Origin of the sequence: Nonomuraea maritima (genome assembly GCF_900100395.1) — a bacterium.
Taxonomy (GTDB): Bacteria; Actinomycetota; Actinomycetes; order Streptosporangiales; family Streptosporangiaceae; genus Nonomuraea; species Nonomuraea maritima.
In genome coordinates this window covers 1-54506 of record NZ_FNFB01000001.1, presented here as the reverse complement: position 1 = coordinate 54506, position 54506 = coordinate 1, and the positions used below count along the sequence as shown (strand labels likewise).

General features: G+C 70.8%; 60 protein-coding genes and 1 pseudogene (1 of these 61 running past the window's edge). 31 read left to right on the top strand and 30 right to left on the bottom strand.

What is annotated here, in order from left to right; genetic code table 11:
• Positions 1-1959 carry the 3' portion of a bifunctional [glutamine synthetase] adenylyltransferase/[glutamine synthetase]-adenylyl-L-tyrosine phosphorylase gene (locus tag BLR04_RS00300; protein WP_090758332.1) on the top strand. 963 nt of this gene lie to the left of the window's left edge, so 1959 of the gene's 2922 nt are visible here — the last part of the coding sequence; its start codon lies beyond the left edge, outside the window; its stop codon occupies positions 1957-1959.
• A 53-nt stretch (positions 1960-2012) separates the two neighbouring features.
• Complete coding sequence (locus BLR04_RS00295; protein ID WP_245739911.1) at positions 2013-3035, top strand: hypothetical protein; 1023 nt, start codon at positions 2013-2015, stop codon at positions 3033-3035.
• 4 nt (positions 3036-3039) lie between these two features.
• Here BLR04_RS00295 and BLR04_RS00290 read toward each other — a convergent pair whose 3' ends face one another.
• Positions 3040-3897, bottom strand: coding sequence for a LysR family transcriptional regulator (locus tag BLR04_RS00290; protein ID WP_090759443.1), 858 nt, complete (start codon positions 3895-3897; stop codon positions 3040-3042).
• A gap of 84 nt (positions 3898-3981) precedes the next feature.
• Between BLR04_RS00290 and BLR04_RS00285 the strand changes: the two genes are divergently transcribed.
• Positions 3982-5343: an MFS transporter gene (locus BLR04_RS00285; protein WP_090758329.1), complete on the top strand. Its 1362-nt coding sequence runs from the start codon at positions 3982-3984 to the stop codon at positions 5341-5343.
• A 42-nt stretch (positions 5344-5385) separates the two neighbouring features.
• Here the strand turns inward: BLR04_RS00285 and BLR04_RS00280 are convergent, their stop codons facing one another.
• From BLR04_RS00280 to BLR04_RS42650, 3 genes and pseudogenes are all read right to left on the bottom strand, one after another.
• Positions 5386-5856, bottom strand: coding sequence for a lamin tail domain-containing protein (locus BLR04_RS00280; protein ID WP_245739910.1), 471 nt, complete (start codon positions 5854-5856; stop codon positions 5386-5388).
• Between the two features lie 198 nt (positions 5857-6054).
• A complete protein-coding gene (locus BLR04_RS00275) occupies positions 6055-6288 on the bottom strand; it encodes a hypothetical protein (RefSeq protein WP_090758325.1) in 234 nt (77 codons plus the stop codon).
• Between the two features lie 25 nt (positions 6289-6313).
• Positions 6314-6652: pseudogene (locus BLR04_RS42650) on the bottom strand (LLM class flavin-dependent oxidoreductase); the annotation flags it as partial.
• A gap of 141 nt (positions 6653-6793) precedes the next feature.
• Here BLR04_RS42650 and BLR04_RS00265 point away from each other — a divergent pair.
• Entirely contained in the window at positions 6794-7348 is a 555-nt protein-coding gene (locus BLR04_RS00265; RefSeq protein WP_090758323.1) for an OmpA family protein, read from the top strand.
• Between the two features lie 289 nt (positions 7349-7637).
• On the opposite strand, the gene glnA is transcribed toward BLR04_RS00265, so the two are convergent.
• Entirely contained in the window at positions 7638-9062 is a 1425-nt protein-coding gene (glnA, locus tag BLR04_RS00260) for a type I glutamate--ammonia ligase (RefSeq protein WP_090758322.1), read from the bottom strand.
• A 93-nt stretch (positions 9063-9155) separates the two neighbouring features.
• Positions 9156-10199 (bottom strand): hypothetical protein, encoded by a 1044-nt coding sequence (locus tag BLR04_RS00255; RefSeq protein WP_143021907.1) that lies wholly within the window; start codon positions 10197-10199, stop codon positions 9156-9158.
• Between the two features lie 77 nt (positions 10200-10276).
• Here BLR04_RS00255 and BLR04_RS00250 point away from each other — a divergent pair, with 77 nt between their 5' ends.
• From BLR04_RS00250 to BLR04_RS00240, 3 genes are read left to right on the top strand one after another with little or no spacing between them, the layout of a single operon-like run.
• Complete coding sequence (locus BLR04_RS00250) at positions 10277-10738, top strand: RDD family protein (RefSeq protein ID WP_090758318.1); 462 nt, start codon at positions 10277-10279, stop codon at positions 10736-10738.
• Between the two features lie 50 nt (positions 10739-10788).
• Positions 10789-11409 carry a TetR/AcrR family transcriptional regulator gene (locus BLR04_RS00245; RefSeq protein WP_245739905.1) on the top strand — a complete coding sequence of 207 codons (621 nt, stop codon included), beginning with the start codon at positions 10789-10791 and terminating at the stop codon, positions 11407-11409.
• Complete coding sequence (locus BLR04_RS00240) at positions 11406-12344, top strand: glycoside hydrolase family 113 protein (protein ID WP_218128666.1); 939 nt, start codon at positions 11406-11408, stop codon at positions 12342-12344. Before BLR04_RS00245 ends, BLR04_RS00240 begins: the two co-directional genes overlap by 4 nt.
• A gap of 3 nt (positions 12345-12347) precedes the next feature.
• Here the strand turns inward: BLR04_RS00240 and BLR04_RS00235 are convergent, their stop codons facing one another.
• A complete protein-coding gene (locus tag BLR04_RS00235; protein WP_090758314.1) occupies positions 12348-13109 on the bottom strand; it encodes an SDR family oxidoreductase in 762 nt (253 codons plus the stop codon).
• Positions 13110-13273: 164 nt separating this feature from the next.
• On the opposite strand from BLR04_RS00235, the gene BLR04_RS00230 reads away from it, so the two are divergent.
• Entirely contained in the window at positions 13274-14107 is an 834-nt protein-coding gene (locus tag BLR04_RS00230) for a helix-turn-helix domain-containing protein (protein ID WP_090758312.1), read from the top strand.
• On the opposite strand, the gene BLR04_RS00225 is transcribed toward BLR04_RS00230, so the two are convergent.
• The 13 genes from BLR04_RS00225 to BLR04_RS00165 all read right to left on the bottom strand — a co-directional run bounded on the left by BLR04_RS00225 (position 14088) and on the right by BLR04_RS00165 (position 26754).
• On the bottom strand, positions 14088-14852 hold the full coding sequence (locus tag BLR04_RS00225; RefSeq protein ID WP_090758309.1) for a class I SAM-dependent methyltransferase: 765 nt from the start codon (positions 14850-14852) through the stop codon (positions 14088-14090). The two genes, BLR04_RS00230 and BLR04_RS00225, sit on opposite strands and share 20 nt — an antisense overlap.
• Positions 14852-15532, bottom strand: a complete 681-nt coding sequence (locus BLR04_RS00220) for a DUF4191 domain-containing protein (RefSeq protein WP_090758307.1) — start codon at positions 15530-15532, stop codon at positions 14852-14854. The genes BLR04_RS00225 and BLR04_RS00220 overlap by 1 nt, the downstream gene beginning before the upstream one ends.
• A gap of 101 nt (positions 15533-15633) precedes the next feature.
• Positions 15634-16461, bottom strand: coding sequence for an alpha/beta fold hydrolase (locus tag BLR04_RS00215; protein ID WP_245739903.1), 828 nt, complete (start codon positions 16459-16461; stop codon positions 15634-15636).
• Positions 16437-16823 (bottom strand): VOC family protein, encoded by a 387-nt coding sequence (locus BLR04_RS00210; RefSeq protein WP_090758304.1) that lies wholly within the window; start codon positions 16821-16823, stop codon positions 16437-16439. Before BLR04_RS00210 ends, BLR04_RS00215 begins: the two co-directional genes overlap by 25 nt.
• 67 nt (positions 16824-16890) lie before the next feature.
• Entirely contained in the window at positions 16891-17877 is a 987-nt protein-coding gene (locus tag BLR04_RS00205) for an AraC-like ligand-binding domain-containing protein (protein WP_090758302.1), read from the bottom strand.
• Positions 17878-17948: 71 nt separating this feature from the next.
• The gene (gene lipA, locus BLR04_RS00200) at positions 17949-18878 is read right to left on the bottom strand and encodes a lipoyl synthase (RefSeq protein WP_090758300.1); all 930 of its coding nucleotides are present in this window, start codon (positions 18876-18878) and stop codon (positions 17949-17951) included.
• A gap of 42 nt (positions 18879-18920) precedes the next feature.
• Positions 18921-19883 (bottom strand): M48 family metalloprotease, encoded by a 963-nt coding sequence (locus tag BLR04_RS00195; RefSeq protein WP_143021906.1) that lies wholly within the window; start codon positions 19881-19883, stop codon positions 18921-18923.
• 18 nt (positions 19884-19901) lie between these two features.
• Positions 19902-20594 carry a lipoyl(octanoyl) transferase LipB gene (gene lipB, locus BLR04_RS00190; protein ID WP_090758296.1) on the bottom strand — a complete coding sequence of 231 codons (693 nt, stop codon included), beginning with the start codon at positions 20592-20594 and terminating at the stop codon, positions 19902-19904.
• 37 nt (positions 20595-20631) lie between these two features.
• Complete coding sequence (locus tag BLR04_RS00185) at positions 20632-21366, bottom strand: Type 1 glutamine amidotransferase-like domain-containing protein (RefSeq protein ID WP_090758294.1); 735 nt, start codon at positions 21364-21366, stop codon at positions 20632-20634.
• A 34-nt stretch (positions 21367-21400) separates the two neighbouring features.
• Positions 21401-22294 (bottom strand): TIGR01777 family oxidoreductase, encoded by an 894-nt coding sequence (locus BLR04_RS00180; protein WP_090758292.1) that lies wholly within the window; start codon positions 22292-22294, stop codon positions 21401-21403.
• 72 nt (positions 22295-22366) lie between these two features.
• Positions 22367-23830, bottom strand: coding sequence for a 2-oxoglutarate dehydrogenase, E2 component, dihydrolipoamide succinyltransferase (sucB, locus tag BLR04_RS00175; protein ID WP_090758290.1), 1464 nt, complete (start codon positions 23828-23830; stop codon positions 22367-22369).
• A gap of 38 nt (positions 23831-23868) precedes the next feature.
• Entirely contained in the window at positions 23869-25233 is a 1365-nt protein-coding gene (gene lpdA, locus BLR04_RS00170) for a dihydrolipoyl dehydrogenase (protein WP_090758288.1), read from the bottom strand.
• Positions 25234-25284: 51 nt separating this feature from the next.
• Positions 25285-26754, bottom strand: a complete 1470-nt coding sequence (locus BLR04_RS00165; protein WP_090758286.1) for a leucyl aminopeptidase — start codon at positions 26752-26754, stop codon at positions 25285-25287.
• Positions 26755-26852: 98 nt separating this feature from the next.
• Between BLR04_RS00165 and BLR04_RS00160 the strand changes: the two genes are divergently transcribed.
• The 3 genes from BLR04_RS00160 to BLR04_RS00150 are packed head-to-tail and all read left to right on the top strand — an operon-like array spanning position 26853 to position 29067.
• Positions 26853-27200, top strand: coding sequence for a GntR family transcriptional regulator (locus BLR04_RS00160; RefSeq protein ID WP_090758284.1), 348 nt, complete (start codon positions 26853-26855; stop codon positions 27198-27200).
• Entirely contained in the window at positions 27197-28171 is a 975-nt protein-coding gene (locus BLR04_RS00155; protein WP_090758282.1) for a hypothetical protein, read from the top strand. Before BLR04_RS00160 ends, BLR04_RS00155 begins: the two co-directional genes overlap by 4 nt.
• Positions 28168-29067, top strand: coding sequence for a CPBP family intramembrane glutamic endopeptidase (locus BLR04_RS00150; protein WP_090758280.1), 900 nt, complete (start codon positions 28168-28170; stop codon positions 29065-29067). Before BLR04_RS00155 ends, BLR04_RS00150 begins: the two co-directional genes overlap by 4 nt.
• Positions 29068-29130: 63 nt before the next feature.
• Here the strand turns inward: BLR04_RS00150 and BLR04_RS00145 are convergent, their stop codons facing one another.
• On the bottom strand, positions 29131-29982 hold the full coding sequence (locus BLR04_RS00145; RefSeq protein ID WP_090758278.1) for an adenosylcobinamide-GDP ribazoletransferase: 852 nt from the start codon (positions 29980-29982) through the stop codon (positions 29131-29133).
• 35 nt (positions 29983-30017) lie between these two features.
• Here BLR04_RS00145 and BLR04_RS00140 point away from each other — a divergent pair, with 35 nt between their 5' ends.
• Positions 30018-30818 carry an ABC transporter ATP-binding protein gene (locus tag BLR04_RS00140; protein ID WP_090758276.1) on the top strand — a complete coding sequence of 267 codons (801 nt, stop codon included), beginning with the start codon at positions 30018-30020 and terminating at the stop codon, positions 30816-30818.
• A gap of 61 nt (positions 30819-30879) precedes the next feature.
• Here BLR04_RS00140 and BLR04_RS00135 read toward each other — a convergent pair whose 3' ends face one another.
• The gene (locus BLR04_RS00135; RefSeq protein ID WP_143021905.1) at positions 30880-31884 is read right to left on the bottom strand and encodes a bifunctional adenosylcobinamide kinase/adenosylcobinamide-phosphate guanylyltransferase; all 1005 of its coding nucleotides are present in this window, start codon (positions 31882-31884) and stop codon (positions 30880-30882) included.
• A 157-nt stretch (positions 31885-32041) separates the two neighbouring features.
• On the opposite strand from BLR04_RS00135, the gene BLR04_RS00130 reads away from it, so the two are divergent.
• A complete protein-coding gene (locus BLR04_RS00130) occupies positions 32042-32248 on the top strand; it encodes a hypothetical protein (RefSeq protein ID WP_090758272.1) in 207 nt (68 codons plus the stop codon).
• A gap of 78 nt (positions 32249-32326) precedes the next feature.
• Here the strand turns inward: BLR04_RS00130 and BLR04_RS00125 are convergent, their stop codons facing one another.
• A complete protein-coding gene (locus BLR04_RS00125; protein WP_090758270.1) occupies positions 32327-33325 on the bottom strand; it encodes an aldo/keto reductase family protein in 999 nt (332 codons plus the stop codon).
• Positions 33326-33378: 53 nt separating this feature from the next.
• Between BLR04_RS00125 and BLR04_RS42215 the strand changes: the two genes are divergently transcribed.
• Positions 33379-33507, top strand: coding sequence for a hypothetical protein (locus BLR04_RS42215; RefSeq protein ID WP_281191291.1), 129 nt, complete (start codon positions 33379-33381; stop codon positions 33505-33507).
• A 45-nt stretch (positions 33508-33552) separates the two neighbouring features.
• On the opposite strand, the gene BLR04_RS00120 is transcribed toward BLR04_RS42215, so the two are convergent.
• Complete coding sequence (locus BLR04_RS00120; RefSeq protein WP_245739901.1) at positions 33553-34137, bottom strand: DUF3043 domain-containing protein; 585 nt, start codon at positions 34135-34137, stop codon at positions 33553-33555.
• Positions 34138-34288: 151 nt separating this feature from the next.
• Here BLR04_RS00120 and BLR04_RS00115 point away from each other — a divergent pair, with 151 nt between their 5' ends.
• The 6 genes from BLR04_RS00115 to BLR04_RS00090 are packed head-to-tail and all read left to right on the top strand — an operon-like array spanning position 34289 to position 38961.
• A complete protein-coding gene (locus BLR04_RS00115) occupies positions 34289-35095 on the top strand; it encodes a PspA/IM30 family protein (RefSeq protein WP_218128665.1) in 807 nt (268 codons plus the stop codon).
• Complete coding sequence (pspAA, locus tag BLR04_RS00110) at positions 35092-35370, top strand: PspA-associated protein PspAA (RefSeq protein WP_090758266.1); 279 nt, start codon at positions 35092-35094, stop codon at positions 35368-35370. The genes BLR04_RS00115 and pspAA overlap by 4 nt, the downstream gene beginning before the upstream one ends.
• 5 nt (positions 35371-35375) lie before the next feature.
• Positions 35376-36278, top strand: a complete 903-nt coding sequence (gene htpX / locus BLR04_RS00105) for a zinc metalloprotease HtpX (RefSeq protein ID WP_090758264.1) — start codon at positions 35376-35378, stop codon at positions 36276-36278.
• 6 nt (positions 36279-36284) lie between these two features.
• A complete protein-coding gene (gene pspAB / locus BLR04_RS00100) occupies positions 36285-36842 on the top strand; it encodes a PspA-associated protein PspAB (protein ID WP_090758262.1) in 558 nt (185 codons plus the stop codon).
• A gap of 30 nt (positions 36843-36872) precedes the next feature.
• Positions 36873-38309, top strand: a complete 1437-nt coding sequence (locus BLR04_RS00095) for an alpha/beta fold hydrolase (RefSeq protein ID WP_143021904.1) — start codon at positions 36873-36875, stop codon at positions 38307-38309.
• Positions 38310-38361: 52 nt separating this feature from the next.
• Complete coding sequence (locus tag BLR04_RS00090; RefSeq protein ID WP_090758258.1) at positions 38362-38961, top strand: SIMPL domain-containing protein; 600 nt, start codon at positions 38362-38364, stop codon at positions 38959-38961.
• Positions 38962-39012: 51 nt separating this feature from the next.
• Here BLR04_RS00090 and nadA read toward each other — a convergent pair whose 3' ends face one another.
• Positions 39013-40164 carry a quinolinate synthase NadA gene (gene nadA / locus BLR04_RS00085; RefSeq protein WP_090758256.1) on the bottom strand — a complete coding sequence of 384 codons (1152 nt, stop codon included), beginning with the start codon at positions 40162-40164 and terminating at the stop codon, positions 39013-39015.
• 164 nt (positions 40165-40328) lie between these two features.
• Between nadA and erpA the strand changes: the two genes are divergently transcribed.
• Positions 40329-40682, top strand: a complete 354-nt coding sequence (erpA, locus tag BLR04_RS00080; protein WP_043638338.1) for an iron-sulfur cluster insertion protein ErpA — start codon at positions 40329-40331, stop codon at positions 40680-40682.
• A gap of 107 nt (positions 40683-40789) precedes the next feature.
• Positions 40790-41776: a carbohydrate kinase family protein gene (locus BLR04_RS00075; protein ID WP_090758254.1), complete on the top strand. Its 987-nt coding sequence runs from the start codon at positions 40790-40792 to the stop codon at positions 41774-41776.
• Between the two features lie 69 nt (positions 41777-41845).
• On the opposite strand, the gene BLR04_RS00070 is transcribed toward BLR04_RS00075, so the two are convergent.
• Both BLR04_RS00070 and BLR04_RS00065 read right to left on the bottom strand, forming a co-directional pair.
• Positions 41846-42091 (bottom strand): sulfurtransferase TusA family protein, encoded by a 246-nt coding sequence (locus BLR04_RS00070; protein ID WP_176902863.1) that lies wholly within the window; start codon positions 42089-42091, stop codon positions 41846-41848.
• Positions 42088-43221, bottom strand: a complete 1134-nt coding sequence (locus BLR04_RS00065) for a cysteine desulfurase family protein (RefSeq protein WP_090758252.1) — start codon at positions 43219-43221, stop codon at positions 42088-42090. The genes BLR04_RS00070 and BLR04_RS00065 overlap by 4 nt, the downstream gene beginning before the upstream one ends.
• A gap of 151 nt (positions 43222-43372) precedes the next feature.
• On the opposite strand from BLR04_RS00065, the gene ctaC reads away from it, so the two are divergent.
• The 4 genes from ctaC to BLR04_RS00045 all read left to right on the top strand — a co-directional run bounded on the left by ctaC (position 43373) and on the right by BLR04_RS00045 (position 47627).
• Positions 43373-44203, top strand: coding sequence for an aa3-type cytochrome oxidase subunit II (gene ctaC, locus BLR04_RS00060; protein WP_090758250.1), 831 nt, complete (start codon positions 43373-43375; stop codon positions 44201-44203).
• Positions 44204-44226: 23 nt separating this feature from the next.
• A complete protein-coding gene (gene ctaD, locus BLR04_RS00055) occupies positions 44227-45864 on the top strand; it encodes an aa3-type cytochrome oxidase subunit I (RefSeq protein ID WP_090759436.1) in 1638 nt (545 codons plus the stop codon).
• Positions 45864-46277: a cytochrome c oxidase subunit 4 gene (locus tag BLR04_RS00050; RefSeq protein ID WP_090758248.1), complete on the top strand. Its 414-nt coding sequence runs from the start codon at positions 45864-45866 to the stop codon at positions 46275-46277. The genes ctaD and BLR04_RS00050 overlap by 1 nt, the downstream gene beginning before the upstream one ends.
• 240 nt (positions 46278-46517) lie before the next feature.
• Entirely contained in the window at positions 46518-47627 is a 1110-nt protein-coding gene (locus tag BLR04_RS00045) for a L,D-transpeptidase (protein ID WP_245739894.1), read from the top strand.
• A 181-nt stretch (positions 47628-47808) separates the two neighbouring features.
• Here the strand turns inward: BLR04_RS00045 and trpD are convergent, their stop codons facing one another.
• Together trpD and BLR04_RS00035 are read right to left on the bottom strand one after the other, a co-directional pair.
• On the bottom strand, positions 47809-48852 hold the full coding sequence (trpD, locus tag BLR04_RS00040) for an anthranilate phosphoribosyltransferase (RefSeq protein ID WP_090758244.1): 1044 nt from the start codon (positions 48850-48852) through the stop codon (positions 47809-47811).
• Positions 48853-48858: 6 nt separating this feature from the next.
• Positions 48859-49284 carry a hypothetical protein gene (locus tag BLR04_RS00035; RefSeq protein WP_090758242.1) on the bottom strand — a complete coding sequence of 142 codons (426 nt, stop codon included), beginning with the start codon at positions 49282-49284 and terminating at the stop codon, positions 48859-48861.
• Between the two features lie 180 nt (positions 49285-49464).
• On the opposite strand from BLR04_RS00035, the gene ctaE reads away from it, so the two are divergent.
• The 5 genes from ctaE (at position 49465) to BLR04_RS40370 (ending at position 54135) form a co-directional block, all read left to right on the top strand.
• Positions 49465-50121, top strand: coding sequence for an aa3-type cytochrome oxidase subunit III (gene ctaE / locus BLR04_RS00030; protein WP_090758240.1), 657 nt, complete (start codon positions 49465-49467; stop codon positions 50119-50121).
• Between the two features lie 14 nt (positions 50122-50135).
• A complete protein-coding gene (gene qcrC, locus BLR04_RS00025) occupies positions 50136-50945 on the top strand; it encodes a cytochrome bc1 complex diheme cytochrome c subunit (RefSeq protein WP_090758238.1) in 810 nt (269 codons plus the stop codon).
• Positions 50942-52054 carry a cytochrome bc1 complex Rieske iron-sulfur subunit gene (gene qcrA, locus BLR04_RS00020; RefSeq protein ID WP_090758236.1) on the top strand — a complete coding sequence of 371 codons (1113 nt, stop codon included), beginning with the start codon at positions 50942-50944 and terminating at the stop codon, positions 52052-52054. Before qcrC ends, qcrA begins: the two co-directional genes overlap by 4 nt.
• On the top strand, positions 52051-53751 hold the full coding sequence (gene qcrB / locus BLR04_RS00015) for a cytochrome bc1 complex cytochrome b subunit (RefSeq protein ID WP_090758234.1): 1701 nt from the start codon (positions 52051-52053) through the stop codon (positions 53749-53751). Before qcrA ends, qcrB begins: the two co-directional genes overlap by 4 nt.
• Before the next feature lie 186 nt (positions 53752-53937).
• Positions 53938-54135 carry a hypothetical protein gene (locus BLR04_RS40370; protein ID WP_176902862.1) on the top strand — a complete coding sequence of 66 codons (198 nt, stop codon included), beginning with the start codon at positions 53938-53940 and terminating at the stop codon, positions 54133-54135.
• Between the two features lie 36 nt (positions 54136-54171).
• On the opposite strand, the gene BLR04_RS00005 is transcribed toward BLR04_RS40370, so the two are convergent.
• On the bottom strand, positions 54172-54506 hold a 335-nt coding region (locus tag BLR04_RS00005), incomplete at its 5' end, for a transposase (protein WP_143021902.1).

Sequence of the window (54506 nt, the reverse complement as noted above, 5' to 3'; positions counted from 1 at the left end):
GAGGAGTTCGTCGAGGACGTGCAGGCCATGCGCCGCCGGGTCGAGGCGCACGTGCGCGCCGAGGGCGAGCGCCAGCTGAAGCTCGGCCCCGGCGGGCTGCGCGACATCGAGTTCGCGGTGCAGCTGCTGCAGCTCGTGCACGGGCGGCTCGACCCGCTGCTGCGCCGCAGGGCCACGCTGGCGGCCCTGGCCGCGCTGTCGCGGGGCGGCTACGTGGCGCGCGACGACGCCAGGAGCCTCGCGGAGGCGTACACGTTCCTGCGCCAGGTCGAGCACCTGCTGCAGCTGCACCGGCTGCGGCGCACCCACCTGGTGCCCACCGACGAGGACGACCTGCGCCGGCTCGGCCGCGCGCTCGGCATGCAGACCGACCCGGTGCGCGAGTTCACCGCCCGCTGGCGGCGGCACGCGAGGGAGGCGCGGCGGCTGCACGAGAAGCTGTTCTACCGGCCGCTGCTGCAGGCGGTGGCGCGGCTGCCCGAGTCGGAGGCGCGGCTGTCGCCCAAGGCCGCCGAGGCCCGGCTGGAGGCGCTCGGCTACGCCGACCCGGCCGGCGCCCTGCGCCACCTCGCGAACCTGACCGCGGGGGTGTCGCGGCGCGCGGCGATCCAGCGCACGCTGCTGCCCGTCATGCTCGGCTGGTTCGCCGACACGCCCGACCCGGACGCCGCGCTGCTCGGGTTCCGGCAGGTCAGCGACAAGCTCGGCAGCACGCCGTGGTACCTGCGGCTGCTGCGCGACGAGACCGCCGTCGCCGCCAGGATGGCCCGCGTCCTCGGCACCAGCCGGTACGCCACCGGCCTGCTCATGCACGCCCCCGAGGCGGTCGCCATGCTCGGCTCCGACGACGAGCTCGCCGTGCGCTCGCCGGAGTCGCTGCTCGGCGAGGCGTCCGCGGCGGTCGCGCGGCACGCAGGCGACCCGGAGACGGCCGTCACCGCCGTGCGGGCGCTGCGGCGCAGGGAGTTGTTCCGCACCGCCGTGGCCGACATCCACGGGCTCATCGACATCGAGACCGTCGGTACGGCCCTGTCGCGGCTCAACGACGTCACCCTCCAGGCCGCGCTCGACGCCGCCCTCGGCTCGGTGTCCGCCCCCGTCTCGTTCGCGATCATCTCGATGGGCCGGCTCGGCGGGATGGAGTGCTCCTACGCCAGCGACGCCGACGTGATGTTCGTCCACGCGCCGCGGCCGGGCGTGGGCGAGCGGGAGGCCACGGACGCCGCGTACGCCGTGGCCAACGAGCTGCGCCGGCTGCTGACGCTGCCCGCGCCCGACCCGCCGCTCGTCATCGACCCCGACCTGCGTCCCGAGGGCCGCCAAGGTCCGCTCGTACGTACGCTCGCCTCCTACCGCGCCTACTACGCGCGCTGGTCGTCGCACTGGGAGTCGCAGGCACTGCTGCGCGCCCGCTTCTCGGCAGGCGACCCCGAGCTGGGGGAGGCGTTCATCGCGATGGCCGACGAGCTGCGCTACCCGTCCGGCGGCCTGCCCGACGAAGCGGTCACCGAGATCCGGCGGCTGAAGGCCCGCATGGAGGCCGAGCGCCTGCCGCGCGGCGCCGACCCCGCCCTGCACACCAAGCTGGGCCCCGGCGGCCTGTCCGACGTCGAGTGGGTGGCCCAGCTCCTGCAACTGCGGCACGCCGGCGAGGTGCCCTCGCTGCGCACCACCCGTACGCTCGACGCCCTGCGCGCGGCCGCGGCCGAGGAGCTGCTCGACCCCGCCGACGAGGAGGTGCTGGCCGAGGCGTGGCGCTTCGCATCCCGCGTGAGAGACGCGATCATGCTGGTCAAGGGGCGTCCCGGCGACAGCGTGCCGCGCGAGGTGGGGGAGCGCAGGCTGATCGCCAGAGCGCTCGGCTACCCGCCCGACGGCTCGGAGGACTTCCTCGACGACTACCGCCGCGTCACCCGCCGGGCGCGCCGGGTGGTGGAGCGCGTCTTCTACGGCGACTGACGGGAGCATTGCGGGGACACGCCGCGTGGGTGTATGAATGCGCGGTGTTATCCGTGTACGTGGATCTCGCGCTCGGCCTTGCCGTCACGTTCCTGCTGCTGTCGCTGCTGGTGAGCGGGCTCAACGAGGCGTTCGTCCGGCTGCTGTCGATCCGCAGCAAGTTCCTGTGGGCCTATCTGCGCGACACCCTCGACGGCGCGGACGACAGGACGGGAGCGTGGCTGCCCGCCGGGGTGCTCGACGTCTTCCGGGTGCTGCCGTTCCTGCGCGACCCCCGTCCGAGACACAGCGACCGGCCCGCGCCGGCTCAGCCGTCCGCGGTCCCCGACCCGGGGGAGCGGGCCGGCGACTCGATGATCAATCTCCTGTACGAACGCGTCCGCGAGATCGACCACGGCAAACGGGGACGTACCAGCATCTCCGACATCCCTCCCGCGCGGTTCGCCGTCGCGGTGATGGAGCTGGTCACGGCCGGCGGCGACGTCGACGACTTCCTGACCCGGCTGCGGCAGATCGACAGCCCCCTGTACGGCCCGCTCAAGGGCGTCTGGGAGTCGGCGCAGCGCGACCTCGACCGCTTCACGAAGGGCGTCGAGACCTGGTTCGACGGGGAGATGCAGCGCCTGTCCACGCTCTACAAGCGCTACGTCACGTGGGTCGTCGCCGTGCTCGGCGTCGTGGTGACGCTGCTGTTCTCCATGGACGGCCTGGAGTACGCCAAGACGCTGCTGCGCGACAACGCCTACCGGGCCTCGGTGACGGCGGTGGCCGAGGCCGGTCCCGAGGCGTACGCCGAGCTGCGGGCGCGGTGCGCGGGCCAGGAGCCGGTGGCCTGCGTCACCGAGACGCTCAGCCAGCCGGCGCTGGTCGGGATGCTGGACCAGGCGCTGGTCAGCCTGTCGATCCCGGACCAGGGCGCGCCGAGCGTCCACTGGAACGGCGGCAGGTGGTGGGACCGGGTCACCACGCCGGCCCACTGGCCCGGATTCCTGCTGACGTACGTGGCGCTGCTGTTCGGCGCGCCGTTCTGGTGGGACGTGCTGCGCCGCATCACCGGCATCAAGGCGAAGCGCTGAGGCGTCAGGCGCTCATGGCGTACAGGACGTCCCGCAGCGCGGTCTCGCGGTCGGGGAGCCAGACCAGCCGCAACGCGAGCGTGAGCGGAGCGTCCGCGCCGTCGCGGGCCTCGTCCTGAGCGGGGGAGACGGGTACGAGGACGCCCGCGGCGAGGTCGGCGTCCACCGCGAAGTCGGGCAGCAGCGACCGGCCGAGGCCCTGCCGGATCCACTCCCTGGCGGTCCAGATGCTGGACAGTTCGCGGCGCGGCACCTCCGCCGCGAACATCCGGTCCGCGGCCATCCGGATCGAGCAGCCCTGCGGCGAGACCAGCAGCGTGCGCGCGTCGGCGCCCGGGGCCGCGACCAGCCGCAGCGCGACCTCGCCCACGTCGAGGAAGTCGAGATCGGCGGGCGTGTGGAACCCCAGCGTGCCGATCCTGGGCCCGGCGTCCAGCAGCAGCGCCGCGTCCAGCTCGCCGCCGGCGACCGCGGCCAGCAGTTCCCCGCGGTTCAGCGTGCGGACGTCCACGTCGAGGTCGGGGTGGCGGGCGGCGAGGCGGCGGACGACGGCGGGCAGCCGGGTGGCGGCCAGCATCTCCAGCGCGCCCAGGGTGACGTGCCGCCGCTGCCCGGTGACGGCCCTGCGGACCTCGTCGGCGTGGTCGAGCAGCCCCTGGGCCCGCTCGTACAGCGCGTTGCCCGGCGGGGTCAGGCGCATCCCCCTGGGCGTGCGGTCGAACAGCAGCACGCCGAGGCCGTCCTCCAGCCGCCGGACCTGTTCCGAGACGGAGGCGGGGGCGAGGTCCAGCGCGTTCGCGGCCCCGGTCACGGTGCCGACCCGGGCGACCGCTACGAACACCTGCAGATGACGCAATTCCACGCGGATCAGCATACGGTTCGGACGAACGCCCCCTATGGGTGTGCCTGTTGAGGCTTCGGTGACGTCCGCGCAGGCTTGGGGTCCATGAAGCTAGCCGGATTCTCCCTCGCCTACTTCCTGGTGCTCCTGGACACGACCGTGCTGACGATCGCGCTCCCGGACCTGCGGGCCTCGCTCGGCGGGTCCGTGGCGGGCCAGCAGTGGGCGGTCAACGCGTACACGGTCGCCTTCGCCGCCTCGCTCCTCGTCGGGGGAGCGGTGGCCGACCGGCACGGGGCGGCCCGGGTGTTCCGCGCCGGGGTCGCGGCGTTCGGGGTGCTGTCGCTGCTCAGCGCGGCGGCGCCCGACCTCGGGGCGCTGGTCGTGCTGCGGGCTCTGCTCGGTGTGGCCGGTGCCCTGTGCCTGGGCGGCTCGCTCGGGTTGCTCGGCGAGCTGTACCCGTCCGCCGCCGCGCGGGCGCGGGCGACGGGTGTGTGGGCGGCGATCACCGGTGCGGCCCTGGCGGCGGGCCCGCTCGTCGGCGGTCTTCTGGTCGACCTGTACGGCTGGCGCGCCGTCTTCCTGCTCAACCCGCCGCTCGCCCTCGTCAGCCTTCTCGCGGTACGCGGCATCCGCTCGCCACGCGGCACCCGTCCGATCGCCTGGCACGCCCAGGCACTGACCTGCGCCTTCCTCGGTCTACTCGCCGAAGCCCTGACCGACTCCTCCCTCATCGCGGGAGCGCTCTGCCTGGTGGCCCTCGCCGCACTCCTCATCACCCACCACCGCACCGGAGCCACACCCACTCCCGCCGCGGCCGACGACGGGACCGCCGCACCTTCCTCCCGCGACGGGGGCGCTGTCATGGTGCGGGCGCGGGTACGGGTCGGTGGTTCGGCGGTTCCTCGGGGGCTGGTCGCCGCCGCCTGGCCCGAACTGCTGGCCGGCGCCGCGGCCAACTTCGCCTTCTCCGGTGCCCTGTTCGTGCTGACCCTGCTCCTCCAGGACGGCCGTCACCTGACCCCCATGGAGACGGGCCTGGCGTTCCTTCCCCTCACCGTCCCCATGGTCGTGAACCCGGTGCTCACCGGACGTATCGTGGCCCGCCATGGCGCCCGCCTGCCGATCCTCGCCGGTCTCGCGCTGCTCGCGGGCGGCCTGGCAGGGGCCGCGCGGGCCGACGGCCTGCTCCTGGGCTGGCTGGTCGTGATCGGGTGCGGCCTGTCGCTCTGCTTCCCCGCCCTGATGGCCGGGACCGTCGCCAACGCCCCGGCCGGGACGGCGGGCACCGCCGGAGGCGTGCTGAACGCCGCCCGCCAGATGGGCGCGACCCTCGGCGTGGCCGTACTCGGAGGCTTCGTGGCGGGCCCCCGCCCGCTCCTCGTGGCGGCTGCCGTCACAGCGGCGACCTGCGCCGCCTACCTCGCCGCCGGGTTCCGCCGATCGCGGCGCCCCGCCACGGCGTGATCTCGTGAACGGCCCGGCCCGTCGCGGGCCGGGCCTACGGGGTCAGCAGTTCTTGTAGGGCTGCTTGGAGGAGTTGTACGAGCAGGAGTCGGCCGCCTTGCCGGAGGCGTCGCGCAGGTAGGCGGTGTCGGAGGTCTGGTTCCAGATGTAGGCGAGGGTCCCGCCGCTCCTGCCCCAGTAGCGCGTGGTGGCGGTGTTCCTGCCCTTGCCGGTGCGTACGGTGACCGTCTTCCCGGCCTTGAGGGTGAACGTGCCGAAGCGGTAGATGTGATCCGACCGCTTGGTCGCGTCGCGCAGGGTCCAGCCGTTGAGGTTCACGGCCTTCTTGCCGGTGTTCTTGATCACCGCGTACTCGCCGTTCAGGCTGGCGTTCCTCCCGTTGTCCGGCGAGCCGGGGGAGTCGTAGTAGATCTTCGTGATCTGGACGGGGGAAGCCGCCGCGTGGGCGGGCTGGACGACGACGGCCAGGCCGGCCGCCATGACGGCAGCCGTCAGCAGAGCTCGGGTACGCACGGGGACGCTCCGGGGGGTGGGCGGATGATGCCCAGTGATCGTACGAGCGGTCGTACGCCGTTATGGACCGTTCCCGGTCTCGGTTTGATACCTGACACGCCAGGCGAACGGCCACGGACAACCCGCGTAAGAACACCAGGGACGCGGGCCCGCCGGATCCAGGCGCGGCGCTGCCGTCCGCCGCGCCCGAGATGAAGGTCACGGTTGCCGCAGCAGCGGAATGACCTCGGTGAACGTCCTCATGTGATCTTCCATGACGCTGATGTAGCTGATGCCGTACTCCTCCCGGTAGCGCAGCAGGGTGTCGGCGATCTGCCGCGGCGAGCCGACCAGGACGCTGGACAGTTCCGCCGGCGTCTCGGGCGGCACGCCCATGGCGGTGCTGGGCATCGACAGGTCGATGTCGGCCACCTCGGCGCCGACGCCGGCCACGAAGAGGTTCAGTACGGGCCGCCATCGACATCATGCGGTGGCCCGCACCGGCCAGCAGGATCGGTGGTCGCGGCTCGTCGGGCTGGGCGGCCAGCAGTTCCCGCAGCTCGGTGGCCACCTCTTCGAGCCTGCGCAGCCGCGATCCCGGCGTGCCGAACGCCAGGCCCGCCGCCTCGAACTCCGCGGGCACGTAACCGGCGCCCAGCCCCAGCTCCAGCCGGCCGTCGGTGAGCCGCCAGATGTCGGCCACGTCACGGGCGAGGTAGGCGGGATGCCGGATCCCGGCGTTGAGCACGTACGTCCCCAGTCCGATCCCGGGCACCTCGGCCGCCGCCACCAGCGACGGGAACGGCGCCGGCAACATGCCGGCACAGGTGCCGGCCGCGGACCTGCGCTCCCACGGTACGAACCGGCGAGGCCCGGCCGTTCCAGGCGATGTTCGCTGCGCCGCCGCCGGAGATCACCACGATCAACGTCAGTCTGGGCGAGCTCGGCGGGCTGACCGATGTCCCGATCACCTGAGAGGCTGGCCGCCGCGGCGGCCTTCACCGCGCTCCTGCTCGCCGCGACGCCTGCCTGGGCCGAACCCCAGCCCGGTCCGGTCGAGAGCCTCATCGCGCCTGTTGAGGGCCTGGTGGGCGAGGTCGAGTCGATGGACGGCAGCCAGAGCGAGTCCAAGCAGGGCCAGACGGTCACCGTCGCGCTCACCAGCGACGTGCTCTTCGCCTTGGACAAGTACACCCTGACGGCCAAGGCGAAACACCGCCTGCGCACCGTCGCCGAGAAGGTCACGGCGGAGTGGACGGGCGGCCCGATCAGGATCAACGGGCACACCGACGACCAGGGGGCCGACGACTACAACCTCCAACTGTCGCTGCGCCGCGCGCGGGCCGTACAGCAGGCGCTGCGAGAAGCATTGTCAGGGCAGCCGGTGACGTTCGAGGCCAAGGGGTACGGCGAGGCCAAGCCGAAACTGCCCAACATCATCGACGCCAAGCCCATCGACGCGAACAGGGCGAGGAACCGCCGCGTGGAGATCGTGTTCAGCGTCAAGGAGTGATCATCGTCCCTGGTGAAGTCCTGGAGCTGAACTGGAGTAACGGTCTCGCCGAACGCAGTTCCGGCCCCTTCGAGCCGGTGCACGACGTCCCTTCGAACCAGACCTCACCGCCGGTGAACGACACGCTGTTCACGGATGACGATGGTGCCCAGGTCGCCCATGGAAGCTCGAACGAGCAATGCGAAAAGCCCGTGGCAAGGTACAGGGCCTTGCCACGGGCTTCCGATTCCACGACTTGCGGCACTACCTCGCGTCGCTCCTGATCCCTCAGGCGCTGACGTCAAACCGATCACACGTCGTAGTACAGCTCGAACTCGTGCGGGTGCGGGCGCAGGCGGATCGGGTCGACCTCGTTCTCACGCTTGTACGCCACCCAGGTCTCGATGAGGTCGGGCGTGAAGACGCCGCCCTCGAGCAGGTAGTCGTGGTCGGCCTCGAGCGCGTCGAGCACCTCGGGCAGCGAGCCGGGCACCTGCGGGATGTTGCGGGCCTCCTCGGGCGGAAGCTCGTAGAGGTCCTTGTCGACCGGCTCCGGCGGCTCGATCTTGTTGCGGATGCCGTCGACGCCCGCCATCAGCATCGCCGAGAACGCGAAGTACGGGTTGCACGACGGGTCGGGCACCCGGAACTCGATGCGCTTGGCCTTCGGGTTGGACCCCGTGATCGGGATGCGGACGCAGGCCGAGCGGTTGCGCTGGGAGTAGACCAGGTTGACCGGGGCCTCGTAGCCGGGCACCAGACGGTGGTAGGAGTTGACCGTCGGGTTGGTGAAGGCCAGCAGCGACGGGGCGTGCTTGAGCAGGCCGCCGATGTAGTAGCGGGCGGTGTCGGACAGACCCGCGTAGCCGACCTCGTCGTAGAAGAGCGGCGAGCCGTCCTTCCACAGCGACTGGTGGCAGTGCATCCCGGAGCCGTTGTCGCCGAAGAGCGGCTTCGGCATGAACGTGACCGTACGGCCGTTCTCCATGGCGGTGTTCTTGATGATGTACTTGTACAGCATCAGGTTGTCGGCCGTGCGGAGCAGCGTGCCGAACTTGAAGTCGATCTCGGCCTGACCGGCGGTGCCGACCTCGTGGTGCTGCATCTCGACCTCGATGCCGCACTCGATGAGGTAGCGCACCATCTCCGAACGCAGGTCGGTGAAGTGGTCCATCGGCGGCACCGGGAAGTAGCCGCCCTTGTAGCGCGGCTTGTAGCCGAGGTTGCCGCCCTCGTCGGCCTTGCCGGTGTTCCAGGCGCCCTCGACGGAGTCGATGTAGTAGTAGCCGGCGTTCTGGCGCGTCTCGAAGCGGACGTCGTCGAAGATGTAGAACTCGGCCTCGGGGCCGAAGTAGACGGTGTCGGCGATACCCGTGCCCTTGAGGTACTCCTCGGCCTTGCGCGCGACGTTACGAGGGTCGCGGCTGTAGGCCTCACCGGTCAGCGGGTCGTGCACGAAGAAGTTGATGTTGAGCGTCTTGTGCTGCCGGAACGGGTCGATCACCGCGCTCGACGCGTCGGGCAGCAGGAGCATGTCCGACTCGTGGATCTGCTGGAAACCGCGGATCGAGGAGCCGTCGAACATGAGTCCGTCAGTGAAGACGCCGGCCCCGAAATTCTCTACCGGGAAAGTGAAGTGATGCGTCGTACCAGGCAGGTCGGTGAACCTGACATCGACGAACTGCACCCCTTCGTCGCTGATGAACTTCAGGACGTCGTCGGCGGAGTTGAACACTCTCGAACCTCCCTGGGTACTGGTCATCATTGCGACGCTAGGACGGGGCCGTTTCCATATGGTGTCTCGATTGTTTCGCATGTGTTACGCAGGTCAGGTGCCCTGCGACGCCTCGCAGGAGCCGTCATGAGCCGGTTCGTCGTCCAGGTCGTAGGGGTCCGTGGGCGGCCCGGAAGTGTCTACCTTGTCCGGTGGTGAGTCGTCGTAGAAAGGGTGGACGAAGCCGTCCACCACGTCGCAGCGGGCGGGCGTCGCGCTCGCGCCCCAGTCGGTCACCCAGACGGCGAGCCTGCCGTCGAGGCGTTGCAGGCGCGTCGCGCCGGTGAAGTGGATGACGATCCGTTCCACGGTGGCAGGCTGGCCGGGACGCTGCACCGCGTACACGACCAGGTAGTTCAGCTTCGCCTGCACCCCCCGCAGGCCGTCCTCCTCGAACGTGCCGAGCGTGGTCCTGCCGCGCACCTTGATGACGTCGGTGGCGAGTTCGGCCGTCTTGGGCGCGAAGCTGGTGACCGTCGTCCGGGTGGACCTCTCCTTGTCGTCGAGCCCGTCGCGGAACCATCCGCGCTGCGCGCGGTCCAGCAACCGGGCGAAGGCGTCCGGGGTGCCGCCGAGCAGCGTCTTCCTGTCGAGGTGCGCGGCGGCCAGCAGGTCGCGGGTCCGCTCCAGCCCCTTGGCGACGTCCTTCTTCGACAGCCCGCCCATCGCCTTCGCCTTCGGCATGACGAACCCGTCGATCCCGGCGGCCCACTTCTCGGCCTGCGACCCGGCGAAGGGATCGCCCTGGTTCGTACGGAGATCGCCCGTGACCAGCTCCTCCGGCGGTTCCACGACCACCGGCGTGGTCTCCTCGGGTACGGCCCCCGACAGCGCCGCGGCACCCGGCGCCAGCACCTCGGGGCGGTGGGTGACGATCACGCCCCCGGCCACGATCAGCGCCGCGACGGCGCCCAGCACGAGCCGCCCCCGCGTGTTGCGGCGCGCGGGCCGCCGCTCCGGCACGTACGCCGGTAATCGTTCGGGCCGCGCGGTGCCGGCGGCCCTTTTCGCCGCCGCCCGCATGGTGCGCTGCTCCTCCTTGTCCATCTGTGAGATCAGCTCGTTGAAGCGCTCGTCGAGGTCGTCTCCGTGTGACATGGCGTACATCCAAATGGTTCTGTGACGCGGTTGGGTCACGATCCCGACCGGCTGCCGCTGCGGCTACCGTTGGAGGCATGAGCAGCAACGGACCCCGGTGGACACAGACATGGCTGGGCGGCATGCGCTCCGCCGGAGTCGATCTCGGCTACCCGGGCGAGCGCCTGGGGCTGCCCGAGTCGGGCAGTGGGTCGATCACCGGCTGGGGGCGGCGCATCGGCGCCCTCGTCATCGACTGGATGATCTGCACGTGGTTCGTCGTCCAGCTGGTGCTGCGCATGAACCCGGCCGAGTCGCCGTGGGCGCCGGTGGCGGTGTTCGCCCTGCAGTACCTGCTGCTGGTCGCCTTCATGGGCCAGACGTTCGGCCACCGCCTCATGGGCATCAGGGTCGCCGCGATGGACGGCGGCGACCCGCGCCTGCTGCCCGTCGCCGTGCGCACGGTGCTGCTCTGCCTGGCCGTCCCGGCCCTGATCTGGGACCGCGACCATCGTGGGGTCCATGACCGGGTGTCGAACACCATGGTCGTCCGCATGTAAAAAACCGTACCGGGTTCAAAAATGTACTCGGTACGGTTTATGCTGTCCCCATGATGGCGGGGCTCAGGGAGAAGAAGAAGGAACAGACGCGGCGCCGGATCTCCGAGGCGGCGCTGCGGCTGTTCGACGAACGCGGCTACGACGCGGTGACGATCGCCGAGGTCGCCGAGGCCGCGGGTGTCGCCAAGGTGACGCTGCTGGCCTACTTCTCCTGCAAGGACAGCCTCGTCCTCGACGCGGTCAAGGAAGACCTGGCCGCGATCGTGGTGGGGCGCGAGGAGGGGCGGTCGCCGCTCGACGCGCTGCGTGAGCACTACCGCCGGATGGCCTCGAACGGCACCGGCGGCATGGATGTCGAGGAACTGTTCACCCGCATCCGGGTGATCTCGTCCAGCCCCGCCCTGCTGGCCGGGCTGCAGCACGCGCACGCGAGCCAGCGGGCCGAACTCGCGGCGGCCCTGGCTTCGACGCTTCCCGGTGACGGCCTGGTGGCGCAGCTCATGGCGGCCCAGATCAGCGCCGCCGTCACCACCTTGCAGGAGGCGTTCTTCCACCGGCTCTCCACCGGGGTGTCGCTGGAGGAGGCGGGACGGCTGCTGGGCGCGGACGTCGATCTGGCCTTCGATCTCCTCCAACACGGCTTTTCATCACCACAAGGGGAAAAATCGTGAAAAAAGGCATCAACTACGACACTGGTTTTCTGCCGGGCGACCACCTCAGCCGTCCCTCCTTCGACCCCGACCTGGTCGCGCGCGAGATGCGCGCCATCGCCCGCGAGCTCCACTGCGACGTCGTGCGGGTCTCAGGCGGAGACCCCGCACGGCTGAGCGTCGCGGCCGAGCGCGCCGCCGCCGAAGGGCTGGAGGTCTGGTTCGCGCCCTTCCCGGTCGACGTCCCCACCGAGGAGGCGCTCGATCTGTACGCCGACTGTGCCGAACGAGCCGAGACCCTGCGCAAGGGCGGCACGCCGGTGACCCTCGTGACGGGCTGCGAGTCCAGCGCGTTCTGCCCCGGTTTCATCCCGGGCGACGGCTACCTCCAGCGGATGCAGAACATGGCCACCGCCGACCTGGCCTGGTGGCAGTCGCTCGGGCCCGTGATCAAGCGCCTGAACGACTTCCTGGCCGAGGCCGCCGAAACCGCCAGACCCCGATTCGGCGGCCCGGTCACGTACGCCGCCGGGCCGTGGGAGTCCGTCGACTGGACCCCGTTCGACCTGGTCGGCACGGACGCCTACCGGGCGTCGTACAACGAGGAGAACTTCGCCGACGAGGTGCGGGCGCACTTCGCGCACGGCAAGCCGGTCGCGGTCACGGAGTTCGGCACCTGCCCGTACACGGGAGCGGGCCGGCTCGGCGGCATGGCGTGGACCGTCCCGCCGGACGCGGTGCGCGACGAGAGCGAGCAGGTGCGCTACTTCACCGAGCTGACGGACGTCTTCGAACGCGAGGGAGTCGAGACCGCCCTGTGGTTCACCTGGGCCGCCTACACCCGTACGGGAGACGACGACCTCGGCTCGTACGGCGTGGTCACCATGCTGGACGACACCCGGTGGCGTCCCCGCGAGATCTTCCACGCGATGGCCGCCAGGTACGCGCGGAGCTGACTGTCAGCCCTGGCGGCCGGGGAGCATGGCCAGGGCCTGGGAGCGCTGCGCGACGAGGTCGTCGTAGGTGCCGTCGCGCTCGGCCCAGCGGTGCATGAGAACCCGCTCGACCAGGATCTCGTCAGGAGTGGGGTCCTGGGAGAGCAACTGCATGGCCTCGGTGACGTAGTCGTCGAGCGGCAGCGCGTGCGGGTTCACCTTCTCCTGTCCCGCCGAGGCCACGGCCGGCGGGACAAGTTCGACGACGCCGACGCCGGTGCCGTCGAGTTGCGCGCGCAGCGCCTCGGAGTAGGCGTGCACCGCGGCCTTCGAGGCGGCGTAGGTGGGCATCGGCGGGAACGGCAGGAAGGCGATGCCGGAGGTGACGGTGACGAAAGTGCCGGAGCCGCGCCGGATCAGGTGCGGGGTGAAGGCGTCGGTGACCCGGATGGTGCCGACGAGGTTGGTGTCGATGGTGGTCTGCGCCGCCTCGAAGTGCGCCGGGTCACGAAGGTCCTCCATGATCATGACACCCGACATGGTCACCACGGTGTCGAGCTCGGGGTACCGGGCGATGACGGCGTCTCGGGCGCGCGCGACGGAGGCCCCGTCGGTGACGTCGATGGCGAAGGTGCCGATGCCTTCGGCGGACAGTTCCTTCAGCGCCTCCGCGTTGCGCCCGCCGACGGCCACGGTGCTGCCCGCCGCGGCGAACCGGCGGGCCAGCGCCAGACCGATGCCGGACGTTCCGCCGACGATGAGAACGGTGCGATTCGAGAGATTCACGAGCCCTGCTTTCGGTTCGGGGCGCCGGCGGCGTGGAGACCGACGGCGCCACTCAGCGTTGCCCCGCCAGTCTCGGCGGCGCCCGCCGCGTGCGGCAGAGCCCCCGTCTTCCCAGGTCCTGACAGGGCCCCCTAGGACGGGCGGCACCGCAATACGGTGGATACATGAAGGATCAGGACAACCGGCTCGGCAGCTACCTGCGCGCCCGGCGTGAGCTGGTCACCCCGGAGCAGGCCGGCATCCCGGCCGGCGGCAACCGCCGCGTCCCCGGCCTGCGCCGCGAGGAGGTCGCGCTGCTCGCCGGCATCAGCGCCGACTACTACCTGCGCCTGGAGCGGGGCCGCGACAAGAATCCCTCCCCGCAGGTCCTCGAATCACTGGCGCGCGTCCTGCGGCTCGACGACGTCGAGCGGACGTATCTGCTCGGCCTGGCGGCGGCACTTCCCAGGGCGCCGCGCCGCAAGCGACCCGAGCACGTGCCGGCGCGGCTCCACCATCTCCTCGCCCACCTTCAACTGCCCGCGTTCGTCGAAGGACGCGCCTTCGACGTGCTGGCCTCCAACGCGATGGCCGTCGCCCTGTCGCCGCGTCTGCAGCCCGGCCAGAACCGGCTGCGTTCCCTGTTCCTCGACCCCGAGGAACAGGCCTTCCACCAGGACTGGCAGAAAGCCGCCGCCGACTTCGTGGCCGCCCTTCGCACCACCATCGGCGACGACACCGACGACCCGCGGTTCGTCGAACTCGTCGGCGAGCTCGCACTGTCGAGCCGGCACTTCCGTACGCTGTGGGCCCGGCACGACGTGCGCAGGCTGGACGGCGGCACCACCACCGTCCACCACCCCGTCGTCGGAGAACTACGGCTCCACCGCGACAAACTCCCCGTCGACGACGTCATCATCGTCGTCTACTACCCCGACAAGGACAGCGACAGCGACGAGAAGCTGCGGCTCCTCGCCGCTCTCTCACACCCCGACACGGTTACGCGTTCGCGCAGCTGAAGATCGCCGTCCCGGGGAAGTGGCGGCCGCGCAGCGGGCTCCAGCCGCCCCACACCTCCTCGTGACCCTCGGGCCACTCCGGCTCCAGCAGCCCCGTGACGCTGAGCCCGGCGGCCACGACCATGCCGACCCAGTCGCCCATGGTGCGGTGGTGCTCGACGTACGTAAGGGTGCCGTCATCGGCGCGCTCCTCGTACGGGGAGCGGTCGAAATAGGACCGGTCGGACGTCAGCCCCCGGGGCCCGGGATCGTCGGGGAACGCCCACCTGATCGGGTGGCTCACCGAGAACACGAAACGGCCGCCCGGCCGCAGCACCCGGCGCACCTCACGGAAGACGGCCCCGGGATCGGCCACGAACGGCAGCGCCCCGAACGCCGAGCACACCACGTCGAAGGACCCGGCCGCGAACGGCAACGCCTCGGCGTCGGCCTGCACCACGGGCACGCGCAGCCCCGTGTCGAGGTCGATGCGCTGGGAGTGGCGCAACTGCCGGTGGGAGATGTCGAACGCGGCCACCTCGGCCCCCTGCGTCACCAGCCACCGCGCGCACTGCGCGGCCCCGCAGCCGACCTCCAGCACCCGCCGCCCGCGTACGTCGCCGAGCAGGCGCGCCTCGGCCTCGTCGAGACCTTCGGGGCACCACACGAAACCGGTGTCACGCAGGAACGCGCCGTGCTCGACCTGGTAGTCGTCGGCGTTGCCGTCCCACCAGCCGCGGTTGGCGCGCGACGACAGCGAGAGCATCAACGCATCTTGGGGCCACGCGGCATGCGGGCGCCCTTGGGCATGGGGCCCTTCGGCATCGGCATGTTGCGCGGCATCGAGCGCAGGCGGTCCTTCACCTCGTTGACGGCCGGCTTCTTCAGGTTGCGCGGCAGCTTCATCAGGTGGCGCTGCAGCTTGCCGAGCGGCACCTGGCCCTCGCCGTCACCGCACTGCACGTCGTAGATCTCGACGCCCAGCACCACGCGCGCGACCCGCTTCTTCTCGGCCGCGAGCATCCGGCCCACCCGGCTGCCCGGACCCTCGGAGATCAGCACGACGCCCGGATATCCGACCACGAGGTGGACGAGGTCCTGGTCGCGGTTGGCCGCGATCGCCGGCGTGACCTCCCAGTTGCCCCGCATGCCCTGCAGCACCGCGGCCGCGGCGCCGGTCTGGCCGTGCAGGATCGAGTACTGGGCCTTCTGCGCGAGCTGGCCGAACACGATCAGGCCGACCGTGAGGGCGGCCAGCACGCCGATGAACAGCGAATACCACAAGTAGTCCGTGACCAGGCCGATCACGACGACCACCGCCAGCGTGCCCACCGCTGAGAGGAAGACGATGGGCATCCCCTTGGGGTTGGCCTGCTTGATGATCTGCGCGATCATGCGGAGCTGCTTGATACGCCCCGGCTTCTCTGAGTCCTCGGACTTTGCCATGCTCAGAAGGATACAAACCAAGTGGTGCAGTACGGAAAACGCGCCCGCCCCGTTCCCGCCCTGTGACGAGATCTTCATCGGGCGGAGGCGGCCCGCGCCGGTCAGGCCGCCACGAAGAACTCCAGCAACTCCGGCACCAGCGCCTCGGGAGCGACGTTGTGCGCCTGGTCCTCCAGCACCCGGCGGACCGCGCCGTGGACCGCCGCCGCGACCGCCTCGCCCGCACGCCCCATCCAGCCGGGGCTGTCGGAGCCGTTCATGACGAGGGTCGGCTGCGTGACCGCGGCCAGCTGGGCGGCGGGCAGCGCGTTGCCCGGCCCCAGGACGTACGCCTCGTAGGCGAGCGTGTGGGCGATCGCCTCCATCTCCGCCCATGACGGGTGCGCCCGCATCGCGGCCACCGCCTCCGGCGGCGCCTCGGCCGCCTCGACCATGAACCGCCGTACGGCCTCGCCCCGCCTGCCCGCCGCGACCAGCGACGACAGCTGCGCGGCGAAGTCGAGGGGCAGGGCGGGCGCGTCCGCGCTCACGTGGTACGGCGGCTCCCACACCGCGAGCTTCGTGACCGCGGGATCGCCGGCGGCCGCCAGGAGCGCCAGCGCGGCCCCCGACGAGCCGCCGAACACCATGGCGGACCCGCCCGCCGCCGCGATGACCGCCCTGAGGTCCTCGACCTCGCGTTCGGCCGCGTACGGGAGGGTGTCGCCGCTGCCGCCGCGGCCCCGGCGGTCGTAGTCGTGCACCGTGAACCACGGCGCCAGGCCGGTGGCCACGCCCGTCATCACGGGGTGGCCACGGCCGGTGAACGCGCCGTGCACGAGCACCACCGCCGGCCCGGAGCCGTACCGGTCGACGGCGATGACCGTGCCGTCGGCGGAGGTGACGGCACAGGTGTCGGGCTCGCTCAGCTCGCGGGCTGCACCAGGCACAGCGCCTCCCAGTGGTGGCCGTCGAGGTCGGCGAAGCCGCGCTGGTAGCGGAAGCCGTCCTGCTGCTGGACGCCCGCCGGGGTGGCCCCGGCCGCCAGCGCCTTGTCGACCAGCTCGTCGACCTGGGCGGGGTTCTCCACTCCGAGCACGAGGATCGCCTCGGTGGCGGCGCCCGCGTCGGCGATGTCCTTCGTGACGTACGAGGCGAACGTCGGCTCGGTCAGCAGCATCACCTGGGTCCGCTCGCTGATGATCACCGAAGCCATGGTGTCGGTCATGCCGAACAGCTGGAAGCCGAGGCCGGTGAAGAACGCCTTCGACCGCTCCAGGTCCTTGACCGGCAGGTTGACGAACAGCTGCATGATCGCATTCCTTCCGTGGGGGGCGGATGCCGCAAGTCTCGCCCGGAACGGGCCCGCCGGTCTTGCATCAGAGCGCCGCAACGCTTGACGTTCGGCGCACGGCGCCGGCCCGGCGGTACTCGGTCGGCGGCATCCCGTACGCGGCGCGGAACAGCCTGCTGAAATGGGCGGCGTCGGGCAGCCCCCAGCGGGCGCCGACCGCGCTGACCGGCAGGTGCGCGAGTGCGGGGTCGGCGAGGTCGGCCCGGCAGCGTTCCAGGCGCCGTCGCCGGATCCAGGCCGCGACCGTGGTGTGCTCCGCCTCGAACAGGCGGTGCAGGAGCCGTACGGAGATGTGGTGCGCCGCCGCGACGGCGGCGGGGTCGAGCGTGACGTCGCCGAGGTGCTCCTCGATGAACGCGTGCACGCTCAGCAGCAGCGCCCGCTGCCGTGCGTCGGGAGCCAGCGCGCTCTCCTGCTCTGCGCGTTCCGCGACGGCCGTGCTGACCAGGTCGGTGACCACGGTCGACAGCCGCGCCGCGCTCTCCGGCCGGTACGTCGCGAGGTCGGCGGCCACCCGGCGCAGCAGCGGCACGGCCAGCGCCGCCGCGCCCGTGGCGGCCGTGACCGGCACCGCGGTGAGCCCGGCCACGGAGGCGTGCGGCAGGGCCAGCAGGTCACGCGGGAAGCTGAACACCACCAGCTGCACGCTGGCGTCGTAGGCCAGCTCGTACGGGCGGTTGAAGTCGTAGATGGCGAACTCGCCGCGGCGCAGCCGGGCCTCGCGGCCGTCCTGGCTCAGGCACGCGCTGCCCGACACGGCCATCACCACGCGGTACAGCTCGGGGCCGTCGCCGCGGATCAGCCCGGCCGTGCGGTGGACGCCGTGCGGTGTGGAGGTCTGGATGCGGCCCACCTTGACCGGGCCGAGCTCGCCCGTCTCGATCGTGCCCCGAAGCGGTGCCTCGCGGTCGATGCGCACGTCGAGCGGGCCCAGGATGTCGCACACGATGCCGCACCAGGCGTCGATGCGCCGCCTGGCCGGCAGGTCACCCGTACGGATCAGCACGCCCATGCCGCCAGCGTACGGAAAGCTTCCGACAAAGAAACGGCCCCGGGGACGCACCCCGGGGCCGTACGGAGAACTCAGGCGGTCTGGCGGGCCTCGATGGCCTGCTTGTAGAGCCTGCCCGCCCGGTAGGACGAGCGGACCAGCGGCCCCGACAGCACACCGGCGAACCCGATGGCCTCGGCCTCGGCCTGCAGCTCGACGAACTCCTCCGGCTTGACCCAGCGCTCCACCGGGTGGTGGCGCGGCGTCGGGCGGAGGTATTGCGTGATCGTGAGCAGGTCGGTGCCGGCCGCGTGGAGATCACGCATGGCCTCGACGACCTCTTCACGGGTCTCGCCCATGCCGAGGATGAGGTTCGACTTGGTGACCAGGCCGGCCTCACGGGCCATCGTGATCACGGCGAGGGAACGCTCGTAGCGGAACGCCGGGCGGATGCGGCGGAAGATCCGCGGCACCGTCTCGATGTTGTGCGCGAACACCTCTGGCTTGCTGGAGAAGACCTCCTCCAGCTGGTCGCGGTCGCCGTTGAAGTCGGGCACGAGCAGCTCGACGCCGCAGCCGGGCAGCAGCGCGTGGATCTGGCGCGCCGTCTCGGCGTAGAGCCAGGCGCCGCCGTCGGGCAGGTCGTCGCGGGCCACACCGGTGACGGTGGCGTACTTCAGGCCCATCTGCTGGACGGACTCGGCGACCCGGCGCGGCTCGTCGCGGTCGTACTCCTTCGGCTTGCCGGTGTCGATCTGGCAGAAGTCGCAGCGGCGCGTGCACTGGTCGCCGCCGATGAGGAACGTCGCCTCGCGGTCTTCCCAGCACTCGTAGATATTGGGGCAGCCCGCCTCTTCACAGACCGTGTGCAGGCCCTCCCGGCGCACGAGCGATTTCAGCTCGGTGTATTCGGGGCCCGTCTTCAGCTTGGTCTTGATCCACGGGGGCTTGCGCTCGATCGGGGTTTCGGCGTTACGCACCTCCAGGCGGAGGAGCTTACGGCCTTCAGGGGCAACGGTCACGAGTTCAGCTTACGTCTCCCGGGAAAGCTGCCGGTTCCAGGGTCAGCTGATCAGGCCGAACCCGCCGATCGCCCTGCTGTAGCAGGCCTTCAGCTCCCGGTCGATCAGCTCCGACCCGGCGGCGTCGAGCAGCTCGGCGGAGTCGCAGGAACCGGACCGGGCCAGCGCGTCCTGCCGGATCGCCGCTGGGCTCAGGCCGCGCAGCGCCGCCGACTGCATCGGCGCGAGGTAGCCGCCGTCGGCCGCCAGCTCCTCCAGCCGGTCGAGCTCCCGCTCCGGGGCGGCCCGCAGGGCGAGCGCCCGCTGCCTCGCCCGTGCGCGGGGTTCGTCCGCCCCGGCGAGGCGGGCGAGCGCGTACCGCGCCAGCAGCACGGGGCCGCCGAACACCCGCCCGAGCAGGCGGCCGAGGAGCCCGGCCACCTCGTACGTGGTGCCCGGCTGACCCACGGCCCCGAGGGACGAGGCGGTGATCGCGGTGTGCGCGTCCTGTCTGGCCCGCAGTGGCTCGGCGGCGTCGAGCAGGGCGTCCCGCCAGGTCTCCAGGGTGGTCAGCGCCTCGCCGACCAACCGCTCGCCGCCGGTCGGCAGCCGCGCGTACGCGGTGGCCAGCAGGGCCACCCGCAGCGCGGGCGGCAGCGCCAGCCACAGCGGCAGGCCCACGACGAGCACGGGCGTACGCCGCAGGCCGACGCGCTCGTAGCGGGTCCGCGTGGCCAGGTCGCGTACGGCGATCTTCTCCGGCCGCGGGACGCCGACGCGGTCGGCCACCCGGGCGGCGGCGGCGTACAGCTCGGGGGCGGTCGAGTGGTCGAGGACCTCGGCGTCGGCGGGCAGGCGGCCCAGGCGCGGCCGCAGCCCCCATCCGATGGCCAGCGCCGGGACGCCGACGAGCCACGACACCAGAGATCCCGGCTCGCGCAGGACGGTCCACACGCCCACCGCGGCGAACGCCAGCGTCAGCAGGTGCACCACGGACGCGAGCGCGAGAGCCGATAAGTGCCTCATCCCGCGATGGTACGCGGGTCAACGCCGCAGCAGATCTTCCTCGTGCAGTTCGTACGCCTGCCTGCCGAGCGCCTCGGCCAGCCGCTTCTCCACGATCGGCATGACCTCCTCGACGACGATGCGCCGCCCGGTCTCGGCCGACAGCGACGAGACCCCCACGTCGGGGATGCCGCACGGCGCGATGCGGTTGAACCATCGGGGGTCGTTGGCGCAGTTGAGCGCGAACCCGTGCATGCTCACGCCCCGCGTGATCCGCAGGCCCACCGCGCCGAGCTGCCGGTCGGGCAGGCCGAGCGCCGGCTCGCCGACCGCCCACACGCCGCCGCGGCCGGGCACCCGCCGGGCCGTGACGCCGAAGTCGGCGCACACCTGGATCATGGCGTCCTCCAGGCGGCAGGCGTAGGACACCACGTCGCCGACGGCGACGATCGGGTAGGCGACCAGCTGCCCAGGGCCGTGCCAGGTGAGCCGCCCGCCCCGGTCGACGTCGACCACGGGCGTGCCGTCGGAGGGACGTTCGTGGGGGGCGGTGCGCTTGCCCGCGGTGTAGACGGGAGCGTGCTCCAGGAGCAGGACGGTGTCGGTGACCTCGCCGGCGACCCGCTTGTCGTGCACCCAGCGCTGCAGCGACCAGGCCTGCTCGTAGGGGACGTCGACACCAAGGCGGACGACGGCGATCGCGTGGGGATCGTCCCCGAGGTTGGGGCGCATGAGGCTATTGTGCCGTTCCCTCACCCTTGACGGGTAATCAGGGGGTCAACAGACGCGGCTCGATCCGGAACTCCTTGACCCCGCCGTCGCCGTCGCTCTCGACCCGGTAGGCCCCCGCGCCCGGCACCGCGCTCACCGCCTGGATGAACTCGGTGCCGACGTAGTGGAGCGCCACGCCCTCGTCGGCGGCGTAGCCCGAGGGCAGCTCACCGGAGGCCACCGACGCCTGCAGCAGCGGGCGGCGCTGCGCCTCGGAGTCGTAGTGGACGCCGCACGAGTAGGGCAGCAGGCCCATGCCCTCCGCCCAGACCCGCAGGTCGGGCCCGAAGGAGTCGGTGTTGCCGCCGACGTGCCAGCACAGGGCGCCGGCGCTCTGCCCCGACAGCACCACGCCGGCCTGCCAGGCCTCCTCGAACATCTCGTCGTACCCGTGCAGCCGCCACAGCGCCATGAGGTTCGCCACGCTGCCGCCGGAGACGTAGATCATGTCCTGTTCGAGCATCCAGGCGCGCGGGTCGGCCATGTTGGGCATCGGGAACACCGTCAGGTGGCTCACCTCGACGTCCCACTGCGAGAACGCGCCGTACATCTTCAGCAGCGTCTCGGTGGAGTCGCCGACCGCGGTGGCGACCAGGCCCAGCTTCGGGCGGTCCTGGCCGGTCAGGTCGAGGCCGTAGCGCAGCAGCGCGCTGGCCTCTGCGACGTTCTGGCGGCCGGGGCGGAAGGAGCCGCCCCCGATGGCGAGGATGTGTGATTGACCTGTACGGCTCATGGCGAAACTCTCCCACCCGCTGTAGCAACCGCCACTAGAGTACGGCGCTCAACGCGTCGTCGAGACCGGTATGGGCGAAGCGGTACCCGCTGTCCGTCAATTTCCGCGGCAGGACGCGGTGCGAGGGCAGCAGCCCCGCGCCGGCGAACTCGCCGAGCCCGAGGGCGAGCGCGAAGCCCGGCACGGGCATCGGCATCGTGCTGCGGCCAAGGGCCTTGCCGAGCTTCCTGGTGAACTCGGCGTTCGTGACGGGCCGCGGCGAGGTGAAGTTGACCGGCCCCTCGACGTCGGGGTTCGCCAGCACGTGCAGGACGGCCTCGACCCAGTCGTCCACGGTGATCCACGACCAGTACTGCCGGCCCGTGCCGAGCGGTGCGCCGAGGCCCATCCGGAAGACCGGCAGCACCCGGCCCAGCATGCCGCCGCGACGGCTGAGCGCCAGCCCCGTACGCGCCTGGACGCTCCTGACGCCCGCCTCGGCTGCCCTGCGGGCCTCGCCCTCCCACTGCTCGCACAGGTCGGACAGGAACCCCGTGCCCCTGGGGTGACTCTCGTCCACCACCTGGTCGCCGGTGTCGCCGTAGAAGTCGACCCCGGAGGCCGTCAGGAACACCTCAGGCGGCCTCGACAGCCGCCCCAGGGCGTCGACGAGCACCCTGGTGCCCTCGACCCGGCTGCGCACCAGTTCGCGCTTGTAGGCGTCGTTCCAGCGCCGCCCCGCGATCGACGCCCCCGCCAGATGCACCACCGCGTCGGCGCCCTCCAGCGCCGACAGGTCGACGACCCGCTCGGACGGCCGCCAGGACACCTCGTCGGCGGCGCGGGGCTCGCGGCGTACGAACCTGACGACGTCGCGCCCGCGCTCGCGCAGCGCCCGCGTCAGCGCCGACCCCAGCAACCCGGAAGCCCCGGTCACGATGATCGCCATGGCCTCACGGTAGACGAAAAAGGCCGGGCGGACCCGGAGTCGGGTCCGCCCGGCCTTCAGAGCGCCGCCGGACTACGCGAGCCCGAGCTGGGCCTCGAAGCGGCCCTCCTCGAGACGACGCTTCACCGTGGTCAGGAAGCGGGCCGCGTCGGCGCCGTCGACCAGGCGGTGGTCGTAGGTCAGCGCCAGGTAGACCATCGACCGGATCGCGATGACCTCGCCCTCAGGCGTGTCGATCACCACGGGCCGCTTCACGACGGAGCCGGTGCCGAGCATGCCGACCTGCGGCTGGTTGAGGATCGGCGTGTCGAACAGCGCGCCACGGCTGCCGGTGTTGGTCAGCGTGAACGTGCCGCCGGTGATCTCGTCGGGCGTGACCTTGTTGGCGCGGGTGCGCTCGGCCAGGTCGGCCGTCTTGCGGGCGAGCCCGGCGAGGTTGAGGTCGCCGGCGTTCTTGATGACCGCCGCGATCAGGCCGCGCTCGGTGTCGACCGCGATGCCCAGGTGCTCGACGTCGAAGTACGTGACCTCCATGGTCTCGTTGTTGATCGTCGCGTTGAGCTTCGGGTGCTGCTTGAGCGCCTCGATGGCGGCCAGCTCGAAGAACGGCATGAACGACAGCTTGACGCCCTCACGGCGCAGGAAGTCGGCCTTGGCCTGGTCGCGCAGGCGCGCGATCCGGGTCACGTCGACCTCGACCACCGTGGTGAGCTGGGCGGCCGTCTGCAGCGACTCGACCAGCTTCTTCGACATCGTCTGACGCAGGCGCGACATCTTCTCGGTGCGGCCGCGCAGCGTCGTGTCGACCTCGACCGGCTCGGGACCCGCGGCGACGGGACCCGCGGCGACGGGAGCCTGGGCGGCGGGGGCCGCGGCTGCCGGAGCGGCGGCGGCCGGGGCCGGGGCCGCGGCTGCCCGCTCACGCTGGGCCTTGGCCGCCTCGAGGACGTCCTGCTTGCGGATGCGGCCGCCGACGCCGGTGCCGGAGATGGTGTCGAGGTCGACGCCGTGCTCGTTGGCGAGCTTGCGCACCAGCGGCGTCACGTAGGGGCTCTCGCCGTTCGACGGCGCGGGGGCCTCGGCCTGCGGGGCCGGGGGAGCGGCCTGCGGAGCCGGAGCGGCCTGCGGGGCCGGGGCGGCCTGCGGGGCCGGGGCGGCCTGCGGGGCCGGGGCGGGCTGGGCCGGAGCCGGCTGCGGGATCGAGGAGACCGGGGGAGCCGGGGCGGGCTCGGGCTCCGGCTCGGGCTGCGGTGCCGGGGCGGGAGCCTCCGGCGCCGGGGCGGCGGCGCCCGCCTGGGCGTTCTCGTCGATGATGGCGAGTTCGGCGCCGACCTCGACGGTCTCGTCCTCGGCCACGACGATCTTGGTGAGGACACCCGCGGACGGCGACGGGATCTCGGTGTCGACCTTGTCGGTCGACACCTCGAGGAGCGGCTCGTCAGCTTCGACGCGCTCGCCCTCCTTCTTCAGCCAACGGGTTACGGTGCCCTCGGTCACGCTCTCGCCGAGCTGGGGCATCTGTACGGAGACCGGCATCGTTATTCTTCTCTCGCGTTCTGATCTCGAGGGCTGGACTAGTTGTGTACGTGCAGCGGCTTGCCGGCCAGGGCCAGCATCGCCTCACCGACGGCCTCGGACTGGGTCGGGTGTGCGTGGATGAGCTGGGCGACCTCGGCGGGCAGGGCCTCCCAGTTGTAGATGAGCTGCCCCTCGGTGACGAGCTCGCCGATGCGCCGGCCCACCATGTGGACGCCGACGACCGGCCCGTCCTTCTGAGCGATGACCTTCACGGCGCCCGAGGTGCCGAGGATCTGGCTCTTGGGGTTGCCGGCGAGGTCGTAGACCTGCTCGACGATCTCGATGCCGCGCTCTGCCGCCTGCGCCGAGGTGATGCCGACGGAGGCCACCTCGGGGTCGGAGTAGGTGATGCGCGGCACGCCCGCGTAGTCGATGGGCGGCGGGTTGAGGCCGGCGATGTGCTCGGCCACCATGATGCCCTCGGCGAAGCCGGCGTGCGCGAGCTGCAGCGTGGGGATCAGGTCGCCGATGGCGTAGACGCCGGGCACGGACGTACGGCAGTGCTCGTCGACCACGACCGCGCCGCGCTCGATGGCGATGCCCCGCTCCTCGAAGCCCATGCCGGCGCTGACCGCGCCGCGGCCGACGGCCACGAGCAGGAGCTCGGCGTCGAGGGTCTTGCCGTTGGCGAGGGTGACGACGACGCCGGTCTCGGTGGTCTTGACGCTGTCGAAGAAGACGCCCAGCTCGTACTTGATGCCGCGGCGGCGGAAGGCCCGCTCGAGCAGCTTGGAGCTGGACTCCTCCTCGGTGGGCAGCAGGTGCGGCAGCGCCTCGACGATGGTGACCTCGGCGCCGAACGACCGGTAGACGCTGGCCAGCTCGACGCCGATGACGCCGCCGCCCAGCACGATCACCGACGTGGGCACGCGCTCCATCTTGAGGGTGTGCTCGCTGGTGATGACCCGCTCGCCGTCGATCTCGAGACCGGGCAGCGTCCTGGGCGCCGAGCCCGTGGCCAGGACGATGTTGCGGCCCTCGTAGACCTCGGAGCCGACCTGGACGCGGTCGGGGCCGACGAGGTGGCCCTCGCCCTCGACGATCGTCACGCCGGCGCCCTTGAGCAGGCCCTGCACGCCCTTCCAGGCGCGGGTGATGATCTTGTCCTTGAACGCGTGGACGCCCTGGACGTCGATGCCCTCGAAACTCGCCTTCACGCCGTAGCTCGCGCTCTCGCGCGTCTCGTCGGCGACCTCGGCGGAGTGCAGCAGGGCCTTGGTGGGGATGCATCCCCGGTGGAGGCAGGTGCCGCCGATCTTGTCCTTCTCGATCAGGGCGACCGACTTGCCCAGCTCAGCCGCCCGGAGCGCGCAGGCGTAGCCGCCGCTGCCGCCTCCTAGGACGACGATGTCATAGGCCACTGGAAGGCTCCTTGTCGGGGTGTTCGTGATGCCGTCATCTTTTCATTTGTTTCAGATGCTCGCGTGCCGCTCTGCGAGTCCGATCAGCGTGCGCGTGAAGGCGCCGGTGCCGCCCTTCGGGATGTATCCGTACGGCTCGCCGCTGTTGAAGGCGGGTCCTGCCATGTCGATGTGGGCCCAGCGCACGCCGTCGGGCACGAACTCCCGCAGGAAGATGCCCGCGGTCAGCATGCCACCCATGCGCTCGGGGTGCAGGTTGGCGATGTCGGCGATCGGCGAGTCGAGGCCCTTGCGCAGCTCCTCGGGCAGCGGCATGCCCCACGCGCTCTCGCCCGCGGTGGTGGCGGTCTCGACGAGGAGCTCCCTGACGGCGTCGTCGTTGGCCATGATGCCGGCGGTGCGCCAGCCGAGCGAGACGATCTGGGCGCCGGTGAGGGTGGCGACGTCGACGATGAGGTCGGGGTTGTCCTCACCCGCGCGGGAGATGCCGTCCATGAGCACCAGGCGGCCCTCGGCGTCGGTGTCGAGCACCTCGACGGTCTTGCCGCTGTAGCTGTGGATCACGTCGGAGGGGCGCTGAGCGGTGCCGCTCGGCAGGTTCTCCGCCAGGCAGAGGTAGGCGACGGCGTTGACGGGCAGGCCGAGCTTGGCGATGCCGATCACCGCGCCGAGCACGACGGCGGCGCCGCCCATGTCGGACTTCATGGTCACCATGCCGGACGTCGGCTTGATCGACAGGCCGCCCGAGTCGAACGTGATGCCCTTGCCGACGAACGCGAGCGTCTTGGTGGCCTCGGGGTGGTTGTAGGCGACCCGGACCAGGCGCGGCGGGTTGACCGAGCCCTGGCCGACGCCGATGAGGCCGCCGTAGCCGCCGTCCTTGAGCTGCTTCTCGTCGAGCACCTCGACGCTGAGCCCGGCCTGCGCGCCCGCCTGCTCGGCCAGCTCGGCGAACTTGGCCGGCCACAGGTGGGACGGAGGCGTGTTGACGAGGTCGCGCACGAGGCCGACCGACTCGGCCAGCGCGCTCGCGCGCTCGGCCACGCCCTCGGCCTGGCCGGAGACGACCGTGATCTCGCCGACGGGCGCCTTCTGCTCGCCGTTGGTGCGGTAGCGGGTGAAGGTGTACGCGCCCAGCAGACCGCCGAGCGCGACGGCCTCGGCCTCCTCGTCGGTGCCTGCGGGCAGCGCGAGCGCGACGCGGGCGGTGCCGGCGAGGGAGCGCACGGCGACGCCGGCGGCGCGGCGCAGCGCCTCGGGGTCGGGGGAGTCGCCCAGCCCGACGGCGACCAGCAGCGGAGCGGCGATGGCGCCGAACGTCGGCAGCTTGGCCAGTTCACCCGCCTTGCCGGTGAACGCGATGGCGCTGAGGGACGCGGCGAGCTTGCCGCCGAACGCCGACTCCAGGGACTCACCGCCCCCGGCGGGGGTGGGGCCGTCCGGCCCGGACGTGAATCCGACGATCAGGGCGTCGGTGTCGAGAGAGACGGGATCTGCTGAGTTCAGCCGCACTGTGGTCACGTAAACCGATGCTATCCACGGTTTCTGCGTACTCACAAACAGGGGTTCATCCCACGAATCATCCTGACCCGATTGTTGGTGTTAGTGTCATTAGCACCATGTTGCTGACACTCGACCTGAACGATGTCCGGCCGCTGCACGAGCAGGTGGCAGGGGCACTCCGCCGGGCCATCGGCGAGGGCTCCTACCAGCCCGGTGACCGCCTTCCCCCCGCCCGCGAGATCGCGGGCGCGCTCGGCATCAACCCCAATACCGTGCTGCGGGCCCTGCGCGGCCTGCGCGACGAGGGGTTGCTGGAGTTCAGGCGCGGGCGCGGCGTCAGCGTGACGGGGCGGGCCGACGGCCGCGCCCTGCTCGTCCAGCGGGCGCGCGAGCTGCTGGACGAGGCCAGAAGGTACGGCTACGGCCGTGACGATCTCTTCAGAATCCTGGAGGAACTCCCGTGATCTCTCGCCTTGCGGCGGCCGGTTGGGTCCTGCTCGTGAGCGCCGTGCTGATCGCCACCCCCTTGGCCGTGCGCGAACGGCTGCCCGACCCGATGGCCACCCACTGGACGTTCGGCCTGGTTCCTGACGGCGCGGCCACGTTCGGCGAATTCCTGGTCGTGTCCATGCCGGTCTGGGTGGTGACGTGCGCCGCCCTGATCGCGGCCGGCGCGTACGGGCGCGGGCGGGCCAGGCGCGTGCACCGGGCGAGCTGGTGGGGCCTGCTGGTCGGGGTGGGCACGCTCGCGATGGGCGTGAACCTCTCGACGCTGGCCGCCAACCTCGACGTCCCCGACTGGCGCTCGGCGCTGCTGCCGGGCTGGCACCTCGCGGCGGTCCTGGGCTGCGCCGCCGTCGCCGGGACGGTCGCCGGCTACCTCGGCAGGGGCGAGCCGGGAGAGCCGGACATCCCGCCCCCCGCGCCGCCCCGCCTGCGGCTGGAACCGGGTCGCCAGACGGTCTGGGTGGGACACGCGAGGAACACGACGACCGTCATGGTCGGCCTCGTCGTCCTGGCCTTCTTTGCCGTCCTGGCCTTCCTGAGCACGCTGGACACGGACGACGACGTCGGGATGTATCTCTCGTTCCTGCCCGCCGTCGCCGTCGGCACCCTGGTGGTGCTGGTCACGATGTCGCTCACGGTCAGGGTCGGCGGCGATCGGGTCGTCATCGGCTTCGGCCCCTTCGGCTGGCCGCGGCGCCGGATCAGGCTGGAGACCGTCGAGTCGGCCTGGGCGGAGGAGCTGAGAGCGACCGAGGTGGGAGGTTGGGGCTTCCGCGGTCTCCCCGGACGCGCCACCATCATGGTGCGCGGTGGCGAGTGCCTCGTCCTCCGCTACCGTTCCGGCGGCCGGCTCGCGATCAGCGTCGACGACGCCGCGCACGGAGCATCCCTCGTCAACGCACTCATCGCTGAGCGGGTGAACCCATGAAGAAACCGCTGCTCGCCTTCCTCGTCCTCGCCTTCGGGCTGTCCTGGGCCGTGGCGCTGCCCCTGTGGTGGGGCGGCGGCCTCGCCTCGCCGCTGGCCGGCGTGCTGGCCACGCTGATGATGTTCACGCCCACGGTCGGCGTGCTGGGCGCCTGGGCCCTGACGCGCACGTCGCCGCGCGTCTGGGCGCGCGAGACCGGGCTCACGCTCGGCCCCGACCGCAGGCGTACGTGGCTGATGGTGCTGGCCGCCTGGCTCGGCGTGCCGCTGCTGGTGTTCCTCGCCATCGGCGTCGGAGCCCTCACCGGCCTCGCCTCGCTCGACCTCGACGGGCTCAGCCTGCTGCGGGCCTCGCTGGAGTCGCGCGGCATGGGCGTCCCCGTCGAGCTCGGCACGGTCGCCGTCGTGCAGATCGTGCTCGCGGTCGTGGCCGGCCCGATCCTGAACGCGATCCCGGCGCTCGGCGAGGAGTGGGGGTGGCGCGGCTGGCTGCTGCCCCGGCTGGTGTCGTCCAACGGGGTGTTCGCCGGGCTGCTGATGTCCGGCGCGGTGTGGGGCCTGTGGCACGCCCCGCTCACGCTGCTCGGCTACAACTACCCGCGGCTCGGCTCCTGGGCGGCGCTGTACTTCATCGGGTTCTGCGTGCTGGCGGGCGTGGTGGTCGGGTGGCTGCGGCTGCGCACCGAGAGCGTGTGGCCCGCCGTCGTGGCGCACGCCTCGCTGAACGCGATCGCGCCGCTCGGGCTGCTGCTCGGCGACGCCGCCGCGCCGCCGAACGAGGTGCTGACCGGCATCACCGGCCTGGTGGGCTGGGTCCTGCTGGCCGTGCTCGCCGCCGCACTCCTGCGCCGCCGCCGGGCGAGCACCCCCCAGCCGGCCCCCGAACCCGTTCCCTGACCCGCCGCTCGCTCTGCGCCGCCCCCGCCGCGCGCCGGGGGCGCGCGCGGGTGGGTGGCCTGGTCAGCTGAGGATCGCGCAGACCACCAGTGTGGTGGCGGTGGCGGTCTCCACGAGGGCGCCCAGGACGTCCCCGGTGATCCCGCCGAGGCGCCGCCTGGCGTGCCGCAGGAGCAGCAGGGCGGCGCCGAGCCCCGCGACCAGGCCGAGCGGCAGCACGATGGCGCTGTGCAGAGCCTGCTCGATGCCGCCGTGCAGGCCGGTCTGCTCGATGTAGGTGAGTATGGCGTCGTATTCGGTGCCGCCGGGGGTGCCGTCCTGGGCGATGGCGCTGGTCGGGAGTGGGGTCAGGAGGCCGAGTGCGGTGGTCGCGCAGAGGGCGGCCAGGGTGGCGGCCCAGGCGGCCGCGCGGCGTACGGTGCCCGCGACCATCGCGCCGAGGCCGTCGGGACGGGCAGCGGGGACGCCCGCCCGGCAGGCCCAGGTCAACGCGAGCCGCCCCGCCACGCACGCCGTCACCAGCCCCCCGAACCCGGCCTCGGTCAGCGCCGCGGCCTGGACGAGCAGGGTGAGCACCAGTGCCATCACCCCGAACGGCCCGATGTCCGACTTTTTCATGATGTCGAGCGCCTGACCGGCCGGCTTCCCGCTGCCCAGCCCGTCCGCGAGATCGGCCAGCCCGTCGAGGTGCAGCCCCCGGGTCAGCACCGCCAGCGCCCCGAGCGCCAGCGCCGCCCCCAGCAGCGGCGGCCCCGGCAGCAGCAGCGCCACCCCGGCCACGGCCCCGAGCACCAGCCCCACGGCAGGGGCCAGCGTCATCGCCCGCCCCGCCACGTCGCGATCCACCCGTTCGACGCGCACGGGGAAGACGGTCAGCGTGCCCACGGCGAGCCGCAGCCCATCCATCAGTCGCATAACGGGCGATCTTATGGGGCCACTATGGTGGCGGGATGCACGTGGTTGAACTGGAAGGCGTCAGCGTCCGTGTCGTCGGCAAGTCGCTGCTCGCCGGCGTCAGCTGGCAGGTGGACTACGGCGACCACTGGGTGATCCTCGGCCCCAACGGCGCGGGCAAGACGACCCTGCTGTCGCTGGTCGGGGCCGTACGGCACCCGAGCGAGGGCGCGGTCCGCGTGCTCGGGCACCGGCTCGGCAAGGTCGACGTGCGCGAGCTGCGCCGCCACATCGGCCTGGTGGCCGCCAGCCAGCGGCTCGTCGACGAGGAACTCCTGGAGCAGGAGGGCGCGACCGCCCACACGGTGGTGCTGACCGGCCACACGGGCACGAGCGTCCCGCGGTGGGACAAGTACGGCGACGCCGAACGCGACCGCGCCCACCGGCTGCTGGCCGACCTCGGCTGCAAGGACCTCGCCGACCGGCCGTTCCGCGTCTGCTCGCAGGGCGAGCGGGCGCGCGTCCGGGTGGCCAGGGCGCTCATGGCCGACCCGGCGGTGCTGCTGCTCGACGAGCCGTTCGCGGGGCTCGACCTGCCGGCGCGCGAAGACCTCATGGCGGCCGTCGAGGACCTCGCGCGGATCCGGCCCGTGCTCACCACCGTGACCGTGACCCACCACCTGGAGGAGGTGCCGGCCACGACCACGCACGCGCTGCTCATGCGCGACGCCCGGGTGCTCGCCGCCGGACCGGTCGAGGACGTGCTCACCTCGGCCCACCTGTCCGACTGCTTCGGCCGTCCCCTGTCGGTGGACCGCTTCGACGGCCGCTGGTACGCCCGAGCCGCCCGCCCCTGACCGCGCCCACCCCTGACCGCGCCCACCCCGGACGGGCCCCGCCCGGGACCGGCGTGGCGCCTCACAGCTCCAGAGGACGTCCGGCGACCACGAGGGCGACGTACTCCGATTCGGCCGCCAGGCGCTCGTTCAGGCGTCCCAGGACGTCCCTGAAGGCACGGCCGCTGGCCGTCGCGGGCACCACGCCCATTCCGACCTCGTCCGACACCGCCACGACGCGTCCTGGCGCCTGCCGCCACGCCGCCACCAGTTCGTCGCAGCGGGCCTCCACCGGCGCGCGGTCACCCTCCCATGCCCGGTGCTCGTCGAACACCGCCGCCAGCCACGTACCGAGCCCGTCGATCAGCAGCGGCGCCCCGCCCGCGCGGATCACCCCGGCCAGGTCGGTGGTCTCGGACGTGTCCCAGTGCGCCGGCCGCCGCTCCCGGTGCGCCCGCACCCGTGCGGCCCACTCGCCGTCGCCCGCGCCGTCCGGCCCGGTCGCCACATACGTGACGAACGGCTCCGCCGCCAGGCGCAGCTCCGCCTCGGCCGACTTCCCCGACCGTGACCCGCCCAGCAGCAGAGCCCGGCGCGGCGGAGGTTCCGCGCTCTCCTCCCGCGCGGCGCGGACGTCGAGCACCGTCCCGTCCGGCACGGCCACCGCCCCCCACAGCCGCAGCCGCCTGGCCAGCTCCGTCTCCGACCGGACCCGGTGGTCGAGCCCGACGGCCACGACCGCCGTGGACGCGTCCGCCGGCCCGGCGCGGCGCAGCTCCCCGAGGCGCTCCGGCCGCTCCAGCAGGTCGATCAGCACGAGGTCGTACGGGACCGGCTCCTCCCGCGGGACGGCGCACCCCGCCGGCAGCACCAGCAGGCGTGAGCCGTCGGGGCCGGTCAGCCCCAGCCCGCCGGCGCGGGCGAGGTATCCGTCGGGGACGGACTCGAACGGGAACCGCAGAGCGCCGTCGACGACGAGCTCGAAGGGCCGGCGGTGACCCGGGGGCAGCAGGGCGCACGACGCGCACCGGCAGCCGGGCTCCGGCCAGCCCGACATGCCCGCCGTACCGGCGAGAAGGACGTTCACCGCGCCGAGGGTACAAACCCCCGCTGCTGAGCCCCGACCCGCCCCCGTTCCCGCGGTACGCGACATGCGCGCAGCGATCGATCAACGTGCAGGCTCGGGGATAGGGTTCCAGTGCTTACTGATGGGTTCGGCGGACCCTGGAGAAGGAGCGTGTGGCATGACATGGCGCTGGCGGTACGAGGACGCGCACGGTGGTGAGGTGACGGACCGTCCCTTGCCTCGAGAGGTTTTCCCGAGCCAGGCCGACGCCGAGTCGTGGCTCGGAGAGAACTGGCGCGACCTGCTCGCCTCCGGTGTGGAGCAGGTGGCGCTGCTGGAGGAGGACCGCGTGGAGTACGCGGGAATGTCGCTGCGCGCGGAGTGACGCCCGGCTGACGGACGAAACCCCTTGAGCCGCGAACGGCTCAAGGGGTTTCGTCTGTCAGCGGAAATCGCCGGTGAACTAGGAACGGCTCGCCGGGCTGACGGTCTTGGCCGGGTCGCGCTCCACGACCGAGCCGAGCACGTCGTCGATCCGCTTCATGACGTCGGCGTCGAGCTTCACACCCGCCGCCTTGACGTTGTCACGCACCTGCTCGGGGCGGGTGGCGCCGACGATGGCGCTGGCGACGTTCGGGTTCTGCAGCACCCACGCGACGGCGAGCTGGGCCATGGTGAGGCCGAGGTCGGCCGCGATCGGCTTCAGCTCCTGCACGCGGGTCAGCACCTCGTCGTCCATGAACCGGGAGATCATGGCGCTGCCGCTCTTGTCGGTGGCCCGCGAACCCTCCGGCGGCTGCTGGCCGGGCACGTACTTGCCGGTCAGCACGCCCTGGGCGATCGGCGACCAGACGATCTGGCTCACGCCCTCCTTCTCGCTCAGCGGCACGATCTCGGACTCGATGACCCGCCACAGCATGGAGTACTGGGGCTGGTTCGACACGATGCGGTCGAAGCCCATCTCGTCGGCGATCTTGAGCGCCTGGGCGATCTGGTCGGCGGTCCACTCGCTGACGCCGACGTAGAGCACCTTGCCCTGGCGGACCAGGTCGTCGAACGTCTTGAGCGTCTCCTCGAGCGGCGTCTCGTAGTCGAAGCGGTGCGCCTGGTAGAGGTCGACGTAGTCGGTCTGCAGGCGGCGCAGCGAGGCGTGGATCGACTCGAAGATGTGCTTGCGCGACAGGCCGCGGTCGTTCTTGCCGGGACCGGTCGGCCAGTAAACCTTGGTGAAGATCTCCAGCGACTCCCTGCGGACGCCCTTCAGCGCCCGGCCGAGCACCTCCTCGGCCTTCGTGCCCGCGTAGACGTCCGCGGTGTCGAACGTGGTGATGCCCTCGTCGAGTGCCGCCTGCACGCAGAGCTTCGCGGCGTCCTCCTCGACCTGGGAACCATGGGTGAGCCAGTTGCCGTAGCTGATCTCACTGACGATGAGACCGCTGCGACCAAGGTGTCGGAATTCCATGCGTCTGACTTTAATGCCGACGCATGGTTCCTCGCCCGGGTAGGGTGCCCCGCGTGCTGAAGATCGTACGGCTCGCGCTGACGACCGCGGTCCTGGTCGCCGTCGCGCTGCGGCTGCGCCGCCGCGCCCGCGAGCCCGGGACACTCCCGGGCTCACGTCGTGCTGCGCCGGAGAAGCGGTAAGGAGAGGTACGCAACCCACTTGCCCGGACTTTCGGGCAGGTGCGATTACTTCTTGGGGGGAACCGGCTTGCCGCCGGGGAGCACCATCGGCGGCGGGAAACGCAGCCTGCGGATCTGCAGCGCCCGCATCGCGGCGTAGAAGCCCACGCCCTTGACGCTCTCGTTCGGCAGCTTCTCTGCGACCAGTCGCTTCACCTTCCAGGCCACGTAGACCGAGGTGGCGAGCACGCCGACCATCATGAGCGGCCAGCCGACGGCGATGACGATGTTGAGCATCGCGGCCCGGATCTCGAGCGGCCACGGGATCCACGTCGCCAGCAGGATCACCAGCGAGAACGGCAGGAAGTACTGACTCGGCAGCCGGCGCGAGTCGACCCAGTCGCGCGCGAACTTCCGCGCGGGACCCTTGTCACGAACGGGGTAATAACGCTCGTCACCTGCGAGCATGCCCTTGCGGGCGCGTTCGCGTTCGGCGGCCTGCTTGGAGCGCATCTGCCGATAGGCCTCTTTGCGGTCTTTCGGCGCGGTTACCGGCTGCCGCCTGCGGCTCTCGGCGTCCCGGCGCTTGGGAGTGGGACGACCTTTACCCTGGGGCTTAGGATCGTCAGCGGGGACGGGGGTGTCGTCCACGGAGGTTTGGGAACGGCGTCGCAACACACGTCAACCCTACCTGGACTGCAACTTAGTGACGCCCCCGTGCGTTATGCGTAGGGTAATCCCAAGGCGGCTGCGCTGCATTGGGTGAACACCAGCACGACCTAGAAGGGGACGGCCGACGCGCATGAGCGTGATGAAGAGACTTTCGATGATCTTCAAGTCCAAGGCCAACAAGGCCCTGGACAAGATGGAGGATCCGCGCGAGACCCTTGACTACTCCTATCAGCGGCAGCTCGAGCTGCTGCAGAAGGTGCGCCGAGGGGTGGCCGACGTCGCCACCTCCCGCAAGAGGGTCGAGTTGCAGATAACGGGTCTGGAGAAGCAGACCCAGCGCCTGGAGGAGCAGGGCCGCAAGGCGCTGTCGGTCGGTCGCGAGGACTTGGCGCGTGAGGCGCTGCAGCGGCGGTCCAACCTGCAGACGCAGATGGCCGATCTGAAGGTGCAGCACGACAACCTTCAGGCCGAGGAGGAGAAGCTCACGACGGCTTCCCAGCGGCTGCAGGCCAAGGTCGACTCCTTCCGCACGAAGAAGGAGACCATCAAGGCCACCTACACCGCGGCCGAGGCCCAGACGCGCATCAACGAGGCGTTCTCGGGCATCTCCGAAGAGATGGGTGATGTCGGGCTCGCGATCCAGCGCGCCGAGGACAAGACGGCGCAGATGCAGGCGCGCGCAGGAGCCATCGACGAGCTGCTGGCCAGCGGCGCGCTCGACGACTTCAGCGGCACCCGCGGCGACGACATCCAGACCGAGCTCGACCGCATGGGCGGCGGCATGGACGTCGAGCTCGAGCTCGCCAGGATGAAGGCCGAGCTGGGCCAGGGCCCGGCGCCGCAGAGCGCGATCGAGCAGGGTCGCCAGCAGGCCCAGCAGCAGCCGCAGCAGCAGGGGCAGACCCAGCAGCTGCGCCAGCCGGGGGAGGGCGCATGATCGTACGCATCATGGGCGAGGGTCAGGTGGAGATCTCCGCCGACGACATCGCCGTTCTGAACGAGCTCGACAGCGAGCTCGAAGCGGCCATCGACGCGGGCGACGAGACGTCCTTCCGCGCGAAGCTGCACGCACTGCTCGACAAGGTGCGCCACGTGGGCAAGGCGCTCCCCGACGACAGCCTTGAGCCGTCTGAGCTGATCCTTCCCCCCGCGGACGCCTCGATCGAGGAGGTCCGGGAGATGCTGGGCGATCAGGGCCTCATCCCGGGCTGAGTCCGGTGAACGCGAGATTCGCGTCCGACCGCGGCCTCACGAGCCGCATGGTCGTGACGATGTTCTTGCTCGGACTGCTCTACGTCGTGTTCGTCGGCGTCCTGATCGCTCTCGGCGTTCAGGCGCTGACCGTGCTGGTGCTGGCGGGCGGCCTGCTGCTGGTGCAGTACTTCCTGTCCGACCGCATCGCGTTGTTCGCGATGCACGGACGGGAGGTCTCGCCGCAGGAGGCCCCCGAGCTGCACGGCCTGATCGACCGGTTGTGCGCGATGGCCGACATGCCCAAGCCGAGAGTGGCGATCGCCGACTCCGACGTCCCCAACGCGTTCGCCACCGGCCGCAACCAGAAGCGGGCCGTCGTCTGTGTGACGACCGGCATCCTGCGCCGCCTCGAGCCTCAGGAGCTCGAAGGCGTGATCGCGCATGAGCTCTCGCACGTCGCCCATCGCGACGTCGCCGTCATGACGATCGCTTCCTTCCTCGGCATCGTGGCCGGGCTCATGACGAGGGTCGCCCTCTACTCGGGGCTCGCCGGCCGGCGCAGCAACAACGGGCAGGGAGGCGTGCCCGTCGGCGCGATCGTGCTGCTCGTCTCCGTCCTCGTGTACGCCGTGAGCTTCCTGCTCACCCGGGCCCTGTCGCGCTACCGCGAGCTCGCCGCCGACCGGGCGGGCGCGCTGCTCACCCAGCGTCCGTCGGCGCTGGCCAGCGCGCTGACCAAGGTCAGCGGCGACATGGCCCGCATCCCGACCCGCGATCTGCGCGAGGCCGAGCCGTTCAACGCCTTCTACTTCGCCCCGGCACTGGCCAAGGGCCAGTCGCTGGCGGCCCTGTTCGCCACCCACCCGCCGCTGGAGCGCCGGCTGCAGCAGCTGGCCGACATCTCCCGGCAGCTCGGAAGGGGCTGAGCCCGCATGGAGTGGCTCGACAGGTTGCTCGGCCGCTCCAAGGCGGTGGAACCCAACCTCGACGCGTTGTTCGCACTGCCGTCCGCGGCTGTGACGCTGCAGGCCGCGACCGGGCTCGTCCCCACCGGACTCGGCTCCGTGGCCTTCCGCGCCGCCGAGGGCGGCGCGTTCGCCACGCTCGAGAGTGACGTCAAGGCGCTGCTGGGCGACCGCGTCGAGGAGTCCCACGACGGCTACGGCTACACCTGGCTGCTCGTACGCCGCTCCTCCGACGCGCTGAGCGACCTCGTCACCGAGCTGCACGCGGTCAACTCCTCGCTGGAGGACGCCGGCTTCGGCCCTTCGCTGCTGTGCTCGCTGGTGTCCTTCGCCGCTCCCGACGGCAGGCGCCTGGCCGTCGTCTACCTCTACAAGCGCGGCACCTTCTATCCCTTCGCGCCGGCGACGGGCCAGCGCCGCGACAACGCCCTCGAGCTCCAGGCCCGCGGCGCCCTCGAGGGTGAGCTGCCGCTGGAGCAGGACCTGTCGCGGTGGTTCCCGGTCTGGGGTGCCCCCGGCCTGTGACCTCGTCACCCCCAGTGATCTAATCACCACGTGGAGCGAAGGTTGTACGTGTTCGCGGCGTGCGCGTTCATTCTGGCCGCGGTCATGGGCAGCGCCTGGGTCACCGGCCAGTTCACCACTCCGCTGGTCGACCGGATCGACGGCTACGTCAGCGAGCTGGCCGCGCGCGACCAGCCCTGGACCCGTCTGTTCCGGGTGAGCGACGCGCTGGCGGGGCTGGCGTGCGCCCTCGGGGTGGCCGCTGTGCCCCGGGTGCCGCGCGAGTGGCCGGGCTGGCTGGCCCTGGCCGTCTGCGGGCTGCTGACGTTCGCGGGCGGGCTGTTCCCGCTCGACTGCGCGGCGCTCAGCGACCCCCTCTGCGGGCGGGCCGACACGTCCTTCGCCCACCGGGCACACCTGCTGGTGGGCGTGCTGGCCACGGCAGCCGTGCTGGCAGGGATGGCGGTGCTCAGCGCGCGCTGGCGCTCGCGGGTGTCGTGGCTGCTCACGCTGTTGACCCTCGCCGCCACGCTGCTCACCGGCGCCGGCCTGGCCGCCGGGCACGGCGTGGGTCTCGCGCACCGCGCGCAGCTCGCGTTCGTCGCCGTCTGGCTCGTGTACGCGGCCATGCGGCTGCTCGTCGCGGACGGCGTCGAGGACGAGCCCGCCCCCATGAGGGTGGCCACCGGACGCGAGGGGGGCGTGGGCGGCGCCAAGGGCGTGCCGTCCGACCCGACGGTCGGTTACGGGGGGCCGCACGTGGTCGAGCAGGGCAGCGGCCCCGCGGTGCTGATCACCGCCGCGTCCGGGGCCGCCTGGTTCCACTGGGACGTCGTCGCGCAGGCGCTGGCGGCGCACCACCGGGTCGTCCGCTTCGACCGTCCTGGGCTCGGTCTCAGCCCTCGCTCGCCGGGCCGGCCGACCCTGTACGCCGAGGTGGCCCGCCTCGCCGCGCTCGCTCCCGACCACCCGGAGCAGGTGACGGTCGTCGCCCACGGGACGGCCTGCTGGCACGCGGAGGCGTTCGCTCGCCTGCACCCGCTCTGCCTGGCCAAGCTCGTCCTGGTGGCGCCGTGCTGCCCGGTGAGCCGTCCTTCGAGGCCGGTCGCGAGGTCCGTGGGCAGGTGGCTGCCCGCTCTCGGCGGGACGTGGGGCGCGACCGCCCTGGCGCGCGTGGCAGGACCGGCCGCGCACCGGCTGCTCACCGGGTTGCCCGACCCGTCGGGCGTCTACCGCATGGGCAAGGTGACCGCGGCCGTCGCGGGGGAGTGGCTGGCCCGCCGCGACATGGCCGCCGACCTGCGCCGGCTCCGGCTGGAAAAGCCGTTCCCGCCCGTGCCGGTCATCGTGATCGGTACGGGGGAGTGGGGCGGCTGCGGGGAGCGCCTGGCCCGTGACCTCGGCGGCACGCTGGTGCGCGTGCCGGGCGCCCGCCGCGTCCTGCACCACCATCCGGACGCCGTCGTGGAGGCCGTCGCGGTCCGCTGACCCGGCGCCGCCCTAGGATCGGTGGGGCCGGCCATGCGAAGGGGGCACGCCCGTGGACATCACCGTGATCGGCGAGGGCGCCGTCCTGGCCGTGCCCGACCTGCTGAGGCTGCAGGCGGGCGTCGAGGTCCGGCGCGCCACGGCCGGTGAGGCGTTCGCCGCCGTACGGGCCGCCGCCGCCCGGCTGTCCGGCGCGCTCGCCGCGGCGGGCGTCGCGCCCCACGACATCCGGACGACGGAGCTCTCCCTCGGGCCCGAGTACGAGTCGTACCCGAAGGTTGCGGCCTACCGGGCCGCGCAGGGCGCCGAGGTCGTCGTCCGCGACCTCGGCCGGGCCGACCACGTGATCGACACCGTGGCCGGGGTCGGGCAGGAGGCCAGGCTCCACGGCCTGGCCTTCGAGCTGTCCGATCCGGTGACGGCGCTGGCCGAGGCCAGGACGCGGGCCTTCAGGGACGCCGCCGCCAAGGCCGCCCAGTACGCCGGCCTGGCCGGACGTCCGCTGGGCCCGGTCGTGTCGGTCACCGAGGAACCCGACGCCGGGCCGCGGCCGCTGCGCATGGCGCTGTCGGCCGCCGACACGGACGCCTCGGTCAGCCCCGGCCGCCTCACCCTGTCGGTACGCGTCCAGGTGGGCTACGCGTTCGCCTGACCGCCCGGCCCGCACCCTCGCCCACCTGAGCCCGGTTCTCCCGAGGTTCCGTTACGGGAGGGCGAGCATGCGGTCGAGGGCCACCCTGGCCCAGTGGGCGGTGTCCTCGTCCACGGTGATCGGGTTGACCACCTCGCCGAGCACCAGCGACTCCAGCGCCCACACCAGGTGCGGCAGGTCGATCCGGTTCATGGTCGAGCAGTAGCAGACCGTCCGGTCGAGGAACGAGATGTTCTTGTCGGGGAAGGTCTGGGCCAGCCGCTTGACCAGGTTGAGCTCGGTGCCGATCGCCCAGCTCGACCCCGACGGCGCCGCCTCCAGGGTCTTGATGATGTGCTCGGTCGAGCCCACGTGGTCGGCCTTCAGCACGACCTCGTGCCGGCACTCTGGGTGCACGAGCACGTTCACGCCGGGGATGCGCTCGCGTACGTCGTCCACCGACTCGGCCGTGAAGCGGCCGTGCACCGAGCAGTGGCCCTTCCACAGGATCATCCGCGCCCGCTCCAGCTGCTCGCGGGTCAGGCCGCCGTTCGGGCGGTGCGGGTTCCACACCACGCAGTCGTCCAGCGACATGCCCATCTCCAGCACCGCCGTGTTGCGGCCCAGGTGCTGGTCGGGCAGGAACAGCACCTTCTCGCCCTGCTCGAACGCCCAGTCGAGGGCGCGGCGGGCGTTGGACGAGGTGCACACCGCGCCGCCGTTGCGGCCGCAGAACGCCTTGATGTCGGCGCTGGAGTTCATGTACGTGACGGGCACCACCCGATCGGCGAGACCGGCGTCCTCCAGGGCCTCCCAGCACTCCTCGACCTGGTCGAACGTCGCCATGTCGGCCATCGAGCACCCCGCCGCCAGGTCCGGCAGGATCACCTTCTGGTCGTCGGTGGTGAGGATGTCGGCCGACTCGGCCATGAAGTGCACGCCGCAGAACACGATGTACTCGGCCTGCGGCCGCGCCGCCGCCTGCTGCGCGAGCTTGAAGGAGTCGCCCGTCACGTCGGCGAACTGGATGACCTCGTCACGCTGGTAGTGGTGGCCCAGCACGAACAGCCGGTCGCCCAGCGTCTCCTTGGCCTTGCGGGCCCGTTCCACGAGCCCGGGGTCGGAGGCGGGCGGCAGCTCGCCGGGACACTCGACACCCCTCTCGCTGTGCGGATCGGCGCCCCTGCCGAGGACGAAGAGTGGCAAACCAGTCTGGGTGGCCATGGCCGTACCCCCTTATCGTCGTTCTGACGATACCCATCATGGCACACGCCCCGACCTTCCTGTCGAGGAGCCCGGCCCCCCGGGAATGTGTGGCATGCGCTCGGTGTTGGTAGCGTCATTAGGTAGGACGTCGAGAAAAAGACAGCCGGTTAGGGAGTCAGCAGATGACGGTTGAGAGCAGCGAGACCACGGCGCAGGGCCTGATCCTGACTGACGCGGCCGCCGCGAAGGTCAAGAGCCTGCTGGAGCAGCAGGGCGAGGAAGGTCTCCAGCTGAGGGTCGCCGTGCAGCCCGGGGGTTGCTCCGGCCTGCGCTACCAGCTCTTCTTCGACGACCGTTCGATGGACGGCGACGTCGTGTCCGACTTCGGCGGTGTGAGTGTCGTCACCGACCGGATGAGCGCCCCTTACCTCATGGGCGCCTCCATCGACTTCGTCGACACCATCGAGAAGCAGGGCTTCACCATCGACAACCCCAACGCCACGGGCTCCTGCGCCTGTGGCGACTCGTTCAACTAAGCGGGTACGGCCGGTGGCCGAAGGTCCCGCGCGCCTTTGTGCGCGCGGGACCTTCGCGTATTCTCGTGAGGCTCATTGGCCTGCTGACAGCGAGGAAGAAGAATCCCGTGCGCATCGCCGTAACCGGCTCCATCGCGACCGACCATCTGATGACTTTCCCGGGCAGCTTCGGCGACCAGCTCATCGCCGAGCAACTCGACCGGGTGTCACTGTCGTTCCTGGTGGATGACCTGCAGATCCGCCGCGGGGGCTGTGCCGCGAACATCGCGTTCGGCATGGCCTGCCTCGGCCTCAAGCCGATCCTCGTGGGCGCCGTCGGCAACGACTTCGCCGACTACCGCTCCTGGCTCGAGCGCCACGGCGTCGACTGCGAGTCCGTGCACGTGTCGGAGACCCAGCACACCGCGCGGTTCCTGTGCACCACCGACCACAACCACAACCAGATCGCCTCGTTCTACACCGGGGCCATGGCCGAGGCGCGCCTCATCGAGCTGCAGCCCGTCGCCGACCGCGTCGCCGGTCTCGACCTCGTGCTGATCAGCCCCAACGACCCCGACGCGATGCTGCGCCACACCGACGAGTGCCGCCAGCGCGGCATCCCGTTCGCCGCCGACATCTCCCAGCAGCTCGCGCGCATGGAGGACGAGCAGATCCGCCAGCTCGTCGACGGCGCCGCCTATCTCTTCTCCAACGACTACGAGAAGGGCCTCATCGAGCAGAAGACCGGCTGGTCCGACGAGGAGATCCTCGACCGCGTCGGCGTCCGGATCACCACGCTCGGCCCGAAGGGCGCGGTCATCGACCGCAAGGGCGAGCCGTCCATCCACGTCGCCCCCGCCCCCGAGCGCGGCAAGGCCGACCCCACCGGCGTCGGCGACGCCTTCCGCGCCGGCTTCCTCGCAGGCCTGGCCTGGGACCTGTCGCTGGAGCGCTGCGGCCAGCTGGGCAACCTCACCGCCACCCACGTGCTCGAGCGCGTCGGCGGCCAGGAGTACGAGCTCGGCCAGAAGGCGTTCCTCGAGAGGTTCGCGGCCGCGTACGGCGCCGAGGCCACGGCCGAGATCGCCGCGCACGTCCGCTGCTACCACCCCTGAGAGCGGCCATGAAGCAACACCGTCCCGCCCGGTGAGCCGGGCGGGACGGTGTTGTGCCGGGCGCGGCCGTCAGTAATTACGCCGTACGTGGATCGCCCAGCCGCCCTCCGGCAGCTCGTACGAGCCGACGTGCCGGTGCGACTTGAGCCGGCACCACGCGGGCACGTCCGTGTACGCCGCCGGATCGTCGGCCAGCACGGACACCACGGCGTTCAGCGGCACGTGGTTGATCTGCGCGGCCAGCATGATGATCGGGATCGGGCACTTCTTCCCGAGTGCGTCGATCGTCAGCGCCGGCTCGGTCACCTCGGTCATGCGACTCCTGCGTCCTCGCGGATGCGATGCACCAGGTCGGGCAGCACGGCGAGGAACCGGTCGACCTCCGCGGCGGAGGTGCCCCTGGGCAGCGACACCCGCACGTTCCCGTGCGTCAGCACGCCCATCGCCTCCAGGACGTGCGATGGACGAAGGCTACTCGCGGTGCACGAACTCCCGGACGATACCGCGAATCCCGCTTTGTCCAGCTCGGTGAGCAGGGCCTCGCCGTCGACGTACAGACACGAGAACGTCACGATGTGCGGCGCGCGCTCGACCGGCTCGCCGATCACCTCGACGTCGGGCACGATCTTCGGCACCGTCTCGCGGATCTTCGCGACCAGCTCCGACAGCCTGGCCTGCTCCTGCGCCGCCTCCGCGGCCATCGCGCGCAGGGCCGCCGCCGCGGCGACGATGCCCGGCACGTTCTCGAAGCCCGGCACCCGCCGGTGCTCGCGTTCGTCCTCGGGCAGGAACGAGCGGAACCGCGTGCCCTTGCGTACGGCGAGCACCCCGACCCCGGCCGGGCCGCCCCACTTGTGGGCGCTGGCCGTCAGCACCGACCAGCCAGAAGGGACCGGCACCCGGCCGGCCGTCTGGGCCGCGTCGACCAGCAGCGGGACGCCGTTGGCCCGGCAGGCCGCGGCGGCCTGCGCCACCGGCTGAAGGGTGCCGACCTCGTGGTTGGCCGTCTGCAGGCAGGCGAGCGCCGTGCCGGGCCGCGCGACCGCCTCGGCGAACCGGTCGATCTCGACCCGGCCGGTCAGGCTCACGCCCACCGCCTCGACCGTGCCGCCGTCGCGTTCGTGCACGCCGGCCGCGTGCAGGACGCTGGAATGCTCGACCGCGCTCGTCACGAGGTGGCGCCCGGCCCTTCGTCTGCCGTGTAGGGTTCCGAGCACGCCGAGATGCACGGCCTGCGTGCCCGACGACGTGAACGACACCTCGTCGGCTCGTGCGCCGAGCGCCTCGGCCACCTCCGTGCGGGCCTGCTCGAGCAGCAGATGCGCGCGGCGGGCCTGGTTGTAGAGTCTCGCGGGGTCGGCCCAGCCGACATCGATGGCAGCCAGCAGTGCCTCGCGCGCCTGAGGGTGGAGCGGCTCGCTGGAAGCCGCGTCGAAGTACACCACGAGACCTATCGTCCCACTTAAGCGGCCATCGAGGGGTCGCGCGGGAGGGCGAGGCACCTGCACGCTAATGTGTCTGCATTCAGCTGTGCATTTTGGAATACGAGCGCCCAAGGGAAAGACTCTTGGGCTTCATCTGTGGGGTAGGCGATCCGTGAGTCCGACTCGCCGTACGACGCGGCGTTCGTTGGCCCGGCGCAGGGTGCCACGCGCCGCCGCATTGGCGTTGCTGCTGGCCACTGCTACGGCGTGTGCTAATGACGTCCCCGAGGCCAACTGGTCTCGCGGCCTTCTTCCCGAACACGTCACCCAGGAGGGCGGCGTGGTTCAGACCCTGTGGAACGGGGCCTGGATCGCCGCACTCGCCACGGGCGCCGTCGTCATCGTTCTGATCGTGTGGGCAGCCATCTTCCACCGCAAGCGGAAGACCTCCCCTGATCTTCCGCCGCAGGTGCGTTACAACCTGCCGATCGAGATGCTCTACACCCTGATCCCGCTGGTCATGGTGTCGGTGTTCTTCTACTTCACCGCCCGTGACAGCGAGGTACTGACCAGGGTCGACGGCGACGCGCCGGTCAAGGTCAAGGTCGAGGCGTACCAGTGGAGCTGGCGCTTCACCACGAACTACGAGGGCAAGACCCTGGAGCCGGTCGCGGGCGTGCCCGTGAGCGACTACCACCAGGGGCCGCAGCTCGTGCTGCCGGTGAACAAGAAGGTCGAGTTCGACCTGTCGACCGATGACGTCATCCACTCCTTCTGGGTGCCCGACTTCCTGTTCAAGCGCGACATCATCCCCGGCATTCCCGAGGACAACCCAGGCCGCAAGTTCCAGATCACGACGCTCAACCGGCCTGGCGTCTACGCCGGTCGCTGCGCCGAACTCTGCGGTGTCGACCACAGCCGGATGCTCTTCTCGGTGAAGCTCGTTCCACAGGCTGAGTTCGACCAGTACATCGCGACCCACCAGGCTGGGAGTGCCCAGTGACCGCCATCCAAGAGCCACTGACCATGCCGATCCGGCCTTCGTCCAAGGGCCAGATCATCGCCAAGTGGCTGTCCTCGACTGATCACAAGATCATCGGGCACATGTACCTGATCACGTCGTTCGCCTTCTTCCTCATCGGCGGCGTCATGGCGTTGATCATGCGGGCCGAGCTGGCGCAGCCCGGGCTGCAGTTCACCAGCAACGAGCAGTTCAACCAGCTGTTCACCATGCACGGCACGATCATGCTGCTCATGTTCGCGACGCCGCTGTTCGCCGGCTTCGCCAACGAGCTGATGCCGCTGCAGATCGGCGCCCCCGACGTGGCGTTCCCGCGCCTCAACATGGTCAGCTACTGGCTCTACCTGTTCGGCAGCATCATCGCCGTGTCGGGCTTCTTCACCCCCGGCGGCGCCGCCTCGTTCGGCTGGTTCGCCTACACGCCGCTGTCGAACGCGATCAACTCGCCCGGCATCGGCGGCGACCTGTGGATCATGGGTCTGGCCCTGTCCGGTCTCGGCACCATCCTCGGCGCGGTCAACTTCATCACCACGATCATCTGCATGCGCGCGCCCGGCATGACGATGTTCCGCATGTCGATCTTCACCTGGAACGTCCTGCTGACCAGCATGCTCGTGCTGATGGCGTTCCCGGTGCTGGCCGCCGCGCTGCTCGCGCTGGAGGCCGACCGCAAGCTGGGAACACACATCTTCACCCCCGAGAACGGAGGGGCGCTGCTCTGGCAGCACCTGTTCTGGTTCTTCGGCCATCCAGAGGTGTACATCATCGCGCTGCCGTTCTTCGGCATCGTGACCGAGGTCCTGCCGGTCTTCAGCCGCAAGCCGATCTTCGGTTACATCAGCCTCGTGGCCGCGACCATCTCGATCGCGGGTCTGTCCATCACGGTCTGGGCGCACCACATGTTCCCGACCGGGCAGGTGCTGCTGCCGTTCTTCTCGTTCATGACGTTCCTCATCGCGGTGCCCACCGGTGTGAAGTTCTTCAACTGGATCGGCACGATGTGGCGAGGGCACCTGTCGTTCGAGTCCCCGATGCTGTTCTCGGTCGGCTTCCTCATCACCTTCCTGCTGGGCGGTCTGACGGGCGTCATCCTGGCCTCGCCGCCGCTCGACTTCCACATCAGCGACACCTACTTCGTCGTCGCCCACTTCCACTACGTGGTCTTCGGCACCGTGGTGTTCGCGATGTTCGCCGGGTTCTACTTCTGGTGGCCCAAGTTCACCGGCAAGATGCTCGACGACAAGCTGGGCAAGCTGCACTTCTGGCTGCTGTTCATCGGCTTCCACACCACGTTCCTCGTGCAGCACTGGCTCGGCATGGTGGGCTTCCCGCGCCGCTACGCCGACTACAGCCCGGCTGACGGCTTCACCGACCTCAACCTGCTGTCGTCGGTGGGCGCGTTCATCCTGGGCGCCTCGACGCTGCCGTTCTTCTACAACGTCTGGAAGACCTGGCGCAGCGCGCCCAAGGTCACCGTCGACGACCCGTGGGGCTACGGCGGCTCGCTCGAGTGGGCGACCTCCTGCCCGCCGCCGCGGCACAACTTCACCTCGCTGCCGCGGATCCGGTCCGAGCGCCCGGCGTTCGACCTGCACTACCCGCACGCTTCCACCAAGTCCGACTCCAAGGAGGTCGAGGCCTGATGAAGGTCCAGGGTTGGCTCTTCCTGCTCTGCGGCGTCTTCTTCGCGGGCGTCGACATCGCCTACTGGTTCTGGACGAAGGCCGAGATGGGCCACGGTGAGCCGGTCGGCACCACGGCCATGGCCATCTCGGTCGGGTTCGCCTTCATGGTGGGCTACTACCTGATGTTCACCGCGCGGCGCATCGGTGCCCAGCCGGAGGACAACAAGCAGGCCGAGATCAGCGACGGCTCGGGCGAGATCGGGTTCTTCAGCCCGAGCAGCTGGTGGCCGCTGTTCGTCTGCCTGGCCGCGGCGTTCGCCTTCGCCGGCTTCGTCGTCGGCTTCTGGATGTTCCTGATCGGCCTGTTCCTGGTGATCATGGCCATGATCGGGTTCGTCTTCCAGTACTACCGGGGTCACTTCTCGCACTGAGCCCAGACCCGAGGCGGACATCCTTCCTGGAGGAAGGGTGTCCGCTTTTTGGTGTTCCTTAACACTGGTCGGATGTGGCGAATCGTTCACCGAGGGTAATAAAGAGGCAGAAGCGTTTCGATCTTGGACGAGGGAGTACTCGTGGGTCGCGTAGCGTATCGACCGGCCGGCTTGCTGGCCTTGGCGCTGCTGGCTGCGTGCTCAGCGGGCGCCCCGGCTGCGAAGCCCGAGGGCAACGCCATGGCAGGCAATGTGCAGCGAGCTTCTGTAGGGGTTTTCCCGGAGAACAAGACCGCGAACGTGCCGACCGACCAGGACGTGGTCGTGTCGGCCGAAGGGGGGACGCTGAAGAGCGTCCGGGTCGACGGCGGCAAGTCGGGCACGCTCAAGGGCGTCCTGAGCGCCGATCGCACCCGGTGGCGCAGCCTCGGCAACGTACGGCCGAGCGCCGAGTACAAGGTCACGGCCGTCACCGTGGACGCCGCGGGCAAGCAGACGGAGACGACCAGTTCGTTCTCGACGGTGAAGGCCGACAAGACCTTCGACATCGAGACCATCATCCCGAACAAGGACTACACCGGGCTGACCGTCGGCGTCGGCATGCCGGTCATGATCACCTTCGACCAGCCGATCGCCGACCGGGTGGCCGTCGAGCGTAACCTCGTCGTCCGCAGCTCCAAGCCGGTCGAGGGCGCCTGGCACTGGTTCGACGACAGGCACGTCGACTTCCGTCCGCGCGCGTACTGGCCGGCGCACACGAAGGTGCGGGTCGAGGCCAAGCTGGCCGGGGTGCGCGGCGGCGCCGGCATGTACGGCAAGCGCGACGTCAAGCTCGACTTCAAGGTCGGCAGGTCGCAGATCACCAAGGGCAGCGTGAAGAAGCACGTGCTCACGGTGCGGCGCAACGGCAAGAAGATCCGCACCATGCCGATGAGCGCCGGCCAGGGCGGCGTGTGGAAGTACCACACGACCTCCGGCATCCACCTGGCGATGTCCAGGGAGCCCGTCACGATCATGACCTCGCCGGGCATCGGGCCAGGCCAGTCCGGCTACTACCGGTTGACCGTCTACAACACCGTCCGCATCTCCAACAGCGGCGAGTACGTCCACAGCGCTCCGTGGTCGGTCGGCTCGCAGGGCAACTCCAACGTCAGCCACGGCTGCGTGAACGTCAGCCCGGAGAACGCGCGGTGGTTCATCAAGAACACCCTGATCGGCGACCCGATCATCATCACGGGGTCGCCGCGCAAGCTGGAGCCCACCAACGGGTGGGGGCACTGGCAGGAGACCTGGCAGGAATGGCTGAAGTGGAGCTCGCTGAAGGACGGCCCCACCGTCAACCTCACCTGATCCGGTCCGGGAACGACCGAGGGCCCGCGTCTCTGTGAGACGCGGGCCCTCGTCACGTGTGCGCGGCCCTCACTCCTCGTGTACGGGCCGCTGTGCGCCCCCACGTCTTTGCCGGGCGACCGGAACCCTCCCGACGCTCTGAGGGCGCTCTGAGGGCCGCGTACGGCCTCGCGCGGCTTCCTCAGGCGCGGAGGGAGGAGCTCACCTCGACCCAGCGGTCGAGGGTCGCGGCGGCGGCGCCGGAGTCGATCGCCTGCGCGGCGCGGGTGTAGGCGTCGGCCATCGACCCGTCGAGGTCGTCGCCGGGGCCGTCGTAGGCCACCAGGGCCGCCGCGGTGTTGAGCAGGACGGCGTCGCGCACCGGCCCGGTCTTGCCGCCCACCAGGTCGCGTACGGCCTGCGAGTTGAACGCGACGTCGCCGCCGCGCAGCGCGCTCACGTCGGCGCGCGGGATGCCGAGCACCGCAGGATCGAACGTGGTCTGCGTCGCGGTGCCGTCCCTGACCACCCAGACGGTGGAGGTGTCGGCGATGCTGAGCTCGTCGAGCCCGTCGTCGCCGCGGAACACCAGCGCCGAGACCCCGCGCTCGGCGAAGACGCCGGCCAGCACGGGCAGCATCCGCGCGTCGTAGACGCCGATGGCCTGGGCCGTCGGGCGGGCCGGGTTGGTGAGCGGGCCCAGGAAGTTGAAGAACGTCGGGATGCCGATCTCCTTGCGCACCGGACCCGCGTGCCGCAGCGCCGGGTGGTAGACCGGGGCGAAGCAGAACGTGATGCCGGCCTCGCGCGCCACCAGCGCGGTCTGCGCGGGGGAGAGGTCGAGCCGGATGCCGAGGTGCTCGAGGACGTCGGCGGCCCCGCACGAGGACGACGCCGCCCGGTTGCCGTGCTTGACGACGCGGGCGCCGGTGGCGGCGGCCACGATCGCGGCCATCGTGGAGACGTTGACGGTGTGGGCGCGGTCGCCTCCCGTGCCGACCACGTCGACCACGGGGCCCTCGACGCTCAGCGGCGTGGCCAGGTCGAGCATCGTGCGGGCCAGGCCGACCACCTCGGCCACGGTCTCGCCCTTGGCGCGCAGCGCGATCGCGAAACCGGCGATCTGCGCGGGCGTCGCGGAGCCGGACATGATCTCCCGCATCGCCCATGCCGTCTCGTCTGAAGTGAGGTGCTCCCCGGAAAGGAGAGCGGAAAGCAGCGTGGGCCAGGTCGTACGGGAGTCCATGGGCACCTACTTGGCGTTGAGGCGGGTGGCGGAACGACGGCGGATCAGGTCGGCCACGGTGTCGGCCACGACGATCGGCTCCAGCGGCTGCGACACGACGGCGTCGGCCTTGGACCACTCGGCCAGCCAGCGGTCGTCGCGCCTGGCGATGATGAGGCAGATGGGCGGGCAGTCGTAGACCTCGTCCTTGGCCTGGCGGGCCACTCCCATGCCGCCCGCGGGCTGGGTCTCGCCGTCGAGGACGGCCACGTCGATCTCGCCGGAGCCCAGCCACTGGTGAACCTTGGGCTCGGTGGCGCACTCCACGATCTCGACGAAGGGCACGTCGGCCGCCGGGCGCCTGCCGATGGCCTGGATCACCTCGGCCCTGGTCGCCGCGTCGTCGCTGTAGACGAGGACCTTCATCTTGTCGTCCGTGCTCCCAGTGGACATCGGTCGCGCTCACTATCGGTCGAAGCGGTATGGTCACCTGGGATGGTACCGGTGCGCCGGTGTGCAAACCCAGGCCACCATGCCTGGTGGTTGATTTGTACCGATTATCCCAGGCTGGTCCCCACTTAGTACCTGCTAACGGGGGGGTCGTGCGCCGGACCGACCACCAGAGCCGCAATAATGCTGCCCGTGGCGACAGCATCCGCAATAACTTCGACGACGACAGCACAGTCGTACCGCAGACCCAACCTGGTCAGTGTCGGGACGATCGTCTGGCTGTCCTCTGAGCTCATGTTCTTCGCGGCGCTGTTCGCGATGTACTTCACCATCCGGTCGGTGAGCGAGGGCAAGGGCCTTGAGTGGGCTCCCTCTCTTCTTCCCGCGGGCGCGCAGGCGGCCGAGGGAGTGGCTCACCTGAACATCCCGTTCGCGACGGCCAACACGATCATCCTGGTTCTGTCGAGTGTGACGTGCCAGATGGGCGTGTGGGCCGCTGAGAAGGGTCAGGTCGGAAAGCTCCGCTTCTGGTACCTCGTCAGCTTCCTCATGGGCGCGATCTTCATCGCCGGCCAGCTGTACGAGTACTCGGAGCTGGCGGCAGAGGGCGCGACCCTGTCCGCTAACGCCTACACCTCGGTGTTCTACCTGACGACGGGCTTCCACGGCCTGCACGTGACCGGTGGCCTGATCGCGTTCCTGTTCATGCTGGGACGCACGTACGCCGCGAAGCGCTTCACGCATGAGCAGGCCACCAGCGCGATCGTCGTGTCCTACTACTGGCACTTCGTTGACGTCGTCTGGATCGGTCTTTTCGCGACCATCTACATTATTCGTTAAGGAACGGGATCTCTGTGACTAGGATCACCGCTTGGCGGCGGCATCCCCTCGCGAGATACGCCGTCCTGATTTTGGCGTTGGCGCTGGTCGGGATGGTATACGCCGCCTTTATCCAGGCGGGTAAGCCTGCCGACGCGGCACTGGCGGCAGGCAAGGTCGACGACGTGGCCGAGGGCAAGAGCCTGTTCGTCCAGCACTGCTCGAGCTGCCACGGCATGAACGCGCAGGGTACGACGACCGCTCCCACGCTCATCGGCGTCGGTGCCGCGGCCGTCGACTTCCAGATCAGCACCGGCCGCATGCCGGCCGGCGCTCCTGGGCCGCAGGCTCCTCGCAAGCCTCCGGCGCCGTGGGTCAACGAGACGACGACCCGCCAGATCGCGGCGTACGTGCAGTCGCTTGGCGGTGGCCCGATGGTGCCCGCCGGCGAGCAGGTCGACCCGAAGCTGGGCGACGCAGGCAAGGGCGGCGAGCTCTTCCGCGCCAACTGCATCCAGTGCCACAACTGGGCCGGCGCGGGCGGCGCTCTGACGCAGGGCAAGTACGCGCCCAACCTCAACGCGGCGACGCCGACGCAGATTTACGAGGCGATGATCACCGGTCCGCAGGCCATGCCGGTCTTCAACGACACGACGATCACGCCCGAAGAGAAGCGCAGCATGATCGCCTACATCACCCAGGTCCGTGAGCAGAAGGACCCGGGTGGCTTCGGTCTGGGCCGCATCGGCCCGGTCACCGAGGGTCTCGTAGCGTGGATCGTGGGCCTCAGCGCCCTCGCACTGGCCGCCATCTGGATCACCGCGAAGAAGCGACAGAAGTCATGACAGACAACGAGCACGAGATCGAGCAGCCCGACGAGCGCGTACCCAAGCGCGTCATCGGCACCCCCCCTCCGGGCACCTCGATGCTCGGCACCGCGGAAGTGACGCAGGCCGAGGAGGAGGCCCCTGGCGTCAACCTGCAGGACGAGACCAAGGCCCGCAAGGCCGAGAAGATCGTCGCGTTCTGCTTCATGATCACCTTCGTGGCCGCCATCGCGTTCATCATCTCCTACGTGGTGTTCCAGGTCGGCAGCCCTGAGGCGACGGGCACGTCCAACATGGCGCTGGGCACGTCGCTGACGGTGGCGATCCTGAGCCTCGCGATCGGCATCGTGGTCTGGGTCCGCCAGATCATGCCGAAGTACTCCCTCGTCCAGGAGCGCCACCCGATGGTCTCCGACGAGGACGTCCGCGGTGTCGTCGAGAAGACGTTCATCGAGGGCGCCAACGAGAGCGGCTTCGTCAAGCGCAAGCTGCTGCGCCGCACGCTCCTGCTGGGCGCGGCCCCCCTGGGCCTCATCCCGCTGGTGCTGCTGCGCGACCTCGACAACAGCAAGATGCCGGGCTCGCAGTTCAACAAGCTGCTGCGCCACACGGTGTGGGGTGAGAAGACCAAGGACGGCAAGCCGCGCAAGCTCGTCGTCGAGGGCACCGGCCAGCCCATCAGGGCGGCCGACTTCAACTCGCCCGGCGGCATCCTGTCGGTCGTCCCCGAGGGGTACGAGCACGACCTGAACGCTCTGGCCAAGGCCACGCTGATCCTCATCAAGTTCCGTCCTGAGGAGCTCAAGAGCGGCGTCAAGCAGAACTGGACGCACGACGGCATCGTGGCGTACTCCAAGATCTGCACCCACGTGGGCTGCCCCGCGGCCCTGTACGAGCAGAACACCCACCACATCCTCTGCCCGTGCCACCAGTCGACGTTCGACGCCGCCGACGGCGCGAAGGTCATCTTCGGTCCGGCCGCCAGGCCGCTGCCGCAGCTGCCCATCACCGTCGACTCCGAGGGCTACCTGATCGCTCAGGGAGACTTCGAGGTGCCGCCCGGCCCCAGCTACTGGGAGCGCGGCGACGCCGAGGCTGAGGCCCGGGCCAAGGGAGGCCAGGCATGAGCGACGTGCTGACGAGCACCCCCAAGGCGGTCAGCGGACCGGCGAACTTCCTCGACGAGCGTCTCGGCGGGGGAGCCTTCCTCAAGCGCAACCTGCGCAAGATCTTCCCCGACCACTGGTCGTTCCTGCTGGGCGAGATCGCGCTCTACTCGTTCGTCGTGCTGCTGCTGACCGGGACGTTCCTGACGCTCTGGTTCAAGCCCAGCATGATGGAGATCGCCTACGACGGCTCGTACGCGCCGCTCAAGGGCGTCATGATGTCCGAGGCGTACGCGTCGTCGCTGGAGATCAGCTTCGACGTGCGCGGCGGTCTGCTCATCCGGCAGATGCACCACTGGGCGGCCCTGCTGTTCGTGGCCGGCATGATGGTGCACGCGCTGCGCGTGTTCTTCACCGGCGCCTACCGCAAGCCGCGCGAGATCAACTGGCTCATCGGCGTGCTGCTGCTGACGCTGGCGCTGGCCGAGGGTCTGACCGGTTACTCCCTCCCCGACGACCTGCTCTCCGGCGCCGGTCTGCGGATCACCGAGGGTGTCGCCATCTCGCTGCCGCTGGTCGGCACGTACATCACGTTCTTCCTGTTCGGTGGCGAATATCCGGGTGGGGATGTCATCTCCCGGTTCTACTCGCTGCACATCCTGCTGATCCCGGGCATCCTGCTGGCGCTGGTGTCGGCCCACATGGTGCTCATGTGGGTGCAGAAGCACACCCAGATGCCGGGCAAGGGCCGGACGAACCAGAACGTGGTGGGCGCGCCGTTCTACCCGGCCTTCATGGCCAAGGCGGGCGCGTACTTCCTGTTCACGCTCGGCGTGATCGCGGGTCTGGCGACGTTCACCCAGATCAACCCGATCTGGATCTTCGGCCCGTACACGCCGGCCGACGTGTCGGCGGGTTCGCAGCCCGACTTCTACATGGGCTTCCTCGAAGGCGCGCTGCGCATCATGCCGCCGTGGGAGATCAACCTCTTCGGCACGTCCCACGCGGGCACGCTGCCGCTGAGCGTTCTCATCCCGGCGCTGGTGCCGATGGGCATCATCATGACGGGCCTGGCGCTCTACCCGTTCCTCGAACGCTGGGTGACGGGTGACCACCGCGAGCACCACATCGCCGACCGTCCGCGCAACAACCCGCACCGCACCTCGATCGGCGTCTCGGCGATCACGTTCTACGGTGTGCTGTGGCTGCTCGGCGCGAACGACGAGATCGCGGCCAACTTCCACATCAGCCTCAACATGACGACGTACGCCGGACGGGTGCTGATCTTCGTGGCGCCGGCGCTGGCGTACCTGATCGCCTACCGCATGTGCCTGGGCCTGCAGCGCTCCGACCAGGCGGTCATCTCGCACGGCGTCGAGTCGGGCGTGATCAAGCGGCTGCCGCACGGTGAGTTCATCGAGGTCCACACGCCGCCGGCGGAGGACATGGAGGCCCACCTGCGTGGCAAGGAGGCCGTGCCGATGCTGCCGGTGGCCGAGGACGGCGCGGGCATCCCACCGGCGGGCATGCGCGGCCCGCTGGGCAGGCTGCGCGCCCGGATGTCCAAGGCTTACGGCGGGGAGAAGATCCCGCTGGAGGACGGCCACGGGCACGGGCACGACGAGCACGCCGCCATCGAGCACGGTGAAGCGCACGGTGGCGACGAGGAGCACGCGGCAGTCGGTGCAGGCGGCGACGACCGCAGCCTCACCCACTGATTCCTGACGCCACACCGCACGGGCCCGGACGAATCTCTCGTCCGGGCCCGTCGGTTTTCCTGCCAGGGGCGACGGCTACGAGCTGCTCGCCCTGCTGTCGGAGGCGTCCGGGACGGAGCCCGCGGATGAACGAGCCGGCCCAGCCGCATCTGCCACGCGGCCGGCAAGCTCGAGCAGCGGGGACGGGTGCGCCGCGCGTGCTTCGCCCGCGGCCGGCGCGGCCGGCTCGCCGTCCTGACCGCCGACGGGTTGGACGTGCTGCGGGCCGCTGCTCCCGCGCACGTGGCGTGCGTCAGGGAGCACCTGGTGGACGTGCTGACCGGCGCGCAGTTGGGCGGATCGGCGAGGCGCCGCTCGAGCACCTGGGCGCGGCACCGCCGCTGAGCGTCCGTGCCGTCAGGGAGGATGCTCCTATGGATGTCAAGCGACGTGTTCTTGATCGTTTGATGTGATGATTCGGTAGAGTTCGCGGGCTATGTAGCGCTTCAGGCAGCGGATGATCTCTTTCTTGGACAGGCCGTCTTGGGTGCGTCGTTCCATGTAGGCGCGGGTGCGTGGATCCCAGCGCAGACGGCATAGGACCACGCGGTAGAGCGCGGCGTTGGCTTGGCGGTCGCCGCCGCGGTTGAGGCGGTGCCGGGTGGTCTTGCCGGAGGAGGCGGGGATCGGGGAGACGCCGCACAGCATGGCGAAAGCGGCTTCGCTGTGCAGCCGGTCGTGGTTTTCGCCGACGGTGACCAGCAGCTGTCCGGCGG

Excerpts from the sequence above, each read along its gene's own strand:
- BLR04_RS00285 (WP_090758329.1), top strand. The coding sequence starts at position 3,982 with ATGAAGCTAGCCGGATTCTCCCTCGCCTACTTCCTGGTGCTCCTGGAC.
- BLR04_RS00265 (WP_090758323.1), top strand. The coding sequence starts at position 6,794 with ATGTCCCGATCACCTGAGAGGCTGGCCGCCGCGGCGGCCTTCACCGCG.
- BLR04_RS00255 (WP_143021907.1), bottom strand. The coding sequence starts at position 10,199 with ATGTCACACGGAGACGACCTCGACGAGCGCTTCAACGAGCTGATCTCA.
- BLR04_RS00250 (WP_090758318.1), top strand. The coding sequence starts at position 10,277 with ATGAGCAGCAACGGACCCCGGTGGACACAGACATGGCTGGGCGGCATG.
- BLR04_RS00245 (WP_245739905.1), top strand. The coding sequence starts at position 10,789 with ATGATGGCGGGGCTCAGGGAGAAGAAGAAGGAACAGACGCGGCGCCGG.
- BLR04_RS00230 (WP_090758312.1), top strand. The coding sequence starts at position 13,274 with ATGAAGGATCAGGACAACCGGCTCGGCAGCTACCTGCGCGCCCGGCGT.
- BLR04_RS00225 (WP_090758309.1), bottom strand. The coding sequence starts at position 14,852 with ATGCTCTCGCTGTCGTCGCGCGCCAACCGCGGCTGGTGGGACGGCAAC.
- BLR04_RS00220 (WP_090758307.1), bottom strand. The coding sequence starts at position 15,532 with ATGGCAAAGTCCGAGGACTCAGAGAAGCCGGGGCGTATCAAGCAGCTC.
- BLR04_RS00210 (WP_090758304.1), bottom strand. The coding sequence starts at position 16,823 with ATGCAGCTGTTCGTCAACCTGCCGGTCAAGGACCTGGAGCGGTCGAAG.
- BLR04_RS00205 (WP_090758302.1), bottom strand. The coding sequence starts at position 17,877 with ATGGGCGTGCTGATCCGTACGGGTGACCTGCCGGCCAGGCGGCGCATC.
- BLR04_RS00195 (WP_143021906.1), bottom strand. The coding sequence starts at position 19,883 with ATGAGGCACTTATCGGCTCTCGCGCTCGCGTCCGTGGTGCACCTGCTG.
- lipB (WP_090758296.1), bottom strand. The coding sequence starts at position 20,594 with ATGCGCCCCAACCTCGGGGACGATCCCCACGCGATCGCCGTCGTCCGC.
- BLR04_RS00185 (WP_090758294.1), bottom strand. The coding sequence starts at position 21,366 with ATGAGCCGTACAGGTCAATCACACATCCTCGCCATCGGGGGCGGCTCC.
- BLR04_RS00180 (WP_090758292.1), bottom strand. The coding sequence starts at position 22,294 with ATGGCGATCATCGTGACCGGGGCTTCCGGGTTGCTGGGGTCGGCGCTG.
- sucB (WP_090758290.1), bottom strand. The coding sequence starts at position 23,830 with ATGCCGGTCTCCGTACAGATGCCCCAGCTCGGCGAGAGCGTGACCGAG.
- BLR04_RS00160 (WP_090758284.1), top strand. The coding sequence starts at position 26,853 with ATGTTGCTGACACTCGACCTGAACGATGTCCGGCCGCTGCACGAGCAG.
- BLR04_RS00150 (WP_090758280.1), top strand. The coding sequence starts at position 28,168 with ATGAAGAAACCGCTGCTCGCCTTCCTCGTCCTCGCCTTCGGGCTGTCC.
- BLR04_RS00145 (WP_090758278.1), bottom strand. The coding sequence starts at position 29,982 with ATGCGACTGATGGATGGGCTGCGGCTCGCCGTGGGCACGCTGACCGTC.
- BLR04_RS00140 (WP_090758276.1), top strand. The coding sequence starts at position 30,018 with ATGCACGTGGTTGAACTGGAAGGCGTCAGCGTCCGTGTCGTCGGCAAG.
- BLR04_RS00130 (WP_090758272.1), top strand. The coding sequence starts at position 32,042 with ATGACATGGCGCTGGCGGTACGAGGACGCGCACGGTGGTGAGGTGACG.
- BLR04_RS00125 (WP_090758270.1), bottom strand. The coding sequence starts at position 33,325 with ATGGAATTCCGACACCTTGGTCGCAGCGGTCTCATCGTCAGTGAGATC.
- BLR04_RS00115 (WP_218128665.1), top strand. The coding sequence starts at position 34,289 with ATGAGCGTGATGAAGAGACTTTCGATGATCTTCAAGTCCAAGGCCAAC.
- pspAA (WP_090758266.1), top strand. The coding sequence starts at position 35,092 with ATGATCGTACGCATCATGGGCGAGGGTCAGGTGGAGATCTCCGCCGAC.
- pspAB (WP_090758262.1), top strand. The coding sequence starts at position 36,285 with ATGGAGTGGCTCGACAGGTTGCTCGGCCGCTCCAAGGCGGTGGAACCC.
- nadA (WP_090758256.1), bottom strand. The coding sequence starts at position 40,164 with ATGGCCACCCAGACTGGTTTGCCACTCTTCGTCCTCGGCAGGGGCGCC.
- erpA (WP_043638338.1), top strand. The coding sequence starts at position 40,329 with ATGACGGTTGAGAGCAGCGAGACCACGGCGCAGGGCCTGATCCTGACT.
- BLR04_RS00070 (WP_176902863.1), bottom strand. The coding sequence starts at position 42,091 with ATGACCGAGGTGACCGAGCCGGCGCTGACGATCGACGCACTCGGGAAG.
- ctaD (WP_090759436.1), top strand. The coding sequence starts at position 44,227 with ATGCCGATCCGGCCTTCGTCCAAGGGCCAGATCATCGCCAAGTGGCTG.
- BLR04_RS00050 (WP_090758248.1), top strand. The coding sequence starts at position 45,864 with ATGAAGGTCCAGGGTTGGCTCTTCCTGCTCTGCGGCGTCTTCTTCGCG.
- BLR04_RS00045 (WP_245739894.1), top strand. The coding sequence starts at position 46,518 with ATGGCAGGCAATGTGCAGCGAGCTTCTGTAGGGGTTTTCCCGGAGAAC.
- trpD (WP_090758244.1), bottom strand. The coding sequence starts at position 48,852 with ATGGACTCCCGTACGACCTGGCCCACGCTGCTTTCCGCTCTCCTTTCC.
- BLR04_RS00035 (WP_090758242.1), bottom strand. The coding sequence starts at position 49,284 with ATGTCCACTGGGAGCACGGACGACAAGATGAAGGTCCTCGTCTACAGC.
- ctaE (WP_090758240.1), top strand. The coding sequence starts at position 49,465 with ATGCTGCCCGTGGCGACAGCATCCGCAATAACTTCGACGACGACAGCA.
- qcrA (WP_090758236.1), top strand. The coding sequence starts at position 50,942 with ATGACAGACAACGAGCACGAGATCGAGCAGCCCGACGAGCGCGTACCC.
- qcrB (WP_090758234.1), top strand. The coding sequence starts at position 52,051 with ATGAGCGACGTGCTGACGAGCACCCCCAAGGCGGTCAGCGGACCGGCG.